This is a genomic window from Corallococcus sp. AS-1-12, assembly GCF_020036995.1.
Classification (GTDB): domain Bacteria; phylum Myxococcota; class Myxococcia; order Myxococcales; family Myxococcaceae; genus Corallococcus.
This window is the reverse complement of sequence record NZ_JAIQDD010000022.1, coordinates 57,672-115,342: the sequence shown is the minus strand read 5'-3', so window position 1 is coordinate 115,342 and position 57,671 is coordinate 57,672. Positions and strand designations below refer to the sequence as shown.

Genomic DNA, 57,671 nt, shown 5'->3' with positions numbered 1-57,671 from the left:
CTCGATGATGACCGCCAGCGCCAGTTCGCCACGGCCCACCACGCGGAACGCGTCCGGCGTCGCGGTGTCCTCCACGCGCACGGCCACGTTGCGGTAGGCCTCGCGGTACAGGCGCTCGCGCAGGTTGCGGGAGGTGACGTACTTGCCCTCCTTGCCCGCCAGCGGCCCGTCGTTGACCTTGAAGATCATCATCATCGTGGGCTCGTCCACGGTGATGCGCGGCAGCGCCACGGGCTTCTCGAAGTCCGCGATGGTGTCGCCGATGGAAATCTCCTCGATGCCCGCGATGGAGACGATTTCACCCGGGCCCGCGTCCGGGATCTCCTGGCGCTTCAGGCCGGAGAAGCCGAACAGCTTGACGATCTTGCCCTGCTGCACCTTGCCGCCCTCGCGGACGACGGACACGGGCATGTTCGGGGTGATGCGGCCCGCCTGCACGCGGCCCACCGCCAGACGGCCGACATAGTCGTCGTAGTCCAGGTTGGCGACCAGGAGCTGCAGCGTCGTCTGCTCCGCCGGCGGCGCGGGCGGGGGCGGGATGTGCTTGATGATGGCGTCGTACAGCGGCTCCAGCGTCTTGCCCGGCACGTCCAGCGACGTGGAGGCCTGGCCCTGGCGCGCGACGGTGTAGAGGACCGGCATCTCCAACTGCTCCTCGTTCGCGCCCAGGTCGATGTAGAGCGAGTACACGAGGTCCAGCACGTCCTTGGCCCGGGCGTCCTGGCGGTCGATCTTGTTGATGACCAGCACCGTCTTCAGGCCCATGGCCAGCGCCTTGCTGAGCACGAAGCGCGTCTGGGGCAGGGGGCCTTCAGCGGCGTCCACCAGCAGGATGACGCCATCGACCAGGCGCAGACCGCGCTCCACCTCGCCACCGAAGTCGGCGTGGCCCGGGGTGTCGATGATGTTGATCTGCATCCCCTTGTAGGAGACGGCAGTGTTCTTCGCGAGGATGGTGATGCCCTTCTCGCGCTCGAGGTCGTTCGAGTCCATGACCCGCTCGGCCACGTGCTCATTGGAGCGGAAGGTCCCCGCCTGCCGGAGCAGGTGGTCGACGAGGGTGGTCTTGCCGTGGTCGACGTGGGCGACAATGGCGACGTTGCGGATGTTTTCGCGAGAGATCATCAGGACCAACTAACGGAAATGAAGGTGCGAAGAGACACGCCCAGAACGGGGAATCTCAATCCCACCGGAACCCGGAAGGCGGGGGCTTATATGCCGGGGGCTTCCCACCTGCAATGAAGGCGGGTGTCCAGCAGGTAAACAATCAGGCCCCCCGCCGGCTGGGCGCTTATCCCACCTTCGGGGGGATTTCCGCGGTCTCCACCCCCAGCCGCTCCCTCAGGAAGCGCTCCACGCGCAGCTCCACCAGCCCCGGCACTTCCAGTGGGGCGGTATGGGTGCCCTCGGAAATCATCAGGAGCTCAGAGGAGGGGATGCGCTCGGCCATCTTCCGGGACAGCCAGCCGGGGGTGAAGCGGTCCTTCTCCCCGGCGACCACCAGGGTGGGCACGTCCACGTGCTCCAGGTGGTCCTCGGCGGTGTGGTTGGCCAGCGAGTCCAGGGTGCGCACGAAGACGACGGGGTCCATCCGCGCCAGGTGGGTGAAGTACGGGGCCAGGTCGTTGCGCGCGATGAGCTCCGGGTTCATCTCCAGGCGGATGGCCAACTGCACCACCAGCTCCGTGGTGAGCGCCCCGTGCACGATGCGCGCGGCGTGCCGGGGGAAGCGCTCCACCGCGGCCCTCAGGGTGGGGAAGAGGCGCTTGAGCAGCGTCGAGTCATGGAAGGTGTCCAGCGGCATGCCGTAGCTGCCGCACACCAGCACCAGCCCCTCCACGCGCCGGGCGTAGCGGCGGTGGAACTCCAGCGCCACCTGCACGCCCATGGAGTGGCCGAAGAGGACGGCCTTGTCCATCTGGGCCGCGTCCATCACCCGCGCCAGGTCGTCGCAGGTGTACGCCATGCCGATGCGCGTGCGGTCCGTGGGGACGGTGCTCTTGCCGTGGCCCCGGTAGTGCCAGCGCAGCACGCGGTGGCGCCGGCTCAGGTAGGGCAGGAGGTACTTCCACGCGAAGCCGTCACAGCCCAGGCCGTCGCACAGGACCATGCCCGGGGCGCCGTCTCCCCGGACCTGGTAGTAGAGGTCCGCGCCGTCCGGCACCCGCAGCGAGTCCTGCCGGAAGGAGACCGCCTGTCCGTGGGGGGCGCTCACGCCTCGGCCTCGTCGTTGTCCATCCCCTCGGGGATACCCTTGTCCAGCCCGTAGCGGGAGATTTTCAGGAGGAGGTTGGAGCGGCTGATGCCCAGCTCACGCGACAGCCGGCTCTTGTTGTAGCGGGTGCGCACCAGGCCCTGGTGGATCATCTCCTTCTCCAGGGACTCCACCGCCTCGTGCAGCTTCCCGTGCGCGCGCGGGGCGATGAAGGGCCCTCCGCCGGGGACGACGGCGTCGCGGATGCGGCTGGAGAGCAGCTCCGCGGGGATGGTCTCCAGCTCGCCCCCCAGCACGAGCAGCCGTTCGATTTCGTTCTCCAGCTCCCGGATGTTCCCCGGCCACGCGTACGCGCCCAGGATGCCCAGGGCCTCCGGCGCCAGGCCCCGCGCGCGCTGGCCCTCGCGGTGGTGCTTGCGCAGGAAGTGGTCGATGAGGACGGGCAGGTCGTCCTTGCGCTCTCGCAGGGGCGGCAACTGCAGGCGGATGACGTTGATGCGGTAGAAGAGGTCCTCGCGGAACTCGCCGCGCTTCACCAGCTCGCCCAGGTCCTTGTGGGTGGCGGCGATGACGCGCACGTCGACCTCGCGGGAGTGGGTGCCGCCCACGGGCAGGAAGGTGCCCTCCTGGAGCACGCGCAACAGCTTCACCTGGAGGGCGGGGGACATGTCGCCCACCTCGTCCAGGAAGAAGGTGCCCTGGTCCGCGACCTCGAAGAGGCCCTTCTTGTCCTTGAGCGCGCCGGTGAAGGCGCCCCGGGTGTGCCCGAAGAGGGCGCTCTCCAGCAGGTTGTCGTTGAAGGCGGAGCAGTTCTGCACGACGAACGGCTTGTCCTTGCGCGGGCCGTTGTGGTGGATGGCGCGCGCCACCAGCTCCTTGCCCGTGCCGGACTCGCCGTTGATGAGGACGGTGGAGTCGGAGTGGGCCACCTTCTCCATCAGGCGGAACACCTCGTTCATGGCCCCGGAGCGGCCGATGATCTTCTCGAAGCGGTAGCGGTTGGACAGCTCGGAGGCCATGGACTGGATGGTCTCCTCCTTGCGCGTGAGCTCCACCTCCTGGTTGGCGATCTCCGTGACCGCGAACTCCAAGAGGTCCGACAGCTTGCTCAGCTCCGAGCCGTCCAGCACCGGCACGCGCTCCGCCGCGCCCTCCAGCTCCAGCGTCGCCCCGGGCGCGATGTCGCGCATCTTGCCCAGCAGCACCTGCCCGTCCCCGGCCGTGAGCGGCTGCCGGGCGAAGCCCTCCACGAAGAGGAAGCCCTCGTACTCGTTGCGGATGTAGAGCGGCGCGCCCACGATGGACAGGCGCAGGTGGCAGTCGTGGAAGAGCGAGCGGCGCAGGTTCTTGGCGGCCTTGAACTTCTCATGCAGCACCCGCACCGACTGGGCACACCGCCGCATCCCCTCCCGCGCCCCCAGGGCGTGGCGGCAGAAGTCGTTGGGCGGCGGGATGAAATCCCCGCGCTGCCAGTCGTGCACCACCCCGTTGCGATCCGCGAACGACAGCTCCACCTGCCACCACTTGCGGATGACATCCCTCAACATGACAATGGTGTGCAGATTCTGATGCTTCTCGAAGTCCATCCCCACGGTCCTCGCCCTGTTGCGGATCAGGACAACGGATCTACGGGGTTGTCCGAAATCAATCCAGCGGCACCTGTCCGAACGACAGCGCTGATCGCGTACCCTGGTTCCCTGTGAGCGCACCCCCACATACACACGGCAGGGCAGGGCACGGTCATTCGCATGACCACGACCATGACCACTCGCACCCCGGGCACTCGCACGGCCATTCGCACGGTCCGCGCAAGGGCGGGGTGGCGGAGGAGCGGCGCAAGGACCGGCGGCGGCTGCTGTTCGCGCTGGGGCTGACGGCGACCATCATGGTGGCGGAGGCCGTGGGCGGCTTCCTGACCAACTCGCTGGCGCTGCTCTCCGACGCCGGGCACATGCTGACGGACGTGTCGGCCATGATCCTGAGCCTGCTGGCGCTCTGGTTCGCGGGGCGGCCGGCGGACCTGAAGAAGACCTACGGCTACTACCGGATGGAGATCCTGAGCGCGCTGCTCAACGGGGTGCTGCTCCTGGTCATCACCATCTTCATCCTGCTGGAGGCCTGGGAGCGCGTGCGCACGCCCGCGCCGGTGGAGCTGGGGCCCATGGCGCTGGTGGCGGGCATCGGCCTGGTGGCGAACCTGGCGGCGCTGGGCTTCCTGCACCAGACGCACTCCATGAACGTGCGGGGCGCGTTCCTGCACGTGCTGGGGGACACGCTGTCGTCGGTGGGCGTGCTGATTGGCGCGGGCGTGATGTGGTGGACCGGCTGGTACGTCGTGGACCCCATCATCTCCGTGATGATCTCGATGATCATCGTCGTGGGCGCGCTGCGGCTGGTGAAGGACGCGGTGGACGTGCTCCTGGAGGCGGTGCCCGCGCACGTGGACCTGGAGCAGGTGCGCTCGCTGATGGCGAAGGTGCCGGGCGTGCAGGCGGTGCACGACCTGCACGTGTGGACCATCTCCAGCGGGATGTACGCGCTGTCCGCGCACCTGGTGGTTGCGGACCCCATGGTCTGCAACAACGACGACATCCTGTCCGCGGTGAAGCACGACCTCTTCGACCGCTTCGGCATCGACCACACGACCATCCAGATCGAGAGCCAGTCGTACGCCCACCTGGGCGAGGTGCACTGACTCGCGCTTGCGAAAGGGGCGCGGGGCGGGGATTCTCGCCGGCTCCTATGAGCGTGCTGGACAAGGTGTTGTCGCTGCGGCCGGGCAACGTGGTGGCGCGGGTGGGCCCGGGCTCCCGGGTGCCCCTGTTGGATCCACGGGAGCTGCTCGGGGCGCTGGAGTCCACGCCCATGGCGCTGCCGTGCCTGCCGGTGCTGTCCAAGGGGGCGCTGCCGGGCCTGCTGGGCGCGGCCCGCGCGGAGGACTCGGTGCTGGGCCTGTGCTGCCCGCACCCCCTGGCGGACCGGGGCGCGCCGGAGCGCTTCGTGAGGGCGGTGCACGCGGCGGCGCAGGAGGCCGAGCACACCCGGCCCCTGTTCCTCCAGGCCGGCCCCCTCCGGGTCGCCTCCACGGACGCGGACGTGCTGGACGCGCTCCAGGACGGCATCTTCCGGGTGGTGGACGCGGGCTTCGCGCTGGTGTCGCTGGACCTGTCCCGCCTCACCTCCTACGAGGCCGTGGAGGCGGTGAACGCGCTGGTGGGCCCGCTCAAGGAGCGCGAGCTGTCGCTGGAGGTGTCCCCGCCCCAGGTGTCCGCGGGCGGGCTGGTGGACGCGTGCGCGACGCTGCTGGAGGGCCTGTCGCAGTGGCAGGTCCCGCTGCGCCTGCTGCGCGTGTCGGAGGCGCAGTTGGGCGAGGGCGAGGTGGACGTGGAGCTGCTGCGGCGGGTGGTGGAGACGGCCTCGGGGAAGGGCGTGGCGCTGGCGGTGGCGGATGCGTCCGCCGGTCCCGCGCGGGCGCTGTCCAGCTACGTGGCCGTGGGCGTCCGCAAGGTGGAGTGGAGGGGGCCCTTCGGTCCGCTGGCGCTGCGCGCCTGGCCTCCGGAGGTGCGCGAGCCGGTGGTGGCGCGCGCCCAGGCGGCGGGCATGCCGGCCGGGGAGCTGCTGTCCGTGCTGGAGGAGGGGCTGCCGCCGCTGACGCCCGCCGCGCGCGAGACGCTGGAGGCGCTGTCCTTCGCGGAGGCCACGGAGGCGCTGGCGGCGCTGGGGGCGCACCGCTCGGCGTCGGTGGCCATGGCGTTCCTCGCGAAGCCGGGCGGGGACCTGGGGTAGAAGGGCGCGCATGCGCATCGTGGCAGGCAGCGCGAAGGGCCGGGCCCTGACGGGGCCCAAGCCGTCGTCCGGACACATCCGCCCCACGGCGGACCGGGTCCGTGAAACCATCTTCAACATGCTGGGCCAGTTCCTGGACGGCCAGGCCGTGCTGGACCTGTACGCGGGCACCGGCGCCCTGGGGCTGGAGGCCCTGTCGCGGGGCGCGGGCCGGCTGGTGCTGGTGGACCAGGACCGCGAGGCCCTGGCCCTGTGCCGCAAGAACACCGACGCGCTGGGCTTCACGTCGAAGGTGTCCATCCTGGCGCAGCCCGTCGCGCGCGCGCTGGAGACGCTGGGCAAGCAGGGGGAGAAGTTCGAGCTCGTCTTCGCGGATCCGCCCTACGCGGCGCGCGTGGTGGAGACGGTGCTGGACGCGGTGGTGGCCGCGGGCCTGGTGACGCCGGGCGGCGTGGTGGTGGTGGAGCACGACAAGCGGGAGGCGGCTCCGGACGCCCACGCGGGGCTCGGCCGGGAGGACCAGCGCCGCTTCGGGGACACCCTGGTGAGCTTCTACCGGGCCCCGTGACGTGCGCTTGACCGGCCCCGTGGGCCCGCCGAGACTTCAGCGCACCCATGCCCGTCGCCATCTATCCCGGTTCGTTTGATCCGCTCACCAACGGGCACCTGAGCCTCATCCAGCGCGGCCTGAAGATGTTCGACCGGCTCATCGTCGCCATCGCGGTGAACCCGAAGAAGACGCCCCTCTTCAGCCAGGAGGAGCGCATCGAGCTCATCCGCGAGGCGGTGAACGACCCCCGCGTGGAGGTGGACGCCTTCCACGGCCTGCTGGTGGACTACGTGCACCAGCGCAACGTGAGCGTCGTCATCCGCGGGCTGCGCGCGGTGTCGGACTTCGAATACGAGTTCCAGTTGGCGAACATGAACCGCAAGCTGGCGCCGGACATCGACACCGTCTTCATGATGACGGGCGAGGCCTACTTCTACATCTCCTCGCAGTTGGTCCGGGAGGTCGCGACCTTCGGCGGGAACGTGGACGGGCTCGTGCCCCCGAACGTCAACGCGAGCCTGAAGAAGAAGTTCGGCCCGAAACCCTAGGGTCGTCCCCAAGGGGCAGTCGGCCCACGGGACGTACGAGCGGGCTTGTCCGCTTCGGGAGTTCCGCGCTAGGCAAGGCGCATGAAACTCGCCCGCCGGCTGCAAGCCATCAAGCCCTCCGCCACCCTGGCCCTCAACGCACGCGCCAAGGCGCTCGCCGCCAGCGGCAAGGACGTGGTGGTGCTCGCCGCCGGCGAGCCGGACTTCGACACGCCGGAGTTCGTGAAGCAGGCGGCCATCGAGGCGCTGCGCACGGGCTTCACCAAGTACACCGCCACCGCGGGCATGCCGGAGCTGCGCGAGGCCGTCTGCCGCAAGCTGGAGAAGGACAACGGCCTGAAGTACGCGCCGGACCAGGTGGTGGTGACGGCGGGCGGCAAGCAGTCCCTCTACAACTGCTTCCAGGCGCTGCTGGACGAAGGGGATGAGGTCATCATCTTCGCGCCGTACTGGGTGAGCTACCCGGACATGGTGCACCTGGCGGGCGGCACGCCGGTCATCGTCCCCACGCGCGAGGAGGACGGCTACGCGCCGGACCCCGAGGCCATCAAGAAGGCGCTCACCCCGCGCACCCGCGCCATCGTGCTCAACAGCCCGGCCAACCCCACGGGCGCGGTGTACTCGCGCGCCACGCTGGAGGGCATCGCCGCCGCGGTGCGCGGCCACGACTGCCTCCTCGTCACGGACGACATGTACGAGAAGCTCCTCTACACGGGGGAGCCGTTCCTCAACATCGGCAACGTGGCGCCGGACCTGGTGCCCCGGCTGCTGGTGTCCAACGGCCTGTCCAAGTCCTACGCGATGACGGGCTGGCGGCTGGGCTACGCGGCCGGGCCCAAGGCGCTCATCTCCGGCATGCAGTTGGTGCAGGACCAGTCCACCTCCAACGCCTCGTCCATCACGCAGAAGGCGGCGCTGGCGGCGCTCACCGGCCCCACGGACACCATCACCGCGATGGTGAACGAGTACCGCGAGCGCAGGGACCTGTTCGTCGCGGGGCTCAACGCCATCCCCGGCATCCGCTGCCGGCTGCCGGAGGGCGCCTTCTACGCGATGGCGGACGTGCGGGGCCTCCTGGGCAAGAGCTACAAGGGCAAGCCGCTGACGGACTCGCTCCAGCTCTCCGAGGCGCTGCTCAACGACTTCCTGGTGGCGGCGGTGCCCGGGGATCCGTTCGGCGCGCCGGGCTACATCCGCATGAGCTTCGTCACCTCGCGCGAGGTGCTCCAGAAGGGCCTGACGCGTCTGCGGGACTTCGTCGCGGCGCTGGGCTGAGGCGGGCGCCCTCAGTCCGTGTACGCGAAGGCGTGCCAGGTGAGGTCCGGGCTGCCGCGGAAGAGGAAGATGGCCGCGTGGCCCGAGAGGTTGCCCACCGCGGCCCAGGTGTCCTTGAGCGCGCGCGGATCCAGCCCCAGGCGCGCGGGCGGCTTGCCGTACTTCTTCTCCATCTCCGCGATGGGCAGCACCTCGATGTCGTAGAGGGTGACGAGGTCCGTGCGCCGCGCGCGCAACTGCTTCACCCACGCCTGCACCAGCTCGTCGGGGGTGTTGAAGCGCTTGTCCTCCAGTTGGAACGGGTAGAGCAGCTCCGCGGACGCGTTGCGCACGTCCCCCGTGAGCAGGCTCTGGAAGAGGAAGCGCGCCTCGTTGTGGATGACCGAGCGGGCGATGCCCTCCGGGGACAGGTCCTCCTCGGTGGGGCGCGCGGCGTCGCGGCCCGGGGCCAGCAGCGGGACGCTGCCCACGGTGGAGGGCGTGGGCGGCGTGGGCGGACGCGCCGTGGGGGACACGGGCACGGCGGCCGGGGGCGTGGCGGCGGCCTGCGGAGGCTTGCGAGGGGCCGGCGTGGGCGCCGCCGGAGCCTGGGCCGCGGCGGGGGCGGGCGTCGGAGCCGGGGTGGGCTCGGCGGTGGTGGGCGTCGGCGCCGGGGCGGGCGCCCGGGCGGGCTCGGCGGCGGGCGTGGCGGGAGCGGGGTCCTGGGCGAGGGCGGGCGCGCAGAGAAGGACGAGCAGGGCCAGGGGCCAGCGACGCATGAAACCTCCGGAGGGAAGCGCGGCAGCGTAGCAGAGGACGCCGGGCCGGGGTCCCCCGAGCAAGCGGGCGTCGGACGGTCTCTTCGCATGCCACAACGCACCGCGTGCATGTGGGGGCGGACGTTGGTATGGGGGGCGCCCGATGCCCAAGCGTACCGATATCCGGAAGGTTCTCGTGATTGGCTCGGGCCCGATTGTCATCGGGCAGGCCGTCGAGTTCGACTACTCAGGCACCCAGGCGATCAAGGCGCTTCGGGACGAGGGCGTGGAGGTGGTGCTGCTCAACAGCAACCCCGCCACGGTGATGACGGACCCAGAGTTCGCGCACCGCACCTACATTGAACCCATCACCGTGGAGGCGGCGGAGAAGATCCTCGCCGCCGAGCGGCCGGACTCGCTCCTGCCCACCATGGGTGGGCAGACGGCGCTGAACCTGGCCAAGGCGCTGGCGGAGCGCGGCATCCTGGAGAAGTACGGGGTGCGGCTCATCGGCGCGTCCCTGGAGGCCATCAACAAGGCGGAGGACCGCCAGCTCTTCAAGGCGGCCATGCAGAAGATCGGCGTGGCGCTGCCCAAGAGCGGCTACGCGACGACGCTCACGGACGCCATGGCGCTGGTGGAGGAGATCGGCTTCCCGGCCATCATCCGTCCCTCCTTCACGCTGGGCGGAACGGGCGGCGGCATCGCGTACAACCGCGAGGAGTTCGAGGCCATCTGCCGCTCGGGCCTCAAGGCGAGCCCCACCTCCACCATCCTCGTGGAGGAGAGCGTGCTCGGCTGGAAGGAGTACGAGCTGGAGGTGGTCCGCGACTCGGCGGACAACGTCATCATCATCTGCTCCATCGAGAACCTGGACCCGATGGGCGTGCACACCGGTGACTCCATCACCGTGGCGCCCGCGCAGACGCTGACGGACCGCGAGTACCAGCGCATGCGGCAGGCGTCGCTGGCCATCATCCGCGAGATTGGCGTCGACACGGGCGGCTCCAACATCCAGTTCGGCATCCACCCGCGTGACGGCCGCATGGTCGTCATTGAGATGAACCCGCGCGTGTCGCGCTCCAGCGCGCTGGCGTCCAAGGCGACGGGCTACCCCATCGCGAAGGTCGCCGCGAAGCTGGCGCTGGGCTACACGCTGGACGAATTGCGCAACGACATCACCCGCGACACGCCGGCCTCCTTCGAGCCGACGCTGGACTACGTGGTGGTGAAGGTGCCGCGCTTCAACTTCGAGAAGTTCCCCAAGGCGGACCGCACGCTGACCACGAGCATGCGCTCGGTGGGCGAGGTGATGGCCATTGGCCGCACCTTCCCCGAGGCGTACATGAAGGCGCTGCGCTCCATGGAGCTGGGGCGCGTGGGCCTGGAGTCGCCGGAGCTGCCCACGGAGAAGGAGGAGCGCGAGAAGGTCCTGCACGAGGGCCTGCGCGTGCCCCGGCCGGAGCGCCCGTGGTTCGTGGCGCAGGCGTTCCGCGAGGGCATGACGGTGGAGCAGGTGCACCAGCTCTCCGCCATCGACCCGTGGTTCCTGCGGCACATTGAGGCGCTGGTGCGCGAGGCGCAGGCGCTGGCGGACATTGGCCGCCTGGACCACCTGGCGGACGACGTGCTCCGTCAGGCGAAGGCGCACGGCTTCTCCGACAAGTACCTGGGCAACCTGATGGGCTACCCGGAGGCGGAGGTGCGGGCGCACCGGCACGCGCGCGGCATCCGTCCGGTGTTCAAGCGGGTGGACACCTGCGCCGCGGAGTTCGAGGCGTACACGCCCTACCTGTACTCCACCTACGAGGAGGAGGACGAGGCGCCCCCCACGGACCGGCAGAAGGTCCTGATTCTTGGCAGCGGGCCCATCCGCATCGGCCAGGGCATCGAGTTCGACTACGCGTGCGTGCACGCGGCCTTCGCGCTGCGCGAGGCCGGGTACGAGACGGTGATGGTCAACTGCAACCCGGAGACGGTGTCCACGGACTACGACACGTCCGACCGCCTCTACTTCGAGCCGCTGACGATCGAGGACGTGCTGGAGGTGTCCCAGCGCGAGAAGCCGGTGGGCGCCATCGTGCAGTTCGGCGGGCAGACGCCGCTGCGGCTGAGCGTGCCGCTGGAGCAGGCGGGGCTGCCCATCCTGGGCACGTCGCCGGACGCCATCGACCGGGCGGAGGACCGCGAGAAGTTCGCGAAGCTGATCGAGAAGCTGGGCCTGAAGCAGCCGGAGAACGGCGTCGCGCGCAGCCACGCGGAGGCCTTCAAGGTGGCCGAGCGCATCGGCTACCCGGTGATGGTGCGTCCGTCGTACGTGCTGGGCGGGCGGGCGATGGAGACGGTCTACGACGCGGCCAGCCTGGAGCGCTACATGCGCGAGGCGGTGAGCGCGTCGCCGGAGCACCCGGTGCTGATCGATCGCTTCCTGAAGGACGCGATTGAAGTGGACCTGGACCTGGTGGCGGACCGCACGGGGCAGGTGCTGATTGGCGGCGTGCTGGAGCACATCCAGGAGGCGGGCGTGCACTCGGGGGACGCGGCGGCGACGCTGCCTCCGCACTCGCTGTCACCGGACCTGGTGGAGCGGATGAAGGACCAGGCCATCTCCATGGCGCGCGAGCTGGGCGTGGTGGGCCTGATGAACGTGCAGTTCGCCATCCAGGGGAAGAACATCTACATCCTGGAGGTGAACCCGCGCGCCAGCCGCACGGTGCCGTTCATCTCCAAGGCGACGGGCGTCCCGATGGCGAAGATCGCGGCGCTCTGCATGGTGGGCAAGACGCTGAAGGAGCTGGGCCGCACGGAGGAGCCGGAGTTCCGGCACGTGGCGGTGAAGGAGAGCGTCTTCCCGTTCGCGCGCTTCGCTGGCGTGGATGTGATTCTTGGCCCGGAGATGAAGTCCACGGGCGAGGTGATGGGCCTGGCGGAGGACTACGCGTCCGCGTTCGCGAAGAGCCAGTTGGCGGCGGGCGTGAAGCTGCCCAAGAGCGGCCGGGTGTTCATCTCCGTGAAGGACGAGGACAAGCCGGCGGTGGTGGACCTGGCGAAGCGCCTGCGGTCGATGGGCTTCAGCCTGACGGCGACGGCGGGCACGCACGACTACCTGCTGACGAAGGGCATCGAGTCGCAGCGGGTGCAGAAGGTGAAGGAGGGCCGGCCGAACATCGTCGACAAGATCGTCGACGGGGAGATCGTCCTGGTCATCAACACCACCTTCGGCAAGCAGGAGATCGCGGACAGCTTCTCCATCCGCCGTGAGGCGCTGATGCACTCGGTGCCGTACTACACGACGGTGCAGGCGGCGCGCATGGCGGTGGGCGCGCTGGAGTCGCTGAAGCGCTCGGACCTCGCGGTGAAGCCGCTGCAGGGCTACCTGTACGGCGAGAACGGCGTGCCTCCGGCGCGCCGGTAGGATTCACTTTCAATCCGTCTCCTGGATGCCCGCTCAGCGCATCCAGGAGACGGGGTCGTGCCGCACCTGACCTGCCTGGGGTTGCAAAGCCTTGGGACTCTGGTACTGGTGTGAGCCCGTAGTTGCTGTCGCTCCCCTTCATTCGAGTCGACCCCGAGGCCTGATTCCTCTCCGGAGGAGTCTGTCTTCAGGGCTGCTTGCTTCAACGGCCATGAAGGGCCGCCCCGAACATCGGGGCTCCTTTCCACACATTCGAGAATGACGGGCGCGCACGTCTCGGGACGTGTGCGTTCCAAGGAGACGTGCGCGTGATGAACGTCCGATGGATATTTGTATGTCTTTGGGCTTGGTGTTTGGCATGCACGCCGCAAGGGGAACCCACGCAGTCGCCGCCAACCCAAGCCGAACCTGAAGGACGAGTCGTCACGGAATGGCGCCCTCGGAATCTAAGTGCAGATGCACCCAAGCGTGGCGTGGGCGAGTCCTGTGTCGACGGCGGTGATAGTGCCTGTCTGAGTAGTCGATGTGTGCACGCTCCCGGAGCGGCCTTGGGACAAGGCTACTTCTGTACGAAGACCTGCATGCACAACGAGGAGTGTCCGGCGGGTTGGCCCTGCGCGATCCTGGATGAGGCTAGGCGCGAGGGATTGTGTCAGCCCCGGTTGGCTGCGGAGTCGCTAAGGGACGAGCGTAATGAGTGAGTTTCGAGGGGGAGGTAACATGGACGACCGCGGAAATCCCAACGCAGACGCAGGAGTCGCAGTGAAAGAAAGATGGGGCAAGGGCGTTGTCAGAGGCTTGATGGTCGCTGGCATCATATTGGTGGGCGTTGGTGTCGCCTTCGCGGCGGAGACGCTCACGGATGAAGAGGTGCAACAGCGAGTAGACCAGGAGCCGCTCAGTCCTATCCCGCCCTTGGGGGGGCCTCGAAACGCGGGCGTTTCGGAGGAAGCGCCAGTGCCCGTGGGCTCTCTGCGCCCTTCCTATTCGGAGACCGACTTCAGCGTCTCCTCTGCGATTGGTGGTTTCGCGCTGACGCGGACATTCTCTGCTTCGACTGAGGCGAACACCCTCAGTCCTGCCGAAACGCGGCTGAACTGGCCATTCGGCCGAGTGAGGAATGCGGCTGACTCATACAGTTCCTATCGCTGGACACACAACCTCTTCAGCTATGTTCTTCTTGGCGAGAACCATCAGAAGGACAGCTCGGAGCTTGAGGACGTCATCACGTCTTTCTGCGAGGTGATGACCCCATCTGGCGTGGCTCTTCGCTTCAGTCCCTGCGAGCACGAGGTTGCGGGTACCTATGCAACGTCCATCACCGAGCAGGATGTCAAACTGCGTTGGGAGGGGGATGGATTCACCCTCATCAGTCCTGAGGGGCGCTACCGGTACACCCAGAGTGTGTCGGTAGGTGGCCGAACGAGGGTTCCCATCTACCCCTATACGCAGTGGGGAAATGCCTATTTCCTGACGGGAATCGAACCGAGAACCTACGGAACCAGCACGGTTCCCGGAAATGCAGGACATCGGCTGACGGCATCTCTTCAGTACCACACGGCGACGCCAGCGGGCTGCACCGCGCCGTCAACGACCTTTGTGAAGTCCAGTCAGCTTGTCCAGTACGCAAGCCTGATGAATGGAACGCGGTTGGCTTTCAGTTACACCAGCCTCCCAAAGCAGGACTCGACGCTGGCGTCCACTCACGAGTGTGTCCTGTCCAGGGTTGACCTGGAGGAGGGAAGCTCTGGAACTGGTCTGGGGACGCGCAACGTCGTGACCTACGACTATGCGATGCACAACAGCGATGGCGTGGTTGTTTCGAGCCCCGCAGGTATGTTGGGCGGGGCGCGCTACTACGTAGGCGCGTCAGAGAATGTCCCTGCAGGGGCGGAAGTTCCTGTGCCGACGAAGATGACCTACGTCTGGGCGCATAACTCCTCCAGCGAAACGACGATGTGGAAGGTTTTTCGTGATGATGTGCTTATTTCAAGCAAGCTCCTGCACTCAGAGATGTCCTATGTTCTCGAAGACGGAGATGGGAATACGTGGCCGAACAGGAAGCAGACGGTTTCCGCGGAGAATGCCGTTGAGGGGCCCTGGTGTGGCCCTGGCCGCCTGCGCGGTTCGTGCGCGTCGTCCCAGAAACAGATCTTCACGGAAGAAGTGAGTGCTGGAGATGGCTTCCAGCAGGCTACGATCTCTCTGTCGCGTGCGTTTATTGCCTCTCAGTCGATGACTCGCGGCGTCGCCACAACCGGAGCTGAAGTGAGGTGTGGAAAGGATGGTGTTTTCAACGATCCGTATTGCAAAGGCCTGGGTATAAGCCTTTCGCCACAGCATTCGCGGAGCTGGAAATCAGAATCAATCCGAAGCTCCACTGGAGGAGGCACTCGCTGGGTTTCCCTGGCAAAATTTCAGCGGGACTCACGAAACAACTACGCGGTCTTCACGAATGCGTTGTCGGAACAGGGGAATGACAGCCGGTCGAAAGTCCCGTGGGATCCCTATGGCTACTTCCTGCCTCCTTCGGAGATGCGGACGGCTGTCTTCGGCGCCACCGATTCGAACGGAAGTGGTGCGCTGCTCACGAAGTCATACACTTATGAGTACGGCCGCGCTGGCTCCTATCCGGGCTATGAGCAACAACTGAAGAAGGAGACAGGAACTTCGGCGATGTCCAGCCGCGTGGGTGCCAACGCACAGGCGACCTGGACCTACCAGTATGACCCTGCGACGAACCGACTGTTGGCCAAGGTTCGTAGTGGCTATACTTGGAGCTTCGGGACCAGCTTCGCGGCACCCTTCGTGAAGCACGTGGCGACGTTCTATCGCACCCATCGCTCTTGCTCAGGGGAGTCGCCGGCGAACGCGGATCTTCAGGCACGCGTCGTTGAAGTTGAAGGGCCGTGCTCGGTCCCTGGTCCGAGTGCGACCGCATGTCCTGGTTATGCGCCGGTCACACAGTACTTCTACGGTGCGACGAACGCCTCCAATGGTCAGCAGCAACACCTGGTGCGGAAGCGTGTGTTCACGCAGTTTGTTATTGGTGCGCAGTGTGACAGTACGCCGTACCTTGACACCACCTATGATGCCTACGACGACCAGGGACGGCTGCTTCAGACGACGGATCCGGCGGGCATCCAGACCCGATATGCCTACGCGGCGGGGAAGTTGGTCCGCAAGACGGTAAAGGCGGGTCTACTGGCGGACCTTGTCACGGACTATGGCTATGACAATGGCTCGCACGGCGACTTCATCCGGCATCCGGATGGTCGCTACGAAGTGCAGTGCTACCGGATGGGGACTTCCGGAGGCTGCTCGGGTGGAGTGTTGACGGACAAGCTGCAATGGAAGGCGACGGCCGCCACTCCCTCCGGCGTGAACTACAGCGAGCGGGTGAACTACACCTACCGTATGGGACGTCTCATCAAAGAGGAGACCTTCGCGGCGGGGGGCGTCCTTCGTGCCCGTCGGACCTATGACGCGGACCCGCTCGGTCGACCCACTTATCAAGGCTTTGGCGAGCAGTGGGGGGAGGGGGCCAGTTGGAACTCCACCTACTCGTCAACGGCACTCTTTGACTCCGAGTCCAACCAGATTCGAGAAGGGCTTCCTTATCTGGCGAACTACAGCCGCCCGCCTGCCTTCTGCGGCGGCTTCAACACCACGAATGGGGCGTTGAATGCCCTGCCTCCCGAGTGCCGGGCGTTCGAGTACGATCGTCTCAATCGCTTGGTATCAATGCTGGAGGCGGCGGGTCCAACGGGGGGGAGCGCGGCGACGGCGACCCATATTGCCTATGACGCGGCTGGAAACGTCCGGAGCATCAAGCAGGGCTGCGCGGTCGGTACCAATCTGGACACCTGTGTCAATCAGCCGGCCACCGAGTACCTCCATGACGACTTCGGCAACCTGCTGGAGGTGAAGGCCCCGTGGGGAATGGCTGCGACGCCCGGCCAGACGCCTTCCGCAGGCCCCAGCGTCATCCAGTATGCCTACGACAACCTGGGCAACCCCATCGTCAAGCAGACCTCCAGCATGGCTCAGACTGAGAGCTGGACAGCCTATCAGTACGACGCCATTGGCCGCCCTCTCTGGGCGGACGCGCGGCGGAGCTCTCAGTCAGAACGTCTCTATCAGCATTGGTATGCCGGCCAGGTTCCTGCTGTTCCCGCGAACTGTCCTGCAGCCTTCCCTGGCCAGCAGCACGTCATGGTGGACTCATTTGGAGCGACCTGGTTTCAGTATGATGCCTATGGACGCGTCACCGCGAAGTATCGCGTTCGTGGTGCTCAGACGCAGCCTCCGTCGCAGGACTGCAATACGTCGCCCTTCGTCTCTGGGAAGGACAGTCCGAATCACTTTTTCTCCTACGACTTCGCAGGGAGGTTGGTGGGTGAAATCTACCCGTATGGCCGTGGTTATGAATACCGCTATCATGCTGCCAGTACAGGCATGCCCCACCGGGTAAGCGCCATCTATGCGGCTCACCTGTATCCCGACGGAAGATCAGGCCATGACCCCCTGATTACCGCAGTGGAGTGGGAACCCTACGGCGGCTTGAAGGCCTACCGCGTCCATTCTCGTGGCGAATCGGGAATTCCTATCTCCGCTGAGGTTCGCTACCACCAAGGGGGAAGCAACGCCGGGATTTTGGACTGCTCGTCGGCGTCCTTCTCTCAAGCGGTGGATTCCGCAGGCGTCCCGTTCGGGCGGATCTCAGGCTTGAGCGTAACCCGTGGGACGTTGGGAGACGTCTTCAAGCGGACCTACCGCTACCGGGGAGACCAGTTGCTCGACGAGGATACATGTGTACTCCAGACGTCGAGTACTGCTACACCCAGCACTCAATACTATGGGTCGGAGTCTGGAGCGGCTGGGTTCGACGCTCGGCTGCAACTGCGCAACGTGACCAACTGGCCAGGCAACTCTCCATGGGCAGATCAGTCGATTGCCTATGAATACGATGCTCGTGGTAACAGGACGAACGAGACCCGCAATGGGTTCTCGGTGCAGTCGGAATACACTAGCGCATTCCCCAGGGTGGATCAGCTCGTCACTCGAAAGCACGTGGCGCCCGCGTGCCCGCCTGATTCGGCCTGCCTGCCTTACGACATCACGACCCGCTATCAGCACGACATGTCAGGTCGGATGAGCAATGCGTCCTGGTACCTCAACCAATCGGCGACACAGCCATACTATTCGCTCACTCTCGACGCGACTAATGCTTCTCCAGTGGACCTCGGAGCGGTCTACCGACAGATCTCAAGCACCCAACTTGGAGGCCCGGACCGCAACTACGAGTACTTTTATGATTCCGTCGGAAGGCGCCGCTTGAAGCGCAGTTGGGATGGGCGTGAGGACGAATACTTCTACTCGGGAACACAGTTGCTGGTGGATGTGGGGCAGATCTCCGCAGGCCCGAGCACGACGGACTACGTGTTGGACGAGTACGTGTGGCTTGATGGCCGACCGGTAGCTCTCATCAAGTCCCGTTTCGCTCACTCCCCATTCCTGCGGATGGCGGACAACACCCAGGACTGTGCGCGCTTTGGCATCGAGACGGACGTACCCTGTGGCACCTACTTCCCGGTAACTGATGGCCTCGGGAAGCCCGTTCTCCTGCTGGACTCGAAGGGGCGCATCAGCGGCACCGGCGACTACGAGCCCTTCGGTCACGTAAACAGGCGCACGCACTACGCGGGTGCCGCGAACATGATCTACCCCTACATGGCCCAGCTCTATGCGCCCTCAGGCGCGGGCCTGACAACCCAGGTGCGGGCCCGTTTCGAGTGGGTGCAGGCAAACAAGCAGGGCCGCATCATGCTGACGGATGCTGAAGGCGAGGCCTTGCCAGGTTTTGGTAGCGGCGTTGGGGAGATCTGGGGAGGGGTCAAGGGGCGGGTGACAACCCAGGGGTGGGCGATCGTACCCTCGGATGGTATCTTCTACGTGAGCCAGGGACCGGACACGTCCGATGATTGGGTCCTTACAATAGGGTACCTCAGCGGCTTCGAGTACCGCCGGTTCGAGCCGAACACAAAGCCGGTATGGCTGCCCTTGCGCCTGCCAGGTCAGTATTATGACGCGGAAACGGAGTTGTTCGAAAACTGGAACCGGTTCTACGATCCGAACATCGGTCGGTACTTGGCCCCTGAACCGTTGATGTCGAAGCCGAAGTGGGTAGTCGCTGAAATCGCCTCCGGAACACCACCACTCCTGTACGGCTATGCGAGTAACAATCCCGTTGCATATGTCGACATTGACGGGCTTGATGCCGAAGTTCGCACGCTGTCGACAGATCCGTTTCGCGCATCCGTCCGGACTCTCAAGGCAATCGTGGCTTGGAGAAAAACCCCAGCCGGTGCCAAGGTGTGGGCAGCCATGGAGAAGTCTCCGGTGAAGTACAGGTTTGGAGACGAACGTATTCCGGTGCAGCTCAGTGCCGATGGCAAATCGCAAGCATTCACGGCTGGGAAGACTAATCCGGCCAGCAGTAAATGGGGGAGTGGTGGGTCATCAGGTGACGTCAACATCAACATGGATTGGAGGAACGCTGACGTGGTTGACCAGGACTACAAGGCCGAGGGAAAGCCGATCCTGACTGATGTTGGTAAGATAGCGCACGAGGGGGTCCATGGAATCGATCTCATTACGGGGTATGAGAATCGGTCGCCTGACGACAATGGTGGACCTCTCAATAAAGCCACCGAGGACTATGCCGACGAGGTTGGCAAGAAGACGCAGGATGGCGTTGATTGCGATGTTCTTGGAAAGAGAGTGGTCTGTAGGTAGTAGTGGAGTATTTGTAATTTCTACGGCTTGTTTTGGTTTGCCCGATGGGCAGGTTGAGGAGGCTGAATAATGAAGGCGTCGGGTTTGATGCTGCTCGGGGCATCCTTGGTGAGCGCGGGGTGCGGTCACGCTCGTGGAAGACTGGGGGATGGATACGATTTAGATGGCATCCGGGTCGCCGTGTTTGAGTGTGTGCTGGCGCGTCCTTTTTCCGAGGCCAGTCTTGGTGGTGGGTTTGTCTATTGTCTTGATTTTGAGCGATACGAGTCTGCCTCCTTTTTGAGGTGGGACCGAGAGGGGCCGAGGTTCGTAGTGCCTGCCGCCGAGTGCAGGATTTCTGGTGGCGGTGTCTCATGGGCGGGTCGTCGTCCCGGAGCAGCTTCTGAAGTGGCGAACAAGGTGGAGGGGTCTGTTCTTTCTGTTAGCGAATTTGATTGGGTGAGCCGAGACAGGGTCCACGCCACGCTACGTGCATACTGCGGGGGCATGTGCGGGTCTTGGTCGGACGTGGAACTCGTGCGCTCTGGCAATGGCTGGGAGGTGATGTTGTTGGAGTCGAGGGGGCGATACTGAATGGTCCATTGTCCTGAGGGCCGTTCGTGGCGGAGGGCTATTGGTGCGAGCAGGTTGCTAAAGCAAGAGGCAACTCCACGGTGAGCGTCGCGCCCTGTCCAGGTTGACTGACCACGCGAGGGTTCCGTGGCGAGCTTCGGCAACCTATTCTTTGCCTCCGTCCGTCGCGCTCAGCCTCGCCCGCGCCCTGGTCGCGCTCCAGTCGTAGCGTGACCAGGGGCCCGGAGCGATGCTTCAGCGTGTTGAACAGAAATCTGCTCGCCACCAGTTCCAACTGGTTGCGAGCCCAGCGGCGAACCGCCCCTGGTGACGCTTCGACGATGAGTTCGCAGTTCGCCTTTGATGGACTGGAGCTGGAATTGCTTCATCGCGATGCGAGCCGCGTCCGCCAAGTTTACTTCCTCCATTCGCAGAGGTGTTGCGAATGAGGAGCTTAGGCAATCCTGTGGCTGGAATTGGATTCTCGTCCTCCAGTCGCTTGGTGGAGGACTTTGTGCCGATCAAGGAGGTCACGTTACGTCTGTGTAAGGGAGAAAGCCTGAGGTAGATGTGAATTGCGTGGTTCGGTGGTTTTTCGGGCTTGCGGATAAGGCCTGTTGGGTGCGCCGGGTGAATGCGTGCGCCCTGGCGTGCTATGTCCATGCGCAACGCGCGGAGTTGCTCCGCGCTGCGCTGCATGGGTGGGGGGCCCCGCCCGCCGAGGTGAGGCTTCCGTCATGGTGTTCCTGCTCCCGCTTGGAGTGGATGGTGCGACGTTGGACCGTCGCCCCTGGGTCTCCGTCTCCATCGCCGCCATCTGTGCCGTGGCCTTCTTCATCACCTGGGTGGTTCCCGCGAACCCGGGCGGGGTGGGTGAGGGCGAGGTTCGCGAGCTGCTCCAGGAGACGCTCGCCCATCCCGACCTGGAGCTGCCCCCGGGCTGCACCACGCTCCTGAGTGAGCACGGCAAGGCGCTGCTGGCCCGGCTGAAGGAGGAGGCGGAGGCGCCGGCCGGCGGCGTGGACGTGAATGCGCTCCAGGCACGGCTTGACGCGCATTGTGAGAGCATCCTGGAGGCGAGGGATTCGGGCCTGCTCTACCGCCTGGGGCTCCTGCCCGCGCGGGGCCCGATGCAGTGGGGCTGGCTGACGTACATGTTCCTGCACCTCGGGTGGATGCACCTGCTGGGGAACCTGCTGTTCTTCTACGTCGTGGGGTTGCTGCTCGAGGACGCCTGGGGCCGGCCGCTGTTCGCGGCCTTCTACGGGGTGGGGGGCCTGGTGGCGGGGATCGCCCACTTCGCGCTCGACCCCCAATCCCAGACACTGATGGTCGGTGCTTCTGGCGCGGTGGCGGCGTGCATGGGCGCGTTCTGTCTGCGCTTCGCGACGCGCAAGGTCCGCGTGGGCTACCTGCTCTGGTTCCTGAAGATCTGGCGCGGAACCTTCGGTGTTCCCGGTTGGCTTTGGGCAGGGCTCTGGTTCGGCAACGAGGTGCTCGACTTCCTCCTCTGGGGCAACAACACGGGCGTCGCGGTGATGGCGCACATTGGCGGGTTTGCCTTCGGCTTTGTCGCGGCCAGCGCGCTGCGTGTGACGCGCCTGGAGGAGCGCTTCGTCGCCCCCGCCATCGCCGCGCGTGAGGGCGGCTGGGTGGTGGACCCGCGCATGCTGGAGGCTCAGACGGCGCTGGACGGCGGAGACCGTGAGAAGGCACGGGCGACCTTCCAGCGCATCCTGGCGGACCATCCGGACAACACCGAGGCGCTGCTCTCCCTGGGGCGGATGGAGCTGGAGGACGGCCGGGGGCCTTCCGGCTCCGCGCGGGTGGAGAAGGCGCTGCAGCTTCTGGTCGGACGTGACGTCCCTGAGCCGCTCTGGCACGCGGTGGACCAGTTGGGAGAGCTGTTCCCCGTGGACCGGCTGCGCCCGGGTGTCGCCTGGCGCGTGGCGCAGGGCATGGACCAGGAGGGGGCGCCCTCCAACGTGATGGGGATGGCCGAGTCGCTCTATGTCGCGGCGGGCAAGGGCACCGGCGCCATGGCGGTGCGCGCCCTGATTCGCGCCGCGGAGCTGCGGCTGGCGCGCCGCGACGCGCCGGAGAAGGCGGCGGAGTACCTGGCCCGGGCGAAGCCGATGGCGACCGGCGATGCCGCCACCTTGGCGGAGCGGATTGGCCCACTGGAGCTGGAAGCGGCCCGGATGGAGGCGCGGAGGAAGGACCGGGGCATCGCCCTGGACACGGAGTCCGCCGCGCCACGGACCCGCGCCGTCGCGGCCCTGGCGCCCGCGTCGCCCGGCAGCTCCACGCTGCCCCCGCGAATCATCCCCTGTCGCATCCTGGGGCTGTCCGACAAGGCCCTGATGGTGGAGTCGCAGGGAGGACAGCGCCGGTCGCTGGCCGTCACGGAGGTCATGGCGGTGGCCGTGGGCATGCTGCCCATCGCCGGGCCCGAAGGGACGGCTCCCCGGCAGACGGTGCTCACCGACCTGGTGGTGTCCTGGGGCGACCTGGAGCAGGGGCCGACCGTGCTGCGCATCCCGGCCGCCGGGCTCGGGCTGCCGGAGCGCTATCCCGGCGTCGCGCCACGCGAGGCCTACGCGCGCTTCCTGTCGGCGCTGCTGGAGCACTCCGGCGCCAATGCCCTGCCAGACGCGCCCACGCTGGCCGAGGGCCGCTATCCGCGCTTCGCCACCGAGGGCGAGCTCACGGCGCACTACTACGGTCAGGTGGCCGCGGCGGCTTGACGCGGGAGGGAGACCTCCGGGCCCGGTACCGGCCTTGTTCCCAGACATCGCGGCGCAGCCGCTCGTGAGCTCGGTTCGTGCCCGAGGCGAGGACCTGATTGCGGCGGAACGGGCTGTAGGTGCCTGGGGGCGCATCGCCTCCTGTTCAATCCCGCGTCCACCGTGGTATCCGTGTACGTTGCTGCCCCGCGAGGCCGGGGCCTCGTCCGCTCACGAGACGTATGAGCGCCACCGCTGGCACCAGGGGTCTCATCATGACGTCGGCATCCATTCCTCGCTGGCGGTCCCCCTTTGTTCGCCTCGTGATTCCCGCGACGTTGTCGTTGGGCCTGCTGACAAGCTGTGAAAGCGCCCAGGACAAGCTGCTTCGTGGGTTCATGGAAACCAAGGCGTGTAACGGCTGTCAGTTGGTCGGGGCGCGTCTGGAGGGGGCCGTGCTGCCAGGGGCGCAGCTCCGGGACGCCTCCCTGCGAGAAGCACGGCTTGCTCGGGCGAATCTGCGCGGCGCGGATCTGCGAGGGGCCTCCCTGGCCTCAAGCGATCTGAGTCACGCCGAGTTGCAAGGAGCCCGGTTCGAGGGGGCCTACCTGACGGGCACCCAACTCCAGGACGCCAACCTGGAAGGGGCGGACCTTCAGGGCGCGCGCTCCCTGGAGAGTGCGGACTTCTCGGGCGCCAATCTGCGGAATGCCCGGCTCGCTGGCAGCAGGTTCTTTGGCCCCTCAGGCCCGTATCAACGCACCGAGCGGTCTCATTTCTATTCTGTCCCAAGCGGCGGGGCGAGCCTGCCGCGGGTGGACTTGCGCTCGGCGGATTTGAAAGACGCTGTCCTGGCGTACTGCAATCTGCAAGGCGCCCAGCTTCAGGGCGCCATCTTGCGCGACGCCTCGCTGGAGGGCGCCGACCTTCGCGGCGCGAACCTCCAGGATGCGGACCTGAAAGGCGCCCAACTGGAGCAGGCCATCTGGGTGGATGGCACCCGCTGTGGGCCTGGCTCCGTGGGTCGCTGCGCCCCCGAAAAGCCCTGAAGAGACTTCTCAGCGCTTCGTGCTGGTGAGCTGTTCCTCGAGGGTGGCGCGGACCTTGGGATACAATTCCTGCCTGCTGATGGAGTGCGAGACCCGCATGAAATAGGACAAGCCTCCATAGGATACGGGAGGCGTGAAGTCCCGCTTTGCAAGCGCCAGTGGGGCGGGTTGGGCGTTCTGATACGGGAAATGCAAGCTGGCCTGCCCTTGAATCGTCTGCAGGATGGGCGAAGACAGGGGAGTGACCTCCAGTTGCCCGACGCCTCGCTCCTTGAGGATGCCAACGTAGGTTTCGGCAACGGAGCACAATTCGGCCAGCGCAGCGACCGCTGGAATGCTGATCAGTGCACCGGCCTCGCGGAAGAGTTTGACGGGATCGGTTGGAAGCGCCAGCAGGCTCGATGGCAGGATCTTGTTTGCCTTCAGCAAGACCACGAGCGCGTCCAGGATGCGCCGGAAGGTGACGACGGTATCTCCCCACTCGGAGATCATCGCGCTGACGGGGGTGTGGTTGGCCAGAAGGGTGAAGATGAGGTCCATCAGGTCGGTTCGACTTGAGGACCTGGCGTACCTGGCCTCGCATTTCTCCAGGCGTCCCACGAACTTGTCGTAGGCCGTGTCGAGGTGGAACTGGGCGTAGGCGTCTTCCTTGGTGACGTCGACGTCGATGATGCGGGCCGCGAAGGGCGTCTTGGCGTACTGGGCGGCCGGGGATGCGCTGGTGTTGTCGAAGCTCTGGAGCTGGTTCTCGAAGGTGGCGGCGATCAGATCGCAAAGCGGGCCGCTCAGGGTCTTGGGGTTGACTTGGAGGAACCGGGAGAGCGCCCTCAGGAACCTGGCGGCGTGCAGGTCATCGAAGAATCCCATGAGCGGGTATTGCCCGCTGCTCCGGCGTGCTTCGAAGGCCTTGAGGGTCGGGTGCAGGCTTGTTTCGAGCGCGAGCAGCTCGGCCTGGAAGCGGTTGGCGAGTTCGTTGTTGATGATCTGCCGCTTCTTGATGAGCTTGCCTGCGAGTTCGGCGGGCTCATTGAAGGTGATGACGTTGTTGAGCGCGCAGACGACCTCGCGAGCCTTGGCGATGGTGCCCTGGACGTTTTTTATCGCGCTGATGCAGTTGTCGTAGAGCGCCTTCCCCTTGGTGGGGTCCATCAAGAGCTTCAGGTTGATTCCCAGGGACTTGTCTGTGTCGTGGGGCCTGGTGGACTTGAAGGCGCTCTCAAGGACGCTGGTCTTGAAGGTGACTTTCGAGAGCTGAGCGGAGAAGTCGTTGAACTCCGCCCGTTGAAAGGCGTCATGAAATGGCAGGAGCGAAAAATCGGCGATGACCCGCTGTGTCAAGTCGTACTTGTTGTGGACGTTGATGATCTTGCAGTCCGGGTGAAGCGGCTGGGTGTTGACCTGGTGCTGCCTGGTGAAGAACGGCGTCGAGAGATAGGTGATGCTGCGGATCTTCCATTGGCGCGGCCACGTCTTGGCGGCTTGTTCCGTGAGCTCGTTGATGACGTTCCCGCCATGGGAGTGGCCAATGAGATGGAACGCCACTTCGCGGCCAAGGAAGCCCTTGTAGTAGGCGCTTTGTCCCCCGGAGCCACAGAGGCGGTTGGCGAGGTAGGTCCCGGCGACCTCGCGGTTGGTGGCGCCATTGTCTCCAGTCCATCCATGGGCCGTGAAGACATGGACGTTGGTGTACCGCCGACGCAGGTCCTCGATGGTCTTGCGCAAGCCGATGTTCTCTTGCCAGTACCAATCTGGGTCGAGCATCTTCGTGCTGCGTTGATAGCTCGCGGAGCGGGCCTTCAGGTCGCTGTTGACCGGGTCCACTGTTCCGCTCACCAAGACAATGATGTTGGGGACGTCAGACATGGGTTCCCTCGCTCTCCGACTCGCTGACTCAGCCTCGTTGCTGCGTCCGCCGCGTCTGACGTGCCAGCCCCAGTCCCAGCAGGAGCAGCAGGGCCAGTGCCGCGCCTCCATCCCCGCTGGTCCCACAGGCGCAGCCGCCGCCCGTGCCTCCCAGGGTCCTGGCCTGCCCCTTCAGCGTGAGCGTGGCCTCCGCCGTCGTCTCTCCTCGCAGGCGCAGCTTCAGCGTGCCCTCCGCGGGGCCTCCCACCTGGCCCCGGAAGGTGACGCCCACCGTCGTCTGGGCTCCCGGCGCCAGCTCCGCGTCCAGCGCGCTTGCGTCGATTTCGAACGCCGGGTTGGTGTTCTCCACCACGCTCAAGCGCGCCGGTGACGCGGACTGGTTCGTGAGCGTCACGGTGCGCGGCTCGCTGGTGGCGCCAATGTCCACCCAGCCCAGGTCCAGCTCCAGCGGCTCGAGGGTCAGGAAGCTGGCCACGGAGATTCCCGACAGGGCCACCAGCGCCGCGCGCTCCTGGTCCTTCGTGCCCAGGACCAGCGTCGCCTTCGCCGCGCCAATCTGCGTCGTGTCGTACTTCAGGTCCAACGTCAGCGAGTCACCCTGCGGCAGGGCGCGGCCCTCCGCTCCCAGGACGGGAGACACCACCAGGAAGCTCGCGGCCTGCGGCCCCTCCACCTTGGGGGGCATCACCAGCAGCTCCTGGGTGCTGTCATTGGTGAGCACCACCTTCGCCGTCGCCGGCTCCGCCTGGCGCACGGTGCCGAAGTCCAGCGAACGGTTGAGCGCGCGGAACACCGTGGAGAGCCCCCGGCCCGACAACGACACCTGCGCATCCGGCGACTCGAGGTCGTCCGTCACCACCAGGAGGTTGGCCTTGGACGTGACGTCCGGACGGGGGACGAACTTGATGAAGACGTCCTTCGAGGCCTGGGCCGCCAACGTGAACGGCAGCGTCGGCGCCGAATCCAGGCTGAAGTGCGAGGGCTCGGAGTTCTCCGCCGCGCCGATGATCTCCAGCCCCCTCACCACCAACGGCTGGAGGGATTCATTGGTGAGCCGCACGAAGCGGATCGCCGAGGCGGAGGACTCGGCCACCCGCGCGCCGAACTCCAGCGTGGGGGTGGACAGGCTGAGCTGGTTCGTCCGTCCACGGCCCGCCAGCGTCACGAGCATGGTGCTCGCCTGGCTGTCTTCGGAGTTGATGCGCAGGACCGCGTTGAAGCGCCGCTGCGCGTCCGGCCGGAACTGAACCGACACATCCAGGGTGCCACCCGCGTTCAGCGCCAGGGGCAGCGTCGGCTTCTGCAGGATGAACGCCTTCGCGTCCTCCGCGTCCAGCGAGATGTCCTTCACGATGAGCGTGCTCGCCTCCGTGCCGCTCCCGGCGTCCGTGCCCGCGTCCGCGGCTCCGCCTGGAGCGACGTGCGTCAGCCTCAGCCCGATGCCATCCGACGTCGTGTTCACCCGCGTCCCACCGAAGTCCAGCGAGCCGTCAAAGGCCTGGCCGTCCCGGCGTGTCACCGCGAGCTTCGCCAGCGTGGCCGTTGCCTGGAGGGTGAGCTCCAGCGGAGGCTGGGGGGACGCCTCCACCCGCACCGTGGCCTTGGCCGTGCGGAGTCCTCCCGTCGACCCCTGCGGCGTGAAACGCAGCTTCACCAGGGCGCTGCCATTCGCGGGCACCTTGGGCAGCGTCTCCTGCACGGAGAACTCCGAGCTCCCCGCCGGCAGCGTCACGGAGATGTTCGCGTCGGTGATGCCGGTGTTGGTCACCGTCACCGTCTTCTCCACGAACGAGCCGAAGTTCACCCGCCCGAAGTCGATGTTGGTGGGCGACAGGCTCACGCCGCCCACTCCTTCCACGACCACCTTCACGCTGGTGGACGACGGCTCCGCGTTGCTGGAGATGATCAGGTTGCGCTCGACGGTGAGGAGCTGGGTGGGCTTCGCCGAGACGTAGAAGGCATGCGCGCCGCCGGGCTCCACCGTGAAGGCGGGAACGACGGCGCTCAGGGTGGAGGGGCACGCCGTGGTCTTCTGCGTGTTGTCACGCAGGCAGAACTGGTCCGGGACCGACACGGAGTAGACAACCAACGGGGCCCTGCCGTCGTTCTTCACCACCAGCGGCTGCGGATCCCCTTCGACGGTGATGGCTTGAGGCGCGAACTCGGGGGCGCCTCCGGGCAGCACCATCACGGGCGTGGTGCCTCGGCCCGAGACCTGGATGGTCTGGTCCGTGCTGTCGTTCGAGTTGCTCAGCACGTGCACGGTGCCCGTCACATCCTGCGCGGACTCGGGACGGAAGACGACATCCAGCAGCGCGACCTCGTTCCGCTCCAGGCGGACGGGGAACTGCTGGTTGTTCTGCAGCCGGGCCGTGAAGAAGCCGCTTCCTATCGCATTGTTGATGGTGAGCGGGGCGGAGCCGATGTTCGTCAGCGTGACGGTCTGCGTGCTGGACGTCAGCCGGGGGACGTCATTGAAGACGAGCAGGTTCTTGTTCATCTGCATCTGCGCGACCGCGGCGACACCGGACAGCTTGACGACCAGGCTGGCCGTGGCAGGCGCCTTCGTGGCGAGCGTGAGGTTGGCGGAGTAGTTGCCGGAGAGCTGGGGGGCGAACGTGATCTCGATCTGGCGTGAGCCGTTCACCGGGACGATGGGGTTGGGCCAGCCGAGGACGTCGATGTTGAACGTCCCGAGGTTCGCGGCCACCTCCGCCAGGTCCACATCCACATGCCCTGTGTTGAGGATGTTCAGGGGGAGCACGGCGGAGCTGCCGGGCTGCGTGGCGGCGAAGTTCACGGCATCCGTCGAGGTGATGAACCTGGCCTCCGCGCCAATGCCTCGCAGCGGGAAGTTGCGGGTCGTGACGATGTTGCTCTGGGTGCCCTGGTAGGTGATCTCCAGGCTGGCCTCGTACTGCTGGTCCTCGATGTTGGGACTGAAGGTCACCCGGAAGGGCTGGGGCCGCTTGGCACCCCGCGCGAGCTCGGGCTCGGAGGCGGTGACCGGATCCACGGCGAACGCCGTGCCGGACGGCTGGATGCGGATCTGGGTGACCTTCAGCGGCTCGGAGGCGGTGCTGCTGTTGCTCACGTTGAGGCTGAGGTTGACGTGGGTGCTCCGGTTCTGCCTGTAACCAAAGTTGATCTCGGTCCCGGTGAAGATGGCGTTGGGGCCGTTGGAGTTGCCCTTGACGATGAGCACGGGCGGGAGCTGCCGGTCATTCGTGGTGTAGAAGCGCACCCGCGTCTCCAGGTCGCCCGTGCTGGTCAGGGGACGGAAGCGCACCTTCACCTTGGTCTCTCCGCCCGGCTGCACGGTCTGGGGCAGGAAGTCGACCACCTGGAACAGGGCGTCGCTCTCCGGGATGACCTTCGACAGGAACAGGGCCTGGTTGCCGGTGTTGCGCAAGGTCGCGTCGGCCGTGGACTCGCCTCCGGGAGCGACGTTGGGCAACGGCAGGGGGTTGGTGACCAGGGTCAGCTCCGGCGCGAGCGCCCGGCCGGTGATGGTCACGGAAGGCGCGGGCTGCGAGGCATCCGTCTGGAGTTGGAGCGTCTTCGAGAACAGACCCGAGGAGGTCGCGGCGAAGGTCACCGTCACCGGGGCCGTCCCCCCGTTCTTCGGGAGGGTCAGTCCCTCCGCCGGGATGCCGGAGACCGAGAAGGGGTCCAGGAGGCCGGAGGAGACGGGGAACACCTTGATGGGCCAGTTGCTGCTGTTCGAGAGGATGACCTGCTGGGTCAGGGGCTGGTCGCCCACCGTGTAGTCAGCGAAGGTCAGCGTGGTCGCGCTGACGCCCAGCGAGGTCTTTCGCGCGGTGCCATGCAGGGGCACGGTGGAGACACAGGACGTCGTGGGCGACGTGCCGAAGGTGAGCACGCCATCCACGGCGCCGCTCTCATTGGCGCCGGGGTTGAACGTGATGAAGAGCTCACGTCCCGCCGGGCCTGGGGCCAGCGTGAACGCCGCGCTGGGGCTCACGGAGAAGGCGCTGCCGCCCGTGGTCACCGTGGGCGTCACCGTCAGCGAGACGTTCCCCGTGTTGGTCACCGTCACCTTCTGCTGCTCACTGCCCACGTCTCCTGCCTCCTGCTCGGCGAAGACGAACGAAAGCGGGGAGATGCCCAGACAGGCATTGCCGGGCGTCGTCGTGCCGGACAGGTTGAGCTCGGGCGCGGCGGTGTCGTTGCTGGTGAAGGTGAGCTTGCCGCTCGTGGCGCTCGTCGGCGTCGGGTGGAACGTCAACTGGAGGCGCTGGGTGTCTCCGGGCGCCAGGCTGAAGGGGCCCGCGGTATCCACCCGGAAGGGAGAGCCCGCCGGCAGCGTCAGGGCGGTCACCTTGAGCAGGCTGTCCCCGCCGTTCTTGACCGTGACCTCCTGGGGCGCGCTGTCGGTGTTGAACGGGGTCTCTTCGAAGGCCACGTCCGTGCGGCTCAGGACGAGCTTCGGGCTGGACGGCGTGCCGCCGGTCAGGGTGACGGCGGGCACGTCGGCGCTGTTGATGGTGAAGCTGAGGGTGTGCGTCCAGTTGCCCGTCGCCGTGGGGCGGAACGTCAGCTTCAGCCGCTGGGTGTCTCCCTTCGCCAGGCTGAAGGGGCCCGCGGTGTCCACGCGGAACGGGGAGCCGGCGGGCAGCTTCAACTGGCTCACCGTGAGCAGGGCGTCGCCGTCGTTCCGGACGGTGACCTCCTGGGTGGCGCTGTCGGTGTTCACCGGCGTCTGCTCGAAGGCCACGGAGGCGCGGCTCACATAGAGCTTCGCGGGGGACAGCCCCTCTCCGGTGAGCGCGGCGGAGGGCGGGGTGGGGCACACGACGGAGGAGCTCGTCAGGAAGAGCGAACCGGAGAGGGGGCCCAGGTCATCGACGGTCAAGGGGTTGAAGCTCACCACGAGCGTCTTCGAGCTGGCGGGCGCGAGGGTCACCGAGGCGCCGGACACGCTGAAGGGGGCCGTGGCGGACGGCTCCATCGTGAAGTTCGTATTGCCCAGGTTCATCACCGTGACGTTGCGCGGTGTCGAAGTCCCCAGCTCACGGGCGCCAAACGCCACGGACGTCTGGCCGAGCACGATGAGCGGGCCCGAGGCCTTTCCATCCAGCGTCACGACGATGGACGGGGCGGCGGGATCATCCGTGTAGAGCGTCAGCGTGCCTTGGGCGGTCCCGGGCTGGAGCGGAGCAAAGCCGATGCGCACGGTCATCGCGTCCGTGCTGCTCACGGGCGTGATGGGCACGGAGCAGTTGGTGTCGCAGCGGTTGAGCGCCGTGTCGTAGATGCCGTTGAAGGTGAAGCCTCCGGTGGTGGTCACCCGGTGGACCGTGAGCGCCGTGCTGCCGGTGTTGAACAGCTTGATGGACTTCTGCCTCGGCGCGCACGGAGCCTGGTCGCCGAAGTCGACGGCGGTCTCCGACACGCTGAGCGAGGCCGCGGGATCCGCGGGGAGCAGTGCGGCACCTTGGTCCCGGACACGCGCATCCCTGCTGTCCGCGACAGCGGGGGGCTTCTCCGCCTCGGGACCGCAGGCGGTCAGGACGCACAGTGCAGCCGTCAGGATGAGCAGGATGCGTTGCATGAGGCGACCTCAGTTCTCGGCGTGGAGGGCCGGGGCCTTGGCGGAAGAGGAGGGTGGGGGCTTCGGCGCGGCGGGCGGCTCGGGCGGCTTCGCCGCGTCGTCGCCTTCCTTGGGCGCCGCGGGCTGCGTCCCCGTGCGGATGCGTCCTTCGAGCAGCTCGATGTCCAGCGAGCCCGGCGCGGGCGTGTTGACGAACTGCTGCCAGGTGCCGTCCGGCGCGGTGAAGAGGAACGACACCGCCACCGGGGCGTTCTCCGGCAGCGGCACCTTCATGCGCTGCAGCGTCCCCGGGTAGATCAGCGCGGACAGCAGCACGTCCGCGTCCGGCTGGAAGATGCGCGCGGAGACCTCGCCGTAGGACTCCACGGCGAACTGCTTCGGGTCCACCTTGCGCACCAGCATGTACAGCGGCCGGCCCTGGTTCGTCCCCGACGGGGCCTTCACGCTCAGGTGCAGCGTGCTCGGCTGGCACGCGGCCAGGAAACACAGCGCCAGGGGGATGCAGCCTGCCCACGGTTTCATCGCGGCACCTCGCGGAACGGGATCCAGGGCTCACCCTTGAGCCCGAAGCGCAGGTCCATCACCCCGTCCGTGGACGTGGCGCCCCGCGCTCGCAACGACCAGCGGCGGTGCTGCGGGTCCTCCGTGGACTGCGAGGACTCCAGCAGCCGGAAGCAGCTCCACGCCGAACGCGACTTCTCCAGCGACGCGTACTGCACCGACTGGTCCGCGGGCGCGCGCACCTCCAGCATCAGCGACGCCGTCTGCTGGTCCCACCACGCCAGCGGGAACTCCTGCCACGACGGGCTCTGGTTGTACGCGAGGAACGTCGTCTTGCCGCACTTGAGCGAACCCAGCGTGACGAAGCTGCCCTGCGTGGGCGCCTTCGGCAGCGGCAGCGGCATCACCTGCAGGAGCAGCGGCCGGGGCCGCCCCTCCGTGTCCCACAACATGCGGGCCAGCCGCGACAGCCTCCCCAGCGTGGGCAACATCCCCTGGGGCAACGTCATCCGAGACTGGAGCGCGCCTCGCGCCACCCACTCGGAGCCCCGCTCCTCGCACACCGGCGCCAGCACCCGCGTCACGAACTCCCAGAACGCGCCGTCCTGCTTGCGCAGCACCTCCAGGTCCCCCGGATCCACCTCCTGCGTCGCGTCCGGCGTGAACGGATAGCGGCCCAGGAGCGGGCGCAGGAACCGGCTCGAGGCGTCGTCCCACTGCCGCTCCAGGGTCCGCTCGATCTCGCGCTGCCCCAGCTCGCGCACCGCGAGGAACGGCTGACGGAAGGGCTGCCGCAGCTCTCCGATGAGCCCCTGCTGGTCCAGCCACGCGTCCACCTTGCGCAGGTAGGACGTGTCGTCCTCCAGCATCATCGCGAAGGCCAGCCGCCCCAGCGGCGTCAGCAGCTCCGGCAGCCTCGCGGCACCGCTCGCCGGCTGCGCGCTGCCCGTGGCCAGGCCTCCGTTGAGCGACGCCGTCGCCTCCGCGGGCACCACGCCCGGGCGGGGCACCGCGTTCAGCTCGTCCGACATCTGGGCCACCAGCGCGCGGTAGGGGTTGAGCGCCGTGTAGTTGCCCGTCTCGTCCGGCTTCATCACCGTGGCGATGGGCTTGAACGGCGCGACCGCGTTGCGCAGCGACTCGTAGAAGGGGCCGTCCAACGGCTCCAGCGCCACGCCCTGGGCCACGTCGCGCAGCATGTCCACCAGCTCCGAGGACGGCTGCGTGAGCCGCGACAGCTCCTCCGACAGGAGCGCGGGGATGACCGCCTGGAAGCGGTAGCCGGACACGCGCTGGAACAGCCGGTTGCGGTACTGGAACGCGAACTGGTTCACCTTGCGGCGCACGTGCTCCTGGCGCTGCGACACCTCCTCCACCGGCAGCCCCGCGCCCTTGATGCGCGTGGTGAACTCGTCCACCAGCGGGCGCAGCCGCGTGTCGAACTCCAGCCGGTCCGCCGCCAGGGTCGCGCCGCCGCGCGCCGCCACCGCGTCCTCGCCCTCCACCACGCCGAAGGGCAGGCGCCCCGTCTTCTCGTGGTAGCGCAGGAGCGCCTGGTGCAGGAGCCGCGAGCTGTCCTTGGGGCGGAACTCGAAGGTGCTCTGGAGCACCGGCACCTGGAGCACCGTGGGGCCGTTGCCCGGCAGCCACAGGCCGTCGCGCACCAGCAGCTCCGCCACGGTCATCTTTTGCACCGCCTTCACGCCCAGGTACGCCTCCTCCTCCATGCGCAGCACGTTCGTCAGCGCGTCCCGGTGGTCGTTGATCCACGCCACCGTCTTGAGCGTGGAGGGGATGCCCCGGAAGCGGCTGGTGTCCACGCGCGCCTCGGAGGCGGCCAGGAGCTCCAGCGCGCGCGGCAGGCTGCTGAAGCGCGCGCTGTCATCCAGCAGCGCCTGGAGCCGCCTGCGCTCGTCCTGCATGGACTCCAGGTCCGCGTCCAGCCGCTCCAGCTCGCGCGGCTCCACGGCCCGGTTCGCCAGCAGGTCCTGCAGCCGCCGCAGGTGCGCCTGCCACGGCATCAACTGCGCCTCCAGCGTGAGCGGCTCCGGGAAGGGCCAGCGCGCCCAACTGGCCTCGGGCGTGTCCGGCGCCGACCAGGGCGGGTTGCTCATGACGACGTAGTCGGCCACCAGGGACTCGTTGAGTCCCACCGCCGTCACCCACGAGCGCCCCGCCTCCAGCGCCGCCAGGTCCCCCGCGGGCTCGGCCGGGCTCCCCTCCGACACGAAGCTCCAGTTCGGGCGCGTCTTCAGGCTGGACAGCACCAACTGCCCCAGCGGCTCCTCGCGCGAGCCGTGCAGCGTGGCCAGCAGGTAGACGACCTGCTCCGGACGGCACGTGTCCGGCTGGCGGTGGCACTTCTCCAGCGCGGGCCGGATGTGGGCCTCGCGGATGCCGCGCGCCAGGCGCTGGCGCAGGTCCTCTCGCGCGCCGGTGAAGCTGTAGCGCAACAGCGGCCACGTGTTCATCGCCCGCCACAGCGAGTCCAGGGACTGGCCCGCCGCGAGCACCGGCTCCTGCACCGCGGCCCCGGACACCTCCTGTCCCTGGTCGCGCATGCGCTGGACCATGTCCTCGAAGCGCTGCACGCGCGTGCGCGCCTGGCCCAGCCTCCACGCGAAGTGCCCGTACGCGACCAGCAGCGGCAGCGCGAACGCCAGGCCCAGCAGCACCGCCCGGCGCAGGTGCGTGTGCAGGTAGCGGTCGTGGACCGCGCGCGCCGTGCTGGCCTCGGCGGACACCGAGAGGACGTCCGGGTCCCTGGCGTCCTTGTCCGCGGAGGACAGCGACACCGTGGCCAGGCTTGGCGCGTACGCCAGCGTCTGGCCCTCCATCAGCGCCGTCACGAAGCGCGACAGCGCCTCGAAGGGCGCGTGGCCCTCGGAATAGAAGCGCTCCAGGCGCTCGAAGGACTCCACCGGCAGCGCCGTCAGGCCCAGCGCCAGGTACTGCTCCTGCGCCTTGAGCAGCGAGCCCAGCTTGCCCTCCTGGCCGGCCGGGGGCAGGGGGAAGCGCAGCGGCACGTGGTGCGCGCGCAAGAGCTTCGCGAAGTCCGCGTACCCCTCGCGCTCATCCAGGTGGGTGAGGCACACGCGCGTCTCCAGCGCGCCGCCCCGCACCTCCGCCAGCAGGTTGAGCTTGCCGCGCAGCAACTGGGCGGCCCGGCGCACCTCGTCCGGGGGCGTGTCCTGAAGCCAGCGCGCGTCCAGCACCAGCACCGCCAGCGCCTGCTGACCGCCGCCGAAGCTGTCCTTCCACAGCCGGCGCAGCGCCTCGCGCGCCTGGGGCGATTCGTCCTCCAGGAGCTGCGGGGACACCTCCTGGGCGACGACGTCCGCGCCCAGGTACACCTGGAGCAGCGAGTCGTTGAGGAGGCTGGGCAGGAACTGCCGCGCCTGCCGCTTCCAGTCCAGGTCCAGCTCGATGAGCCGCGACTTGCCCGCGCCCGCAGGCCCCATCACCACCACACCTGGCAGGTCCCGCACCGCCACGCGGTGGCGCAGGGGCAGCCCGGCCAGGAACTTCTCGCGCACCTTGCGCAGCCGGTTCTTCGCCAGGGGCTCCGGCGCGGCGGTGCCTCCGGCCGGCGCGCTCTTGCGCTTCGCGCGCCACACGAGGAACAGCGGCACGAAGAGGGCCAGCAGCGCCAGGAGCACCAGCGCGTACGGCTTCCACTTCGGCGGGATGAACGCCGTCAGTTTCTTGAGGACATCCATGGCTCAGCGCTCCCCCCAGCCCAGGACGTTCCCGGCCCGGCCCGAGCGATGCAGGGCCTCCAGGACGTCCTCCAGCGTGTCCACCATGCCCGCGAACGACGCGCGCACCTTCTCCTGCTCCTCCGGCGACAACCGCGCGTCACCCGGCCCCGGCATCAAGAGGGAAAGCGTCCGGGCCAGCTCGTTCAGCATGGGCTCCAGGCCGTGGCGTCCGACGTCCAGGCGCGCGGCGAGGGTCCGGCGCACCTCCTGGAGCAGGGCGGGCGCCGCGTCGATGGGGGCCGCGGGCGCGGCTTGCGGCTTCACCGGGTCACCCACCAGAGCAGGCCCTGCAGCCCCAGCACGCTCGCGGCGCTGACGGCGTAGTAGCGGACGGGGAGGGCGTAGAGCAGCGGCCCCGGGGACTCGCCGGACGCGGCGGGCGCGGGCGGTGGCGGGGGCGTGACGATGCGCGCGGACAGCCGCTCCTGGTACTCGCGCAGCTTCGCGGTGTGCCCCAGGTAGCGGCCTCCGAAGCCCGCCGTGATGCAGAAGTGGAGCATCTCGAAGAGCAGCGCGGGGGAGCCCGGCTGGTCCAGGCGTTGATCCGCCAGCGTGTAGAAGGCCTCGCCGCCGCCGTCCTCGCCGAAGAGGCGGTACTGCAGCAGCGGCCACAGCGGCTGCTCCGCGTCCGCGAGCCGCAGGAGCACGCGCTCGTCCACCAGGTAGGTGAAGGGCCTGAGCGCGTCCTGCACCTCCTCGTCGCGGGCGTGGGCGCCCAGGCCCGCGCGCAGCCGCTCAATCACCTCCAGCAGCTCGTCGTGGAGCCTGCGCAGGCCCTCGCGGCCCAGGAGCCCCGCCGCCGCGGCCGAGCCGGGCGCCACCTGCGGCAGCCACCCGTCCAGCACGGACTGGGCCTGCCGGTACTGCGTGAAGACGACCTGCCAGTGCTCGAGCTTCATCGCGCCCCCCTCAACCCACGTTCACCATGCCGCCCTTGAGTTCCGCCACGGCGTCCGACTTGAGCGAGAGCTGCGTCTTCGCGCTCACCTTCACCTGTGGCCCCTCCAGGGTGACGTCCGTCTGCCCCTCCGCCTTGATGGACGGGGCCTTCAGCTTCACCGCGCCGCTCTTGGCCTCCACCTGGACGTCGGCGCCCTCCACGTTGAACTTCGCCGTCGCCTTCATCGTCACGGCCTTGTCCGAGGAGAGCGTCGCGTCCTTCGCCGCCTTCTGCGTCAGCTCGTCCTTCGTGGTCACCGTGAAGGCCTTGAGGCTCTCCAGCGCGAACGTGTCCTCGCTCTTCCACGAAGACGCCTTCGAGGAGGTCACCTCGATGGTCTCCGCCTTCAGCACGAAGGACTTGCAGGTCACCGTGACGCTGTCCTGCTTCTGCACGATGGTGCTGGTGGCGCTGTCGCCCTTCACCTCCAGGGTGATGGCCTCGCCGTCCATCTTCACCGTCTGGAGGATCTTCCCGTCCTTGTCCTCCGTGGTGAGGACAATGCCCTTCTCCTTGTCCATGTCGATGATGCAGATGAGCTTGGGCATGCGCGCCGTTCCCCCCTTCGGTCCGCCGTCAGGCCCTGCGCCAGTAGAGGAGCACCTGCGCCCCTTCGAGCGCGGGCGTGGCGAAGAAGGTGAGCCCGTCCTCGCGCGTCGCGGACTGCCACTCCTCGCTCTGGGGCGTCAGTTGGTACCAGTCGATGTCCGCGTCGAAGGAGTGGGGGAACGACGGGTAGGCCACGTGCCGGTACGGCACGCCCTTCAAGGCCTGGCGCCGCACCGCCGGCAGCCGCAGGGGGCTGGCCAGCTTCACGCCCTCCATGGAGCGGGGCCGGTCGCGCTCCTGCCGGCGCACCAGCAGGTAGAAGTCATCCGGCGGCGGCGTCTCCTTGGGCAGCGGCGTCAGCTTGAAGTGCCCGTCCTGGAAGTCGAAGGCGCGGTAGGACATGGGGCTGGCCTGCGGGCGGAAGCCGCGCGTGAGCAGCTCCATCCACCGCGCGAGCCCCGGGCCCGGCGCCTCGTGCTCGTACGCGGGCAGCTCGTCGTCCGGCTCCGCCTCCAGGTAGCAGCACGTCTCGAAGTACAGCCGCCGCAGCGCCTGCACCAGCGGGTACGGCGGCGGCTGCATGCCCTGGCGCATGTCCTGGCGCAGCACCTGGAGGCTGCGCACCTCGCACAGCGCCCGCCGCGCGCTGGCCAGCCGGTCGCCCCGCACCAGGCCCTCGCGCAGCGACGTGCGCAACTGCCCCTGCGCCTGCTGGAGCAGCCCGTCCAGTTGCTCGAACAGAGGCTCCAGGAACGGGTGGGGGCCCACGCTCAAGAGCGGCGGCAGGTGCGTGGCGGACAGCCGCCAGGGCCCGTCCGCGTTCCGGGTGAAGACCGCCAACGACAGGCTGCTCACCGTGTCGTCCACCACCGGCTCCAGCGACAGGCACAGCCGCCGTCCCGCGCGCACCACGCTGGGGGTCTCGGCGCCCGCGGGCGCCACGTCCTCGCGGGGCTCCAGCACCGCCAGGAGGTGCAGGTACACCGTCACCCGCGTGCGGCCCGTCTCCTCGAGTGACAGCGGCGTCACCTCCGCGTTGCCCGGCACCTCCACCAGGTGGCCGCCCGGCAGCACCGCGGTCAACTCCTCCAGCGCCACCGAGCCCTTGGCGAGCAGGACATCATTGAAGCGCAGCGCGCTCACGCCCACCACCGGCAGCCCCGCGAACCCCGCGTAGCGCCGCGCCTCCGTGGAGAGGGATTCCTCCTGGGCCCGGAAGTGTTCAGGCAGCAGGGTCTGCCCCTCCTGCCACAGGACTCGCGCGAGTGTGTCTGGGTTCATGACCAGGGGTGGCGGGAGACGTTTTGTCACAGGGACCGCCCGGGGCAAAAGCTTGCTCGGGCTGGTGACAATGTTTAGAAAAAGCTACCGGCCTGGGGCCAGCGGCGTCAAGTGAGCCTGGACGATCCACCGTGTCTGGTTCCTTGCCCCGCAAGGCATGAAACATCATGGGTTGGGTCGTTCCTGTCTCACTGGGTGATGACGCGCCCGCTGTATCAGGTCATGTGTTGGGGGTGTATTGCTTTTGTGTATTCGTCTGGTTTATCAATTCTTTTACAAACGGCGGTTCAGTACTTGGGGGTACTCATGGCCATCACCGACGAAATTCCCAGATCACGCATCACGCTGACCTACCGCACCCAGGTGAATGGCACCCGGGCGGACAAGGCGCTTCCGTTCCGGCTGCTGGTGATGGGGGACTTCTCCAAGGGCACCTCGGTGGACCGCAAGAAGGACCTGGATCAGCGGGAGATCCGCAACCTGGATGGCAAGAACCTGAACCAGGTCATCCAGAACATGGGCATGACGCTGAACTTCAGCGTGCCCAACCGCGTGGACAAGAAGGACCCGGTGGACGGCTCGGCGCCGGCGCCGCTGCAGGTGAGCCTCAAGCTGGACTCGATGAAGTCCTTCACCCCGGCGGACGTGGCCCGGCAGGTGCCGAAGATCAACGCGCTGCTCACGCTGCGCAAGCTGCTGCTGGAGCTGCAGGGCAACCTGGACAACCGCAAGGAGTTCCGCCAGTTGGTGCGCCAGCTCGCGCAGAGCCCGGAGGCCGTCCAGAAGCTGAAGACGGAGCTGGCCGCGTTCAAGTCGATGAGCCTGCCGAAGCTGGCCGCGACGAACCCGCAGCCGCCGACGACGTGATGCCGGGCGCGAGCCCCTCCCCACGACCTTCCTGAACGAGGCCTTCTTCCATGCCCACCACTCCTGCGTCTTCCACCCCCGCGGCGACCGCCGTGGCCGACGTGCCCCTGGACCTTCCGCTCTTCCTCAACAGCGTGCGCCTGGGCTCCGTGCCCGCCGCGCGCGACGCCTCCGCCCAGACGGACCTGCTGGTCATCCCCGACGACGCCACGCCCGAGGAGCGCTTCGTCTCCAGCCTGGCGGCCATGGTCCACAACATGGACACGGACGAGGGCCGCTTCGACAAGCAGACGGTGCAGGAGCTCGTCGGCACCATCGACGCGCTGGTGTCGGACCAGCTCAACGCCGTGCTGCACGCGCCGGAGTTCCAGGAGGTGGAGGCGCAGTGGACCGCGCTCAACGACCTGGTGCGCAACACCAACTTCAAGGCCAACATCGAGCTGAGCCTGCTGGACGTCTCCAAGGAGGAGGCCTACAGCGACCTGGAGACGAACGCGGCGGACGTCGCCGGTTCGGAGTTCTTCAAGAAGCTGTACGTGGCTGAGTACGATCAGTACGGCGGCGCCCCCTACGGCGCGCTGGTGGGGCTGTTCGAGTTCGCCAACACGCCGCAGGACATGCTGTGGCTCAAGACGATGGGGAAGATCGCCGCGGCCAGCCACGCGCCGTTCGTGGCGTCCGTGTCCCCGCGCTTCTTCGGCTGCGACACCATGAAGGAGGTGGCCCAGTTGCGCGACGTGGCGAGCCTGCTGGACTCGCCCAAGTACTCCGCCTGGAACGCGCTGCGGGAGACGGACGAGGCCGCCTACGTGGGGCTCACGCTGCCGCGCTACATCGTCCGGCCGCCCTACAACCCGGAGACCTACCCGGCCCCCGGGATGAACTTCACGGAGGCGGTGAAGGGCGACAAGGAGGAGGAGTACCTCTGGGGCAACGCGGCCATGCTGTTCGCCCGCAACCTGGTGCGCTCGTTCGCGGGCTCCGGCTGGTGCCAGCACATCCGCGGCCCCAAGGGCGGCGGCCTGGTGTCCGGCCTGCCGGTGCACCTGACGCACCTGCGCGGCGAGGAGGAGATGAAGCTGCCCGTGGAGATGTCCATCCCGGACTTCCGCGAGCTGGAGCTGGCCAACGGCGGCTTCATCCCGCTCATCCACAAGAAGGGCAGCGCGGAGGCCGTCTTCTTCAGCGTCCAGTCCCTCAAGAAGGCCCAGGTGTTCGAGGACGCGAAGGACTCGGAGAACTCGCAGTTGGTGACGAACCTGGCCTACACGTACTCCATCAGCCGCATCGCGCACTACGTGAAGGCCATCATGCGCGAGAACATCGGCAGCACGGCGAACGCGGCGTACATGCAGCAGCAGTTGGACCGGTGGATCTCCCGGTACGTCACCACGCTGGTGAACCCGGATGACCTGACGCTGCGCTACTACCCCTTCAAGGCCTACAACCTCACCGTGGCGGAAGTGCCCGGCAAGGTGGGCTGGTACCACTGCAACCTCTCCGTCCTCCCGCACATCCAGTTCGAAGGCATGAACGTGGACCTGCGCGTGGATGCGCGGCTCGGCTGACAAACCCCGCAGCAAACTGGAGGACCGAACCCATGGGTGATGGACCGCTTGGCATTTCGTGTGACTGGCAGCAGACCATCCAGCAGCGCCCCCAGAAGAACATGCCGGTGGGCTACCTGCTGGACATCAAGGGGATGGGCAAGGACGACGGCGCCTTCCCCAAGAGCAGCAGCCTCTTCTACACCCCGTTCGTCGGGGACCCCGCCTACCCCGGCGTGCAGTTGGAGGACGTGGGCGCGAAGAAGGCCGTGCGCGCGGTGGGCCTCATCACGCAGCTCCAGTGGGAGGGCGGCAAGCTCGACCCCATTGACTTCACGGTGCTCATCTCGCCGGAGAACAAGGCGGACTTCACCGGCATCACCAACACGGAGATCCGCCAGCTCAAGTTCTGGATCTGCGAGTGGGACAGCGCCCAGGGCAAGTGGTTCGAGAAGTGCTATCCGCTGGGTGACGAGGCCGGCGGCCCCGCCAACGAGGTGACCGCCCGCCTGAACCAGAAGGGCAGCGAGGTGATGCTGCACGTGGGCGACCCGGAGAACGTGGGCGTCACGGACGTGAAGTTCTGCCAGATGACCTTCCAGCTCATCCCGGACAAGGCGCACCTGTGCAACATCCACTACGGCCACAACTCGAACGACAAGGACGTGTACGCCTGGGGCTACGTCGAGGGCAACAAGTCGTAGGCGATTGAAGCGAGGGCGGGGAGGGCGGATGCGCCTTCCCCGTCTGCGCTTGGGGCGCTACTTGTCCGAGCCCCACCTGGTGACGCGGCGCTCCTGGGAGTTGGTGGCGAACTCCAGGGTGGTGCTCTTCTTGGGCGCGGGCACCACCCGGAACTGGAAGCGGTGGAAGCGGATGTCCAGGTCCGCGGACAGCGTGGCGGGCTGGTTGTCCAGGAAGACCTTGGGGCGGCCCTTCTCCGTGTCCATCAGCGCCTCGGCGGAGGCGGGGCTCTTCAGCTTGGCGGCCTCGAACCAGGTGTCACCCGCTTCATCGAAGTCGATGATGGCCCACGCCAGCTTCAGGCGCAGGTTCTCCAGCGGCTTGGCGAAGTGGTTGAGCACGTTGGCGGCCGTGACGCGCCCCACGTACACGCTGAAGTCCAGGGGACCGGAAGCGCCGTTCATGGTCAGCCGTTCAATCAGGCCAATGCATTGCGCCTTGGGCCCGAAGTCACCCACGGTGGGGGAGGACAGGGTGAGGTCCTTCGCCAGGTTCAGCCCGCCGCAGCCATTCCATTCCAACAGATATCCCAGCGCGCCGCGGAAACCGGGCCGGTATTGAAACCCGGTCTGCCAGTTGCATTCGAGTTCGAGCAAGTCGGGTTTCGCGATGGCCATGGGTGTCTGTCCTTGTGAATGAAAGACATGTAACATGAAGTGGAAAGACAGACCATGAGAGACCTGAGCCTGTGCCTGCGCCCCGTGGAGGGCGGAACGCTGGAGCGCCTGGAGTCGCATGACCCGCGCTTCCTCACGGTGGCGGACCTGGTGCAGCGGGAGGCCTACGCGGAGGCCGCGGACGCCATCGAGGCCCTGGACGCGGAGGGCGTCTACGAGGTCCGCCTGTCGGCCTACTACCTCTTCACGGCGCTGCGCGAGGACGGGCTCGGGCGCCTGCCGGACGTGCTGGAGGTGCTGGTCGCGCTGGCGCGCGCGGCGGCGGAGGAGTCCGCGCAGGGAGAGGCGAAGGACAAGTCCAAGCCCGCGGTGCTGCTCAACAAGGCGCTGACGTGGCTGTTCCAGACGCTGGTGAGCGCGCTGAAGTATCACCACGGCAAGAAGGACGCCGGCTGGGAGACGTGGACGAAGGGCTTCACGGACGGCAGGCGCAAGGACGCCCTGCGCGGCATCCAGGCGCTGCAGGGCGCGCTGGAGGGCCCCGCGTTCCGCAACGGGGCCCAGGGGCTGGCGGGGCTGGGGCAGTGGTTGAAGGAGACGCAGGAGCGCGCGGCCGCCCCCGCGCCGGCCCCGGAGCCCGCGAAGCCCGCCGCTCCCGCGAAGGGCCGGGGCGCGAAGGCCGCCGCGGCGCCGCCCTCGCCGTTCCCCCGCGCGACGGGGCCGCTGCAACTGCGCGGGTCCGCGCACCTGCTGGAGCTGTGCGACAAGCTCAAGGCCTTCGAGGTGCTGGTGGAGCGCGGGGACTTCCAGAAGGCCGCGCTGGTGAGCGACGACGTGCTGCGGACGCTGGAGGACTTCGACCCCCGGCGCTACCTGCCGGAGCTGTTCTCGTCGTTCGGCGCGCTGCTCAACCGCCACGTGGGGGACATCCAGGAGCACTGGGAGCGCAAGGACTCCATGGAGTGGCGCACGCTGTCGCAGTTCTACCAGGTGGACCTGGGCGCCTTCGTGGGGCCGGGCGAGTGAGGCGGTCCCGGTCATGAACGGCGCCTCGCCGCTGCTGTCCCCGCTGGAGCGGCGCATCCGCGCCCGCGCCAAGGACTTCGACCTGGGGCCGCTCCTGCGGCTGTTGGAGACGCAGGGCTATGGCCGGGACCGGGTGCTCTTCGAGGGCAACCCGGAGCCGGTGGCGTCCTCTTCGCTGGTGGAGGCGGTGACGTTCCACGTCTCCCCGGTGCGCCGGGTGGTGGTGACGCTCAACCTGGGCCTCTTGAGCACGCCGGGCCTGTTGCCCAGCTACTTCCTCCAGGTGGCCGAGCAGCTTCCGGAGCCGGAGCCGTTCCTCGACTTCATCCGCTTCTTCGACCACCGGCTGATGCTGGCGCTGGTGGACGCGCTGCACCCCGAGCGGGACGCGAGCCTGGTGGGGGACTGGGAGCGCACGAAGGGCTTCTACCTGCGCATGGTGGGCGTGGATTCGCAGGCCACGCTCCAGTGGCTGTTCCAGCAGGTGTTCCCGGAGCTGCGCGTGACGTGCGTCCGCCGCTCCTTCCGCACGCGCTTCTCCGGCATGCGGCCCACCCACGGGCCCACGCCGCTGGATGGCACGGGCATCCTGGGCCAGACGTACGCGGCGGACATCGGGGGCTTCCAGGTGGAGGTGTTCGCGGACGAGGAGGCGGACATGCGCGGGCGGGACTGGCCCGCGCGGGTGCGCCACCGCTTCCACCGGCACATCCTGCCGCTGCTCGTCCCCGCGCGGCTGCAACTGGAGGTGGTGCTGACGGTGCTCGCGCACGGGCGGACCGTGCGCCTGGGGCCCCGGGGACAGTTGGGCTACGAGCGGCTGCCGGGCGCGGAGGGCAAGCCGCTGCGGCAGCTCATCTTCCTGGGCGACACGTCCGTGCCGGTGGCCGCGCCTCCGCGCGCCGAAGGCGACCGGCAGGGCATGACCATGGGCACGCCGAAGGCGGCCGGACGGTAGGAGGGGAGGGGACCGTGGGCTTTCTGCACCGGAAGTTCCTGGGGGTGGTGGAGACGCAGCGTGAGGCCGTGCTCCGAAACCTGGGCCACCTGCTCCAGGCGAAGCGGGGCGCGGCCTCCGTGCTGCCCGGCTTCGGGCTGACGGAGACGGGGTTCCGCTCGGACGCGGAGCGCCTTTCGGGCCTGGGCGCGGAGATCCGCGAGACGCTGTCGCGCTACGAGCCGCGCGTGGAGGTGGTGGCCATCGACGAGGTGCCCGCGGCGGCGGGCGGCGCGCCCGGCCTGGTGGTGCGCCTGCTGTTGCGTGACTCCCACGAGCCCATGGACCTGCTGCTGGACCCGGGCTCGCGCCGCCTGCGCGAACGGCCTCCGGAAGAGGCGGCCGGGGAGGACGACCCATGAGGTTCACCGAACAGTTGAAGGTGACGCTGGACCTCAAGGCCGGCGACAAGGCCTTCAAGCTGCCCGCGGGCAGCATCAAGCGCCTGTCGGTGAAGGCACACGCCTACGGCTTCGAGGCGCGAATCGAGTGGTGGGTGCTCTGCAAGGAGAGCGGGGACGAGGACACGCTCTTCACCCCCTTCACCGACACCAAGCCCCTGACGGCGACGCTGACCGTGGACCGCCGCTACGGCGCGCAGGCGGAGGGGCGCGAGGGCGCGGAGGCCCTGCCGCTGAAGCTCATTGGCCGGGTGGAGGAGCGCCACGTCCGCGAGCGCTCGCTGGCGAACGTGAAGGACGCGCCGGTGATGCAGCGGCGCTACCGCATCCGCCTGGTGGACCCCGCCGCGATGCTGTGGCGCCGCCACTTCCCCAGCGGCGTGTGGGTGGATGAGACGCTGCAGGCGGTCCTCCAGGCGAACACGCCCGGGGGGCTGGACGTGGCCTACGAGTGGGAGGCCGCGGGGACGAAGCACGGCCTGCACGCGCTGGGGCTGGGCGCGGATGACGACTCCGGCGCCAGCTTCCTGGACTTCGTGCACTGGGTGCAGGCGCGCATGCACGCGGGCATGTTCCTGGACTACGCGACGGGGAAGTACACGCTCGCGGACGCGAAGCCCGAGGGCGGCGAGGCGCTGGTGCTCACCCGCGACGAGGTGAAGCAGGTGGACCTGCGCTACCCGGAGCCGCGCCGGGACGCGCTGTCGGTGCTCAACAGCTACGTGGACGCCGGCACGAAGCGCAAGGCGGTGGAGAACGCGGACGCCATCGCGGGCGTCATCACCGAGTGCCTGGTCACCTCCACGCTGGAGGGCACGCTCACGGACCGGGTGACGCTGGAGACGAAGCGCCAGCAGTTGGAAGGCCCGGAGCTGCGGCTGGCCTTCGCGAGCTACCCGCGCGCGTCGCTGGTGCTCAACGGCCTCTACACGCTGGGGGGCTTCAGCACGCAGGCCGCGACGCACGGCAAGCAGTACCGGCTCCACACGCTGGAGCTGGACGCGCGCGCCGTGGAGCCCGACGCCGCGCACGACCCGGACAGCACCGCCAACGACTACGCGCTGTCGCTGAAGGCCACGCTGGAGGAGGCGGCGGACCCGACGTTCCGTCGCCCGCGCTTCCGGCCGCCGCGCTGGCCCTTCCTCGCGGAGGGGCGGGTGGTCAGCGAGGAGGGCGCGGATCCGGAGCGCACGTATCAGATCCGCCAGGACGAGGAGACGTCGGTGGAGTCGTACCGGGTGAAGCTGCCCCTGTGGGACAAGGAGGTGCGCTGTCCCTACGAGCCGCACCAGCAGCCCGGACACTTCTACTTCCCCGCGGACAAGGGGACGCGGGTGCTGGTGTCGCTGGACTACCAGCACGCGCGCATGGACCGCTTCCTGGAGTGGCGCCCCGGCGCGCGGCTCCCCAAGGAGTCGCAGGGCAACCACCTGCTGCTGGGCAAGACGGACAAGAGCGAGACGTCCATCCAGCACCTGTACCAGGACTCGAAGCCCATGCTGCGCATCCAGCGCACCCTGGAGAAGGACACCCAGCTCATCGAGGTGGCCGAGGGCCGGATGTTCCTGCGCGTGCAGGAGGGGGAGTAGGCCATGCGGATGGATGAAGCGCTCTACGCGTCGTTCCTGGAGGAGCTCCAGGCGCTGGAGAAGTTCCGCCTGGGCTACACCGCCCTGCACCCCTCCGCGCCGCTGGACGGCGAGGACGCGGACGTGCGGCGGCTCACGGAGGCCATGGCCCTGTTCACCGCGCGCACGCGCCGGGCCGGGCAGCGCGCGTTGGAGCGCAGCACGCTGCGGCTGTTCCAGCAGCACTTCGCCTACCTGCTCAACCCCATCCCCGCCATGGCCATGTTCCGCGCGGAGCCGGACGCGCGCTTCGTGGACGCCGCGGAGCTGCCCCGGGGCACGCCCTTCCTCCTCAACCCGGGCCCGGGCGGCGGTCCCACCGGGCCGCTCTCCCTGCGCACGCTGGCCCCGGTGCGGCTGCTGCCCGTGCGGCTCACCCAGGCGCGGCTGGAGCGCCAGGGCGAGGACGGCGCGCTCCTGCGGCTCGTCTTCGAGGGTGGCTTCCCGCGCAACGACTCGCCGGGCGAGGTGCGGCTGCACGTCAACCACCTCAACGACTTCCGGGCGTCCCTGGCGGTGTTCTTCCAACTGAAGAGCGCCGTGCGCTCCGCCACCGTCAGCTTCGACGACGGGGGGATGGAGCACGAGGTGAAGCCCTTCGACGCGCACTCGGGCCCGGTGCGCTTCGGCGCGCCCCGGCCGGTGCCCGCGGAGGGCGAGTCGTCCGAACACCCGCTCCAGCGGCTGCGGCAGCTCCTGCACTTCCCGCAGCAGGAGCTGTTCCTGGAGGCCCGCATCCCGCCGGCCCCCCGCAACTGGCAGGGCTTCACGCTGACCCTGCGCCTGGCGGGCCGCTGGCCGTCGGAGCTGGTGGTGGGGCCGGACTCGTTCGTGGCGCACGCGGTGCCGGTGGTGAACCTGCAGCGCGCCATGGCGTCGCCCGTGGAGCACGACGGCACGAAGGAGCGGCACGCGGTGCAGCACCCGGATTCGTCCATGGGCTTCCGGCTGAACTCGGCCACGGGCGTGTACCAACTGACCCCCAAGGGCATGGTGCCCCTGCGCCCGGGCGCCATCTCCGGAGGCGCGGACACGTACGAACTGGAGCACGAGGGCCAGGGGCTTTCGCGCACGTCGTGGCTGGCGCTGGACATGCCGGACGCGTTCCTCAAGCCGGTGCGGCTGGGCGTGGACGGCCTGTGGCACCAGCCGCTGCCGCCGCGCTTCGACGCGCGGGGCTACCGGCCGGTGCTGGCGGACCGCTTCCTGGAGGGCGTGCCGTGGAGCCTGGTGGGCGCGGTGGCGCCCGGCGGGGACAACCCGGTGGAGCACGGGCAGCAGGCCCTGTTGCAGTTGCTGGCGCTGCGCACGCAGCGGTTCCTGGGGCGCGAGGACCTGCTGTTCCTCCTGGAGGTGCTGGGCGTGCGGACGCAGCGGCACTTCCGGGACCTGCTGCCGTCCCTCACGGAGGTGTCCGTGAAGTCCAAGCCCTTCGCCCGGAGCGCGGCGGGCTTCAAGTACGTGTACCAGTTGGGCTTCGGGCCCATGGACGCGTCGCTGCTGCCGCTGGTGGACCTGTTGTGCGGCCGGCTGGTGGAGCTGTTCGCGGTGTGGAGCGCGGAGGACGTGGTGGAGCTGGAGGTGCGCCTGCCCCAGCGCGAGGCGCCCCTGCGCTACGTGCCCCTGCCGTGAGTCACTTCACCTGCGCCTTCATCTGGCCGGACACGTTGATCTTCACGATGCCGCCGTAGGCGCAGTTGCACATGGACTTGTCGGTGAGCGCCGGCTTGCCCTTGATCAGCACCGTGGGCGAGCCCGGCGCCCAGGGCGCGACGAGCACGGGCATGCACGGCATGGGGGTGAGCGCCCCCATCGCGGCGGCGGTGGCGGCGGCCACGGTGGGGTTGGCCATGGACTGGCACATGCCGAAGGGCGGCACGTTCACGCCCGGGATGTTGTCCATGATGGTGGCCGCCGGCGCGGTGGCGTTCACCTGGTTGGCGGGCGGCACCGACAGCGTCGAGGGCGCCAGGCCGAAGCTGCACTGGAGCATGGCCCCGGACACGACCTGGATTCCCATCAGCGCGACTCCACCCGGGCGCGCAGCGACGTGAGCGCCTGGAACAGGGGGTCCCCCGCCTTCAGCTTCAGGGAGCCCGTGAGGTACTGCGAACGGCACCACTCTTCATCCACCGGCCCGTCCTGCTGGCCGTCCAGCCGCCGCGCGTGGAGCGCGAAGCGTTCAATGCGGTCCGGCAGCGCGTCCGCGCCCAGGGCCTGTTCGATGCGGCGGCGCACGTCCGCGTCGCTGACCTCCACGCCCGGGGGCAGGTCGCCGGTGAAGACGAGCAGCACGCCGCGGTACGCGCCCGCCATGCCGCTCACCGGCACGGCCAGCCCCACCGCGTCCAGCCGGGGGCCGGGGGGCTCGCGCAGCGCGTCCGCGACCTCCGTGAAGAGGAACACCCGGCCCTCGCGCCGGGGCTCGCGCCCGCCGAGGTGGTGGTACTGGCCGCGCACCCGCGTCAGGACGACGTGCGCGGGCGGCCGTCCGGCGTCGGGCAGCGGGGTGAAGAGCCCCGTGTCTCCCGCGGCGTCCTGCCCGCTGTCCGTGAAGTCGCGCAGCGCCCAGGCGCGCCCGGGCGCGGGCGCGATGTCCGTGTGCACGTCCGCCGCCGCGCGCCGGTGCGAGCACAGCACCGCGCCTCCCCACGCCGGGTCCACGCACACGTTGCCGCCGGGCACGCCGGCCAGCCCGCAGGCCTTGATGGCGTCGCGCCAGGCCTGGAAGTCGAAGGGCGCCTGCGGATCCCTGAACCACAGGCCCACGCTCTTGAGCGGCAGGCGCGCGCGGGCCACCAGGTCGCGCACGGCGGGCGTGAGGCCCAGGGCGCGCACGGGGTGTTCGGTGAGCAGCGCGGGAGAGACCTCCAGGTCCGCGGGCTCCACGTGCAGGTACGTCGCGCCGCGCAGGAGCGTGGTGAAGTACAGCGCCGGCAGGTGCTGGAGCGGGTGGAAGCCCGGCGCGGCCAGGTGGTCCCCCGGGGACAGGCCGAAGGTCAGGAGCCCGTCCACCAGCGCGCTCCGCCACGCGTCCCCGGCGGTGAGCGGCACGGGCACGTCGCTGGGGTTGGCCAGCGGAGAGAAGAGCAGGCCCACCGGCTCCGAGGGCTTGTACGTGTACGACGCGAGCGCGGGCGGCACCTGCGTCTGCGGCGGCAGGAGCCGCGCGGCGTGCTTGCCCAGGAGCGGGGCCTGGTGCGGCTCCGCGGCGATGTGCTGGGGCGCGAGCGCGTCCAACCGGCGCGCCACGAAGGCGCGGGCCCCGGGCGGCAGCAGGCTCACGCACGCGCCCAGGCCCAGCGCGGCGCACAGCGACACCATCAGCTCCGGGCCCGGCGGCAGCATCAGGCACAGCTTCGCGCCCGGCTTCACCCCCGCCCCCGCCCAGGCGGTGGCCCGCCGCGTGGCCTGCTCCTGGAGCTGGCGGTAGCTCAGCGTGCGCCAGCCCTGCGTCCGCGAGTACGCGCGCAGCGCGATGCGGTCCGTGGTGGCGTGGCGGGCCACCAGGTCGTGGAAGAAGTCGTGGTGCTGGCCGGTGCGGCTCTTGAAAGGAGTGCTCCGGCCCGCGTGGACGGGGGCCATCGCGGCGGCGAACCCGTCCGGATCCTCCCAGCTCCGGGCGAGCCACGCGGGCACGCCGTCCGGAGGCGGCTGGGTGCCGTCGAACGCGGCGAGCACGACGCGCGGCTCGAAGGTCATGGCGAGGACCGCGGCGCGGGTTCAGGGGGGAGCAGCTCGCGGGTGGGCACCGGCTCCACGCTCGAGTCCGGGACGTACTCCGGCCGCGTCTGGAGCTCCTCCAGGCGCAGTTGGGGCACGGGCTCCGGGAGCACCTCCATCCGGGGAGGAGGCTCCTGGCGGAAGGACACGCCCAACAGCACCCGGGCGATGGGCGTGCCCGGCGTGCGTCCCAGGCCCGGCCCGGCGAGCGCGTGCAGCTCCAGGCCCTCCGACAGCGGGATGCGCCCGCCGCCGAGCACCTCCACCGCGGGCTGGGCCATGTCCGCCGCGAAGGCGGCCTTCACCGCCAGCTCTCCGCGCAGCCCCTGTCCGGCCGTCGTCACCCCGGCGCCCAGGCGGACCTCCAGCGCCTGCCCGGAGGCGCCCGTCGCGGAGAGCGGGTTGCGCGAGCGCAGGAGCACGCCGGCCTCCAGCGTGGGCTTGAGGAACGCCACCTGCGTGCCCATGGCGGCCAGGGCGCGCACGCGCAGCCCCGAGTCCCGGCCCAGCACCGCCTCGCTGCCGATGGGCAGGCCCACGCCCAGGTCCATGGAGAGGTCCACGGGGTGCTCGTCGCGGCGGTTCAGGAGCCCCAGGCGCGCTTGTATCTCCGGCGTGCCCAGGCCCTGCGAGGCCAGCGGCGTCAGGCCCAGGGGCGCCGGATCATCCCCCTGCTGCCACAACACCACCGGCACCTGCGCGCCCACCTCCAGCCACGGCAGCACCCCGTAGCTGCCCGCCAGGACGGAGGACGCGCGGTCGCGCACGGCCTCCAGGCGGCGCTCGCCGTTGAGGAGCACCAGCGGCAGCCGCTGATACTGACCCACCAGCCCCAGGCTCATGCCGCCGGGCACCAGCAACTCGCCGTTGCGCATCACCGCGGTGCCGCGGCCGGGGTTGAACTCCAGGTGCTCCAACTCGAAGCCGGGCAGGGCGGACTGGGCCCAGGCGGGCAGGGCGCTCAACAGGACCGCGGCGGCGGCGCCGTGCACGGACAGGACTTTGGGCATGGGCATGATGGCGCTCGGGCCCGCTTCTGGCGGGACGCGCTCCCCCGGGCGGTCATCATACCCAGACACTGGGGCGAAACATAGCCACGCCCGGAAGGGGATGAGCAGGCAATGGGGTCGGCGTCACCCTGATGCATGGGGTTGGCGACCTGCTCGGTCCTGGTGTTCCGGCTGTGTATGTTTCACCGGCGTCAGGGCGCCGGCAGCTCCACGATGAAGGTCGCGCCCTGGCCGGGCTGGCTCTCCACGCGCAGGGTGCCCTGGTGGGCTTCAACGATCTGCCGGGTGATGAAGAGGCCCAATCCCAGACCGCCGTAATGCCGTGTCGACACGGCGCGGGTGAATTTCTCGAAGATGGCCTGGACGCTCCCCGGCGGGATGCCGATGCCTTCGTCCCTCACGCTCAGCCGCGCCCGGCCGCGCACCCGCTCCACGCGAATCGTCACCGGGTGGCCCGCGCCGTACTTCAGCGCGTTGGACAGCAGGCTGCTCACCACCTGCTCCAGCCGGTGGCGGTCCCAGCGGCCCGGGACACCCGGTGTCGCGTGGACGATGAGCTCACAGCCCGCCTTCGCCGCCTGGGGCCGGAAGCGCTCCACCGCGTCGCGCACCACGTCCGTCAGGTCCACGGCCTCCAGCCGCAGCGGCGCGGAGGGGCCCGTGAGCTGTGTCACCTCCAGCAGGTCGTTGATGAGCGTGGTCATCTTCCGGATCTGCCCGGACATGGTCTCCGCCGTCTTCAATACGCGCTCCCGCAGCGACTCCAGCGTCTGCTCCGCCTGGACGTCCTTGACCAGGGATTGGAGCTTGAGCTGCAACGGCGTCAGCGGTGTCTTCAATTCATGCGACGCCACCGTCAGGAATTCGTCCCGGAGCGACACGGCGTGCTGGAGCTGGGCCTGGGTCTTCCGCAATTCAGTGACGTCCTGGAGCGCCAGGAGGACCGCCTCCGGGTGGCCGTGCTGGGCGGGCAGGGGGGCCGCCTCCACCAGCAGGGAGTAGTGCCCCGTGGGCGTGTGCCAGACGACCGGCTCTCCGTGCACGGGCGCGCCCTTCACCGCGCGGACGCCGGGGATCTCCTCCATGCGCAGCTCCCGGCCCGCCTCGTCCGTGAAGCGGTGCCCGCCGCGCCTGTAGCTCTCCTCCCGCAGGCCTCCGGGGAACTCGCCGCCCGCCATCTGCCGGGCCGCCTGGTTCGCGAAGATGATGCGGCCGGTCCGGGGCTCCACCAGGATGATGGCCACGGGCGTCCCGTCCAGCATCGCCTCCAGCCACTGCTGCTGGTTCCTCAGCGACGCGGCGGAGGCCTCCAACTGCTTGCGGCCCTCCACGCGGTCCGTCACGTCGACGGCGAACGACAGCACGGAGTCCACCTGTCCGTGCACGTCGCGCAAGGGCTGGTACGCCACGTCGAACTGCCGCGTCGACAGGCTCCCGTCGCCCTGGTGGTCGGCGGTGACCGGGACCTCCTTTTCGATGAAGGACTCTCCCTGGTGATAGGCCTTCTCCAAGAGCCGCGAGTATTCACGCGCCCGCTCGCTCGCGACATCCTTGATGGAGAGGCCCAGCAGCTCCGCGCCTCTCGACAGCACCTTGTAGAGGGGGTTCACCAGCGTGAAGACCTGCCGCTCGCCGGAGAGGATGGCGATGGACGCCGGGGCGCTCGTCAGCACGGAGCGCAGCCGTGCGCGCTCGTTCTCCGCCTGGGCCTCGGCCTTCTTGCGCTCGGTGATGTCCTCCGCGGTGGACACCCACTCCCGGATGGCGCCCTTGTTCCCGAACACGGGCACCGCCCGGCCCACGACGTCCCGGTAGCCCCCGGCGTGGAAGCGCAGGCGGAACTCGCCCCGGTAGGACGTCTTCGTGCGCAGGGCGTCCACCCAGCCGCGCACCACGCGCTTGCGGTCCTCCGGGTGGATGGCGGAGAGCCAGCCCAGCCCCAGGTGCTCCGCCTGCGTCTGGCCCGTGAAGGCCAGCCAGCGCGGCGCGGGCTCCACCACCTCGCCCCGGGCGTTGGTGGACCACACCGGCTGCGCCATGGCCTCCACCAGCGAGCGGTAGCGCTGCTCGCTGGCCTGGAGCGCGTCGTGGGCCCTGCGCTGTTCGGTGACCTCCGACACGATGACGCCGATGCCCAGCAGCACCCCGGCGTTGGTGCGCACCGGGTAGTAGCTGACGAGGAAGTGGCGCTCCACGCCCACCTCCTTCGAGGTGGCGCCCGCCACCTCCACCGTCTGCGCGCCCCCGCCCTCCAGGACGCGCTGATACTGGGGACGGAGGGCGGGCCACATCTCCGGGACGATGTCCTGCACCTTGCGCCCCAGGTGCGCGGCGCGCGGAATGCCATTCATGGCGGCGAGCGCGTCGTTGACCTGGACGAAGCGCTGCTCCATGTCCACCACCGCGAGCCCCACCGGCGTGCTCGCCACCAGCGTCTCGAGCAGCAGCCGGGAATGCGCGTCGGACAGGGTCTCGGTGGCCTCCGGGTCGAAGCTTGCGCTGGGGCTCTCCACGCGCGCCTCCTTTGACCCCGGCCCTTCCCGGCGAGCTTGGAGGCAGGGCCCCGTGACGCCGCTTCCCACCATGGGAGTGGCCTGACCTGGAGGGTGTGCATCCCCGCCCCCCGGGGGCAGTCCACACCGGCCCGGGGGAGCGGCCACTGGCTGGCTGGCATCCAACGCCATCCAGCCGGAAGCACCTCAAGGGCGCGGAGGGCCGGCCCCGTCCTCGTCGCGGGGCCGGGGCTGCCAGGGCCAGCGTCCGTCCACCTCCACCTCCAGCGTGAAGCTGAGGAAGGTCCGGATGAGGACGATGAGCCCCAGGATGATGACCTGTCCCAGGGAGGGGGCCTCCGCGACCGTCCGGATGATGTCCGCCGCGACGAGCAGCTCCAGGCCCAGCAGGATGGCGCGGCCGAGGTGGTGGCGCAGTTGACGGTACGCGTCCGCCCGCCTCGAGCCCCGTGCGTCCCGGAGGACGAGCGCCACGGAGACCACCGCCCCCACCACCATCACGCCCACGCCCGAGAGCTCGAACAGCCGGGCGGCCAGCGCCACGAAATCCGCGTATCCCATCCGCCGCCCTCCCTCCTGGAGAAGGTGGCTTGCGACGCAGCGGACGGCCACCCCGTCCCACCCTCCCCGTGGGACGAACCCGCCGTCAGAATAGACACACATTTTATCAAAGCCAGACATGCGTGCAGTGTTGACGGCGGCCGGGCTCCTGATTCATTGTCGCCGCCCTTCGCGTGTCACAGCGGGAGATGGGCGGTTTTCCGTGGGGTGCCGGGGGGTGCCGTGACGCAGCAGCTTGAAACCAGACATGTCATTGCCCTGCAGGGTCGTTTCGCGTGATTCGCGAGATCCTCAGCGGACTGCTATGGCAGGGCCGGGTGGCCTTGCGCAGCGGCGACGTGCGCGTCTTCGCCGCGCATGGCTACGTGGATGAGGGCTACCGGCCCTCGCGCGTGCCGTTCCTCTCCGTCGTCGGCCCGCTGGGCCTGTTCTCCGAACCCGAGCGCGAGAACGGCCGCACGGGCGTCGCCACCGTCCGCGTGCCGGGCTTCCTCGTCGGCAGGCCTCGCGCTCCCGGGGACAGCGTGCCTCCCAATGGCTCGCTCAAGCTGCGCCTGGATGGCCGCGCCACCGTCACCCTCACGGGGCTGCCCGGCGGTTCGTTCGCCGATACGGCGACGGGCCCCGCGCTCGCCGCCGCCCTCAACGCGCGGCTGGCGGACGCGCTCACCGGTGGACTCTTCCAGGAGCCCACGGGCGCGCCGCTCACGGACCCCCTGCTGCTGGAGGCGCTCGCCGCCGTCATCGCGCGCTGGGACGTGGAGGGCAGCCGGCTCGCGCTCAGCGCCGACCCGGGCATCCCCTCCATGGAGTTCCGCTCCAGCGTGGAGGTGCTGCCCGTCACCGGCGGCGTCGAGGCAGCCCTGGGGCTGGAGCCTCCGGAGCGTGCTCAAGAGGGCCGGGTGTTCCTCAGCAGGATTCGCGCGCCCAAGGCCATGGCCATCGACGTGCAGGTGGACCTGTGGGCGGGCTCGCAGGTGGACCTGGCGTCCATCATGGACACGGTGGCGCTCTCCATCCCCACGCGAGGGCAGATGGTGCTGCGCCCGTCGCTGCTGGCCGAGGACGTGCCCGAAGGCGCCACCACGGTCCGCCTGCTGACGCGCGGCGAGCCCACCACCGTCCTGTCCCTGGCGCACCTGGAGGCCAGCGACCAGAACCTGGAGCGCGCGCGCGGCGGCCGCGTGGACCTGACGCCCGGCGCGTCCTTCCTGCCCGACGCCGGAGGCCTGCGCCTGTCCGGCACCGGCACCGCCTCCGTCCTCGTCTACCCCCTGCCGGCCGTGCCCGACCCCTTCCACGCCGACAATCCGGCCCCGGACGGACTGGCGCTCTCGCTGGGGCTGCGCGTCGCCGCTGGCGCCGTGGAGGCGCAGACGCTGCCGGTGGCCGTGCTGATGGCGCAGGGGCAGCCCGTGCTGAGGCTCACCGTCCGCTACGTCCAGGTGGACACCCGGCTCATGGGCGAGGTGGTGGCCACCGCGACGCTGGCCCAGGCCTCCGGGACGCAGGTCGCGGAGACGCGCTGGCGGCTTCCCTCGGAGCGGCTGGAGGCCGGCGTGGAGCTGCACGCGCGGCTGGAGGCGGGGGAGGGCGTGGTGTGGCTTTCGGCGGACGGGGCGCCGCAGCCGCTCCAGGACGCGGAGGCCACGCCCGCGCCGCCCGTCGCCGCGCCGGGCGTCACCGTCGCCGCGAGCGACATGGTGCTCACGCTGGGGGCGCAGGCGGGCACGCCGCTGGACCTCACGGTGGACCACCTGCACCTGGTGGCGGAGCCCGTGGGGCCGTTGGATCCGGCGCTGCGCCGCTCCGTCACCGCGGCCTCGCGCCTCCGGCCCGGCGACGTGGTGGTGCTGGGCACGAGCGAGGACGGCTACCGCGTGGGCAAGCAGCGCTTCCAGGCGCTGGTGCTGGGACTGGACGGCGACCGCGTGACGCTCAGCCGGCCCGTGGAGGGCGCGTGGGCCCGGGGCCGCACGCTCGTGTTCCAGGAGGAGTGCTTCTTCTTCCAGACGCAGTTGCGCCGCCGCGACGACCTCTTGAACCACCTGTACCGCTGCTGCGTGGACTACCGCGTCTCCGCGCTGATGGACGAGCCGAACGCGCGCACCACCGCCCGCCTCGTCGAGAAGCCCGTGCTGGACCTCGTCGCGCGCGGGGCCTCGCGAGGCGCCAGCGGCCACCCGGGGACGTCCGTCACCGAAGTCGATTCCGCCAGGCGCGGGACCATCTGAAACCAGGAGGATGAACGTGGCTGAGCGACTGCATCCGGGCGTCTATGTCGAGGAGATCAGTGCCGGTGCGCGCCCCATCGAAGGGGTGGGCACGTCCACGGCGGCGTTCGTCGGACGCACGGCGCGAGGCATCCCGGCCCTGGCCCAGTTCGTCACCGGCTTCGCCGATTACGAGCGGGCCTTTGGCGGTCACGAGCCCGGAGAGGCGGGCCTGGTCGCGCAGGCGGTGGAGGCCTTCTTCGACTCGGGCGGCCGGCGCGCCTACGTCGTGCGCGTGCTGCCCTCGGACGCGGTGGCCGGCGTGTCCGCGCCCCTGGCCTCGCGCGCGGGCGCCAGCCTCAGCGCCCTCACGTTCCTGGCGCGAGGCGCGGGCGAGTGGTCCGACTTCCTGCGCGTCAACGTGAGCGACTCCATCAACTTCCCCAGCGAGGCGTTCCGCGTGGAGGTGGTGTGGACGGAGGCCGGGTCCACGCGCCGCCTGGAGGCGTTCGAGGACGTGCGCATGGACCCGTCCAGCGAGGACTACGTCGCCGACCGCATCAACGACATCTCCCGCTACCTCCGCGTGCGCGACGAGTTCCAGGCGGCGCTGGCGGCGCGGGCGCCCGGCGCGGTGCTCGTCCCCGGCGTGCCTCCCCGGCTCAAGGCCGCCGTGCTGGCCAGCACGAAGTACAGCCTCTACGACGGCGGCAGGCTCCAGGTCTCCACCTGGGACGAGGCCCAGCCGGACCTGCCTCGCACGACGCTGGACGTCCCCATCACCCAGGCCCTGGTGGTGGCCGCCGTGCCGGGCGCCGCGTTCGTCAACGGCCGGGTGCAGTTGACGGCCAGCGAGCTCAAGGCCTTCCTCACCCAGGCCGTCACCGCGGCGGGCCTCGCCAACACCTTCGTCATCGGCGGCACGGACTCGCCGGAGATTTCGCTGAAGGTGGCCACCGGGCCCACGCTCACCATCCCCAAGCCCACGGGCGCGACGTACGACCTGGACCCGGAGGACGCCAAGGTCACCGTGGGCCCGCCGGGCGCGACCACCGTGGTGCCCATCCCCATCCTGGCGGCGAACGCGGGGGCGGTGGCTCCCGCGGAGCTGAACCACTCGCTGAGCGTGGCGCTGGCCGGCAAGGTCGCGTCGGTGGTGACGGACGCGCAGGGCAACACCGTCATCACGGGGCTGCCCACGGCGGCGGGCACCTCCACGCTGTCGCTCTCCGCCACCGGCTTCACCGGCACCGCCGCCCCCGGCACTCCGGGCCTGGGCGCGGAGTCCTTCGACGGGCTCCAACTGGCCATGAGCGAAACGCTCCAGCCCACGGTGCCCGCCATGCTCCGGCAGTTGGGCTTCGCGCCGCGCGCCCGGGGCTACTCGGACGACTCGCCCGCGAACCCCACGGTGCGTCCGGCGGCGGTGACGAACCTGCGGCTGTTGGGCGGCGACGACGGCGCCGGGGTCCTGGACACGTCCGACTTCGCCGGTGACGCGAAGCTGCGCACGGGCCTGCACGCGCTGGACACGGAGGACGTCAACATCGTGGCGCTGCCGGGCAAGAACGAGGTGTCGTTCATCGCCGCGGGCATCGCGTACTGCGACAACCGGGGGGACTGCTTCTTCCTCGCGGACGGCCCCGGCGGCGTGGACAAGGACTTCGCGGTGGCGCCGGACGACGCGAAGCAGTTCGTGGAGG

Annotated in this window: 37 protein-coding genes (2 of these 37 cut by a window edge); 19 read left to right on the top strand and 18 right to left on the bottom strand. The window is 68.9% G+C overall.

Going from position 1 to position 57,671, the window contains the following annotated elements:
• From typA to K8556_RS28030, 3 genes are all read right to left on the bottom strand, one after another.
• On the bottom strand, positions 1-1,125 hold the 5' portion of the coding sequence (gene typA / locus K8556_RS28040; RefSeq protein ID WP_223743174.1) for a translational GTPase TypA. Its footprint begins 726 nt before the window's first position; only the first 1,125 of its 1,851 coding nucleotides appear in the window; the start codon lies at positions 1,123-1,125; its stop codon lies off the left edge, out of view.
• 166 nt (positions 1,126-1,291) lie between these two features.
• Positions 1,292-2,215: an alpha/beta fold hydrolase gene (locus K8556_RS28035; protein ID WP_223743173.1), complete on the bottom strand. Its 924-nt coding sequence runs from the start codon at positions 2,213-2,215 to the stop codon at positions 1,292-1,294.
• Positions 2,212-3,801, bottom strand: coding sequence for a sigma 54-interacting transcriptional regulator (locus tag K8556_RS28030; protein ID WP_223743172.1), 1,590 nt, complete (start codon positions 3,799-3,801; stop codon positions 2,212-2,214). Before K8556_RS28030 ends, K8556_RS28035 begins: the two co-directional genes overlap by 4 nt.
• 113 nt (positions 3,802-3,914) lie before the next feature.
• Here K8556_RS28030 and K8556_RS28025 point away from each other — a divergent pair, with 113 nt between their 5' ends.
• From K8556_RS28025 to K8556_RS28005, 5 genes are all read left to right on the top strand, one after another.
• A complete protein-coding gene (locus K8556_RS28025; RefSeq protein WP_370639976.1) occupies positions 3,915-4,910 on the top strand; it encodes a cation diffusion facilitator family transporter in 996 nt (331 codons plus the stop codon).
• A gap of 47 nt (positions 4,911-4,957) precedes the next feature.
• Entirely contained in the window at positions 4,958-6,001 is a 1,044-nt protein-coding gene (locus K8556_RS28020; RefSeq protein WP_223743170.1) for a hypothetical protein, read from the top strand.
• A 10-nt stretch (positions 6,002-6,011) separates the two neighbouring features.
• Entirely contained in the window at positions 6,012-6,569 is a 558-nt protein-coding gene (gene rsmD / locus K8556_RS28015; protein WP_223743169.1) for a 16S rRNA (guanine(966)-N(2))-methyltransferase RsmD, read from the top strand.
• A gap of 47 nt (positions 6,570-6,616) precedes the next feature.
• A complete protein-coding gene (coaD, locus tag K8556_RS28010) occupies positions 6,617-7,099 on the top strand; it encodes a pantetheine-phosphate adenylyltransferase (RefSeq protein ID WP_223743168.1) in 483 nt (160 codons plus the stop codon).
• Between the two features lie 81 nt (positions 7,100-7,180).
• Positions 7,181-8,374 carry a pyridoxal phosphate-dependent aminotransferase gene (locus K8556_RS28005; RefSeq protein ID WP_223743167.1) on the top strand — a complete coding sequence of 398 codons (1,194 nt, stop codon included), beginning with the start codon at positions 7,181-7,183 and terminating at the stop codon, positions 8,372-8,374.
• Positions 8,375-8,385: 11 nt separating this feature from the next.
• Here the strand turns inward: K8556_RS28005 and K8556_RS28000 are convergent, their stop codons facing one another.
• A complete protein-coding gene (locus tag K8556_RS28000) occupies positions 8,386-9,132 on the bottom strand; it encodes a hypothetical protein (protein WP_223743166.1) in 747 nt (248 codons plus the stop codon).
• 142 nt (positions 9,133-9,274) lie between these two features.
• On the opposite strand from K8556_RS28000, the gene carB reads away from it, so the two are divergent.
• From carB to K8556_RS27980, 4 genes are all read left to right on the top strand, one after another.
• Positions 9,275-12,526, top strand: a complete 3,252-nt coding sequence (carB, locus tag K8556_RS27995) for a carbamoyl-phosphate synthase large subunit (RefSeq protein WP_223743165.1) — start codon at positions 9,275-9,277, stop codon at positions 12,524-12,526.
• A 720-nt stretch (positions 12,527-13,246) separates the two neighbouring features.
• Positions 13,247-19,324 carry an RHS repeat-associated core domain-containing protein gene (locus K8556_RS27990; protein ID WP_223743164.1) on the top strand — a complete coding sequence of 2,026 codons (6,078 nt, stop codon included), beginning with the start codon at positions 13,247-13,249 and terminating at the stop codon, positions 19,322-19,324.
• A gap of 1,328 nt (positions 19,325-20,652) precedes the next feature.
• Positions 20,653-22,623, top strand: a complete 1,971-nt coding sequence (locus K8556_RS27985) for a rhomboid family intramembrane serine protease (RefSeq protein ID WP_223743163.1) — start codon at positions 20,653-20,655, stop codon at positions 22,621-22,623.
• A 254-nt stretch (positions 22,624-22,877) separates the two neighbouring features.
• Positions 22,878-23,651, top strand: coding sequence for a pentapeptide repeat-containing protein (locus K8556_RS27980; RefSeq protein WP_223743162.1), 774 nt, complete (start codon positions 22,878-22,880; stop codon positions 23,649-23,651).
• Between the two features lie 9 nt (positions 23,652-23,660).
• Here the strand turns inward: K8556_RS27980 and K8556_RS27975 are convergent, their stop codons facing one another.
• From K8556_RS27975 to tssK, 8 genes are read right to left on the bottom strand one after another with little or no spacing between them, the layout of a single operon-like run.
• Positions 23,661-25,514 carry a hypothetical protein gene (locus K8556_RS27975; protein ID WP_223743161.1) on the bottom strand — a complete coding sequence of 618 codons (1,854 nt, stop codon included), beginning with the start codon at positions 25,512-25,514 and terminating at the stop codon, positions 23,661-23,663.
• 28 nt (positions 25,515-25,542) lie between these two features.
• Positions 25,543-31,089: a choice-of-anchor D domain-containing protein gene (locus K8556_RS27970; protein ID WP_223743160.1), complete on the bottom strand. Its 5,547-nt coding sequence runs from the start codon at positions 31,087-31,089 to the stop codon at positions 25,543-25,545.
• Between the two features lie 9 nt (positions 31,090-31,098).
• Positions 31,099-31,611, bottom strand: coding sequence for a hypothetical protein (locus K8556_RS27965; protein ID WP_223743159.1), 513 nt, complete (start codon positions 31,609-31,611; stop codon positions 31,099-31,101).
• On the bottom strand, positions 31,608-35,309 hold the full coding sequence (locus K8556_RS39555) for a type VI secretion IcmF C-terminal domain-containing protein (protein WP_304504014.1): 3,702 nt from the start codon (positions 35,307-35,309) through the stop codon (positions 31,608-31,610). The genes K8556_RS27965 and K8556_RS39555 overlap by 4 nt, the downstream gene beginning before the upstream one ends.
• A 3-nt stretch (positions 35,310-35,312) precedes the next feature.
• The gene (locus K8556_RS27955; RefSeq protein WP_223743158.1) at positions 35,313-35,615 is read right to left on the bottom strand and encodes a hypothetical protein; all 303 of its coding nucleotides are present in this window, start codon (positions 35,613-35,615) and stop codon (positions 35,313-35,315) included.
• Positions 35,612-36,250 (bottom strand): DotU family type IV/VI secretion system protein, encoded by a 639-nt coding sequence (locus tag K8556_RS27950; RefSeq protein WP_223743157.1) that lies wholly within the window; start codon positions 36,248-36,250, stop codon positions 35,612-35,614. Before K8556_RS27950 ends, K8556_RS27955 begins: the two co-directional genes overlap by 4 nt.
• A 10-nt stretch (positions 36,251-36,260) precedes the next feature.
• Positions 36,261-36,839, bottom strand: coding sequence for a hypothetical protein (locus K8556_RS27945; RefSeq protein ID WP_223743156.1), 579 nt, complete (start codon positions 36,837-36,839; stop codon positions 36,261-36,263).
• Between the two features lie 28 nt (positions 36,840-36,867).
• Complete coding sequence (gene tssK, locus K8556_RS27940; RefSeq protein WP_223743155.1) at positions 36,868-38,121, bottom strand: type VI secretion system baseplate subunit TssK; 1,254 nt, start codon at positions 38,119-38,121, stop codon at positions 36,868-36,870.
• 306 nt (positions 38,122-38,427) lie between these two features.
• On the opposite strand from tssK, the gene tssB reads away from it, so the two are divergent.
• Genes tssB through K8556_RS27925 form a run of 3 tightly spaced genes read left to right on the top strand, consistent with a single transcriptional unit; the run spans position 38,428 to position 41,239 of the window.
• Positions 38,428-38,988, top strand: a complete 561-nt coding sequence (tssB, locus tag K8556_RS27935; RefSeq protein ID WP_223743154.1) for a type VI secretion system contractile sheath small subunit — start codon at positions 38,428-38,430, stop codon at positions 38,986-38,988.
• 50 nt (positions 38,989-39,038) lie between these two features.
• On the top strand, positions 39,039-40,556 hold the full coding sequence (gene tssC / locus K8556_RS27930; RefSeq protein ID WP_223743153.1) for a type VI secretion system contractile sheath large subunit: 1,518 nt from the start codon (positions 39,039-39,041) through the stop codon (positions 40,554-40,556).
• Positions 40,557-40,588: 32 nt separating this feature from the next.
• Complete coding sequence (locus K8556_RS27925) at positions 40,589-41,239, top strand: hypothetical protein (protein WP_223743152.1); 651 nt, start codon at positions 40,589-40,591, stop codon at positions 41,237-41,239.
• A 57-nt stretch (positions 41,240-41,296) separates the two neighbouring features.
• On the opposite strand, the gene K8556_RS27920 is transcribed toward K8556_RS27925, so the two are convergent.
• Positions 41,297-41,896 carry a hypothetical protein gene (locus tag K8556_RS27920; RefSeq protein WP_223743151.1) on the bottom strand — a complete coding sequence of 200 codons (600 nt, stop codon included), beginning with the start codon at positions 41,894-41,896 and terminating at the stop codon, positions 41,297-41,299.
• A 54-nt stretch (positions 41,897-41,950) separates the two neighbouring features.
• Here K8556_RS27920 and K8556_RS27915 point away from each other — a divergent pair, with 54 nt between their 5' ends.
• From K8556_RS27915 to K8556_RS27895, 5 genes are read left to right on the top strand one after another with little or no spacing between them, the layout of a single operon-like run.
• A complete protein-coding gene (locus K8556_RS27915) occupies positions 41,951-42,922 on the top strand; it encodes a type VI secretion system protein IglI family protein (protein ID WP_223743150.1) in 972 nt (323 codons plus the stop codon).
• Positions 42,923-42,935: 13 nt separating this feature from the next.
• On the top strand, positions 42,936-43,880 hold the full coding sequence (locus tag K8556_RS27910) for a hypothetical protein (RefSeq protein WP_223743149.1): 945 nt from the start codon (positions 42,936-42,938) through the stop codon (positions 43,878-43,880).
• Positions 43,881-43,894: 14 nt separating this feature from the next.
• On the top strand, positions 43,895-44,281 hold the full coding sequence (locus K8556_RS27905; RefSeq protein ID WP_223743148.1) for a GPW/gp25 family protein: 387 nt from the start codon (positions 43,895-43,897) through the stop codon (positions 44,279-44,281).
• Complete coding sequence (locus K8556_RS27900) at positions 44,278-45,909, top strand: hypothetical protein (protein WP_223743147.1); 1,632 nt, start codon at positions 44,278-44,280, stop codon at positions 45,907-45,909. The genes K8556_RS27905 and K8556_RS27900 overlap by 4 nt, the downstream gene beginning before the upstream one ends.
• A 3-nt stretch (positions 45,910-45,912) precedes the next feature.
• Positions 45,913-47,580, top strand: coding sequence for a type VI secretion system baseplate subunit TssF (locus tag K8556_RS27895; protein WP_223743146.1), 1,668 nt, complete (start codon positions 45,913-45,915; stop codon positions 47,578-47,580).
• Between the two features lies 1 nt (position 47,581).
• Here the strand turns inward: K8556_RS27895 and K8556_RS27890 are convergent, their stop codons facing one another.
• From K8556_RS27890 to K8556_RS27870, 5 genes are all read right to left on the bottom strand, one after another.
• Positions 47,582-47,968, bottom strand: a complete 387-nt coding sequence (locus tag K8556_RS27890) for a DUF4280 domain-containing protein (protein WP_223743145.1) — start codon at positions 47,966-47,968, stop codon at positions 47,582-47,584.
• Positions 47,968-49,650 carry an AMP-binding protein gene (locus K8556_RS27885; protein WP_223743144.1) on the bottom strand — a complete coding sequence of 561 codons (1,683 nt, stop codon included), beginning with the start codon at positions 49,648-49,650 and terminating at the stop codon, positions 47,968-47,970. The genes K8556_RS27890 and K8556_RS27885 overlap by 1 nt, the downstream gene beginning before the upstream one ends.
• Entirely contained in the window at positions 49,647-50,687 is a 1,041-nt protein-coding gene (locus K8556_RS27880; protein WP_223743143.1) for a hypothetical protein, read from the bottom strand. Before K8556_RS27880 ends, K8556_RS27885 begins: the two co-directional genes overlap by 4 nt.
• Positions 50,688-50,872: 185 nt before the next feature.
• Entirely contained in the window at positions 50,873-53,194 is a 2,322-nt protein-coding gene (locus tag K8556_RS27875; protein ID WP_223743142.1) for a PAS domain S-box protein, read from the bottom strand.
• Between the two features lie 186 nt (positions 53,195-53,380).
• Positions 53,381-53,755 (bottom strand): DUF1622 domain-containing protein, encoded by a 375-nt coding sequence (locus K8556_RS27870; RefSeq protein ID WP_223743141.1) that lies wholly within the window; start codon positions 53,753-53,755, stop codon positions 53,381-53,383.
• A 275-nt stretch (positions 53,756-54,030) separates the two neighbouring features.
• Between K8556_RS27870 and K8556_RS27865 the strand changes: the two genes are divergently transcribed.
• Both K8556_RS27865 and K8556_RS39885 read left to right on the top strand, forming a co-directional pair.
• A complete protein-coding gene (locus tag K8556_RS27865) occupies positions 54,031-55,989 on the top strand; it encodes a hypothetical protein (RefSeq protein ID WP_223743140.1) in 1,959 nt (652 codons plus the stop codon).
• 16 nt (positions 55,990-56,005) lie between these two features.
• Positions 56,006-57,671, top strand: the 5' portion of a protein-coding gene (locus tag K8556_RS39885) for a phage tail sheath subtilisin-like domain-containing protein (protein WP_223743139.1). It continues 656 nt past the right edge of the window; only the first 1,666 of its 2,322 coding nucleotides appear in the window; its start codon is at positions 56,006-56,008; its stop codon lies beyond the right edge, outside the window.

Excerpts from the sequence above, each read along its gene's own strand:
- K8556_RS27880 (WP_223743143.1), bottom strand. The coding sequence starts at position 50,687 with ATGCCCATGCCCAAAGTCCTGTCCGTGCACGGCGCCGCCGCCGCGGTC.
- tssB (WP_223743154.1), top strand. The coding sequence starts at position 38,428 with ATGGCCATCACCGACGAAATTCCCAGATCACGCATCACGCTGACCTAC.
- K8556_RS27900 (WP_223743147.1), top strand. The coding sequence starts at position 44,278 with ATGAGGTTCACCGAACAGTTGAAGGTGACGCTGGACCTCAAGGCCGGC.
- K8556_RS27970 (WP_223743160.1), bottom strand. The coding sequence starts at position 31,089 with ATGCAACGCATCCTGCTCATCCTGACGGCTGCACTGTGCGTCCTGACC.
- tssK (WP_223743155.1), bottom strand. The coding sequence starts at position 38,121 with ATGAACCCAGACACACTCGCGCGAGTCCTGTGGCAGGAGGGGCAGACC.
- K8556_RS27980 (WP_223743162.1), top strand. The coding sequence starts at position 22,878 with ATGACGTCGGCATCCATTCCTCGCTGGCGGTCCCCCTTTGTTCGCCTC.
- K8556_RS27965 (WP_223743159.1), bottom strand. The coding sequence starts at position 31,611 with ATGAAACCGTGGGCAGGCTGCATCCCCCTGGCGCTGTGTTTCCTGGCC.
- K8556_RS27920 (WP_223743151.1), bottom strand. The coding sequence starts at position 41,896 with ATGGCCATCGCGAAACCCGACTTGCTCGAACTCGAATGCAACTGGCAG.
- K8556_RS27890 (WP_223743145.1), bottom strand. The coding sequence starts at position 47,968 with ATGGGAATCCAGGTCGTGTCCGGGGCCATGCTCCAGTGCAGCTTCGGC.
- K8556_RS27870 (WP_223743141.1), bottom strand. The coding sequence starts at position 53,755 with ATGGGATACGCGGATTTCGTGGCGCTGGCCGCCCGGCTGTTCGAGCTC.
- tssC (WP_223743153.1), top strand. The coding sequence starts at position 39,039 with ATGCCCACCACTCCTGCGTCTTCCACCCCCGCGGCGACCGCCGTGGCC.
- K8556_RS28020 (WP_223743170.1), top strand. The coding sequence starts at position 4,958 with ATGAGCGTGCTGGACAAGGTGTTGTCGCTGCGGCCGGGCAACGTGGTG.
- K8556_RS28005 (WP_223743167.1), top strand. The coding sequence starts at position 7,181 with ATGAAACTCGCCCGCCGGCTGCAAGCCATCAAGCCCTCCGCCACCCTG.
- K8556_RS27950 (WP_223743157.1), bottom strand. The coding sequence starts at position 36,250 with ATGAAGCTCGAGCACTGGCAGGTCGTCTTCACGCAGTACCGGCAGGCC.
- K8556_RS27915 (WP_223743150.1), top strand. The coding sequence starts at position 41,951 with ATGAGAGACCTGAGCCTGTGCCTGCGCCCCGTGGAGGGCGGAACGCTG.
- K8556_RS27990 (WP_223743164.1), top strand. The coding sequence starts at position 13,247 with ATGGACGACCGCGGAAATCCCAACGCAGACGCAGGAGTCGCAGTGAAA.
- K8556_RS27910 (WP_223743149.1), top strand. The coding sequence starts at position 42,936 with ATGAACGGCGCCTCGCCGCTGCTGTCCCCGCTGGAGCGGCGCATCCGC.
- K8556_RS27895 (WP_223743146.1), top strand. The coding sequence starts at position 45,913 with ATGCGGATGGATGAAGCGCTCTACGCGTCGTTCCTGGAGGAGCTCCAG.
- K8556_RS27925 (WP_223743152.1), top strand. The coding sequence starts at position 40,589 with ATGGGTGATGGACCGCTTGGCATTTCGTGTGACTGGCAGCAGACCATC.
- carB (WP_223743165.1), top strand. The coding sequence starts at position 9,275 with ATGCCCAAGCGTACCGATATCCGGAAGGTTCTCGTGATTGGCTCGGGC.
- K8556_RS39555 (WP_304504014.1), bottom strand. The coding sequence starts at position 35,309 with ATGGATGTCCTCAAGAAACTGACGGCGTTCATCCCGCCGAAGTGGAAG.
- rsmD (WP_223743169.1), top strand. The coding sequence starts at position 6,012 with ATGCGCATCGTGGCAGGCAGCGCGAAGGGCCGGGCCCTGACGGGGCCC.
- K8556_RS28030 (WP_223743172.1), bottom strand. The coding sequence starts at position 3,801 with ATGGACTTCGAGAAGCATCAGAATCTGCACACCATTGTCATGTTGAGG.
- coaD (WP_223743168.1), top strand. The coding sequence starts at position 6,617 with ATGCCCGTCGCCATCTATCCCGGTTCGTTTGATCCGCTCACCAACGGG.
- K8556_RS27945 (WP_223743156.1), bottom strand. The coding sequence starts at position 36,839 with ATGCCCAAGCTCATCTGCATCATCGACATGGACAAGGAGAAGGGCATT.
- K8556_RS28000 (WP_223743166.1), bottom strand. The coding sequence starts at position 9,132 with ATGCGTCGCTGGCCCCTGGCCCTGCTCGTCCTTCTCTGCGCGCCCGCC.
- K8556_RS27885 (WP_223743144.1), bottom strand. The coding sequence starts at position 49,650 with ATGACCTTCGAGCCGCGCGTCGTGCTCGCCGCGTTCGACGGCACCCAG.
- K8556_RS27975 (WP_223743161.1), bottom strand. The coding sequence starts at position 25,514 with ATGTCTGACGTCCCCAACATCATTGTCTTGGTGAGCGGAACAGTGGAC.